Source organism: Ruegeria sp. CF2 (assembly GCF_056537385.1).
In genome coordinates, this window is the sequence record NZ_JBQFRL010000001.1 from 1,285,430 (window position 1) to 1,340,796 (window position 55,367).

Sequence of the window (55,367 nt, forward strand, 5' to 3'; positions counted from 1 at the left end):
GCGGGCCATGTAGTGGGCCAGCATGCGAAGCTCCAAGCCAGAGGCGTCGGTGCCCACCTGTATCCAGCCTTCACCGGGTCCAAAGAGTTCCCGGCACTCGGCCCCGAAGTCAGCCCCTACCCCCGGCACCTGAGCGATGTTCGGGTTGCTGTGGGTCATGCGTCGGGTGACAGCGCCAACCGTGTTGTAGCTGCCGTGGATGCGGCCATTGCGGACGAGCTTGAGCCATGCCTGCTTGCCTTCGGCCAACTGCCCCAGCCGCTTGATCACGGTGAAGTATTCAGTCAGCAGAGGTGCACAGTCGTATGGCAGCTTTGCCATGATCTCTTCGTCCACCTTCGGGCGACCGTCATTGGTGAACTCTTGGGGCTTCCAGCCGTAGAGCTTCTGCAGGCGGTTCGCGATGTGGATGCGAGAGGACGGGTTGAACTCGACGATCTTGATCTTCGTCAGAGGGTATCCCTTGAACTCACGACGCACGCCGCGCCGCTTGGCTGCCGCGTTGGGCAGGCCACCCTTGGTGAAGTCCTCGGGCTGCAGTTCGGTTTCGTCGTCAAGGAAGAACCAAGAGGTGACCCCTGCGTATCCCTGAGCCTTGTTCGGGGCCTTGGGCACATACCGGCCAGCACTCTCGACCCACGACCCGAAGGTCTCTTTCAGTTGGTCTTCGAGTTGGGCGCGACGGCCAGCGAGGGTGCCATACAGCATACCCGCCATCTGCTCGTTGAAGGGGAACCCGTTGGCCTCGATCTTGGCGCACAGGTAGGCCATGTCCAGTTCGTCGCGAACGGCTTGCTTGGAGTAGCCCTTGCGTTGGCACCAGCGGTAGATCGAGAGGTTCGACAGAACGTCCTGATCACAGTAGTCCTGCATCTCCTGAGACCATGTGGCCCAGACGAGACGCATGGCCTCTTCCTTGGAAATGCCGGGGCTGGCCTCAATGATTTCCTTCTGGCGCACCTTGGCGAAGTCGCCCTTCCATTCACCCAGCCGCTGGCCCCAAGCCTCAAGGGAGTGGGAGCCGATCAGTCGGCCTTCGAGGGTGCCGCGCTTCACGAGCATGCGGTCGCTGTCTGCAACGTTGGGCTTGATCAGGCGCGTGAGGGTGAGCGTGTCGATGGTCACGCCGGGGACGTTGTGTTCGAACCACGGGAACAGCATGTGCAGCGCCGGTTCGTCGAACTTGATGATGTTGTGGCCGATACGCTTCTCGGCGTTGTTCAGCTTGCGAACCCCCTCTTCGATCTCGGGAGACCAGCGGGCTGCGGGGTTGTCGTTCTTGAGGGAGATAAGCTCCTTCGTGTCCATGTCGTAAAGGACGAGACAGTGGATGCGGTCCATCGTATCGAGAAGCCCATTGGTCTCGATGTCATAGATGAACCGCCCCCGGCGCTGGGCCGGGAGGGTTTCGTCAGTCATGTGGGGCCTTTCTGGAAGTGCCTAGAAGTCGCCCTCCCCGTCCTCGTCGGGAGCAGCGGGAGCCGTCATGTCTTCGAACTGGCTGGCCATTTCTGGGTCCACGCCAGCGACGAAGGTGCCGGTCTCTTTCTGGAAGAAGATGAAGTCAGCAGGTCCAGTGTCGCCGGTATACCGGGACTTGAGGACGTGAACCTGCACGGTGTTGCGTGCGCCTTCCGTCTCTGCCTGTTGGTTACGCGACATGGCGTAGACAGAGTTGGAGAGTTGCTTGATGCCGCCCGAACCACGAAGGTCGTCGAGCGACGGGACAGCGCCTTCCTCGAATGAGGTGCCGCCGCCAGCTTTCTTGAGGTGGCTGATCAAGCCGATGTAGATGCCAAGCTCTACGGTCAGGGTCTTGAGGTTGTGCATCAGGGCGTCGATGCGCCGACGTTCATCCCCGTCCTCGCCCATGTCCGAGACCAAGATCGACAGGTGGTCAATCCAGATCACTTTGCAGTTGCAGGCGTGGGCGTAGTAGCGGATGCGGTTCATCAGGTTCTCGTCGGACCCCATCGAACCGAAGGCGTCGTGCAGGTAGATGCGGCTGTTGCCGTGTGCATCCTTCGCCATGAACGTCTTCTCGAAGTGGAACCGAAGATCTTCCTTGGTCACCTGCTCACGCACATCAGGCAGCGTCAGGCGCTTCTCCATGAACACCCCAAGCAAGCTCTCAGCGGTATCCTCAAGGGGTTCCTCAAGGTGGATGATCGCTTGGTTCAGGTCGGTGCTGCGGAAGATGTGAGCCTGCAGTTGCTTGATCATGGTGGTCTTGCCCATGCCCGAGCCAGAGGTCCAAGTGTCCAACTCGCCGAGCCGGATACCGAGCACCTTGCGGTTCATCTCAGGCATCCACTCAGGGAACGGGATAGAGGTGACCACGGGGCGGTTCTCAAGGCGGGTCCAGATGTCCTCGCCATGGACCACCGAAGGCGGGCTGTAGGGCTTGGCGTTCCAGATCGCCTGAACGATGGCGTCCTGCTTGCCGTTGACCCAGCATTCGTTGGCGTCCTTCATGGGCAGGCTGGCGACCAGCACCCGGTGACCAGTGAGCACCTCAGCGGCAACCTCAGTGGCTTCCCGTCCCGGCTCGTCTTGATCGAACATCAGAACGATCTCGTCGAAGTTGGACAGGTATTCGAGGTTCTTGGCGATGTCCTTGCGGGCACCGTCAGCGCCGTTGATCAGGGACACTGCAGGCCACTTGGAGCCTTGCGCTTGGAACACGGTCATGGCGTCGATCTCACCCTCGGTGATCACGATGCGCTTGCCCTTGCCGAAGATGTGGGAGCCGAACAGGCCTACGTTCTTCTTGTCGCCGACCCAAGGCATGCCTTCCTTCTTGTCAGCGAACCGCAGCTTCTGGGCCACCACGTTGCCGTTCTCGTCGGTGTAACCGGCAAGCTGGGCGGGCTGACCATTGAACAGGCCAACCTGATAGTTGTAGCGGCGGGCGGTTTCTTCGCTGAGCTTGCGGGCCTTGAGCGTCGTGTAGGTGCCGTCGATCAGTCCTGCCTTCGGCTTGCTCCGCGTGTTGCTTTCCACGCCGCCCGAACGCTCTTGTCCCTCGGGAGGCTCGTAATGGTCGCAGGTTGCCCCGAAGCAGTAGGCGTGGCCGTCGCTGTATCGGGCAAGGTTGTCTTCGCTGCCGCAGCTTGGGCACGCTTCTCGGCCAACGAAAACACTTTCGTCTTCATAGTCGTCATACATTCAGGGGTCTCCAAAACGAAAAAAACCCCCGCCGAAGCGAGGGTCAGTTTTCACACGAGGGAAGAGGATGGGTCAGAAGTAGCCAGCGATAGCGCCGACGAGGGGGACGATGATGCCGCCGATGCGGACGATGGCTTCACCAGTCGTCATCAGGTCGAACGAGGTGAAGATCGAGACGATGTTGCAGACGTAGCCGTAGATGACTGCGAAGATGATGGACAGTTGAATGACGAGTGCGATGATTACGGGCATGGGTTCAGGCCTTTCGGGTGAGTTGGGCAATGAGGTGGATGGGGAAGAGGATGGGGAAGAGGAACGAGATGATCACGTCGCGCCGGAAGACCGGGCGAACCATCATCACGGCCATCAGGGAGGCGGCTGCGGTGCAGAGCCAGAGGTAGATGCAGAGAGCGATCAGCATTACACGCCACCTCGCTGTGCCCACTCAGGCAGGGCGAAGTCGGGCAGACCATGGGTGCCCTGATCTTCGAGGATGTAGACGGCATACTTCTTGCCGTTCGGGTCGGTGCGGTTCTCGGTCGTGATCGGCCAGCCCTTGTTGCGCAGTTCCTTGATGCGGGCTGCCAGACGGAACACGCCATACAGGCCGAGGGCTTCGAGGGGAGACAGGGAGCGACCAGCCTTGAGGTGGTCTTTGATCTGGTCGAGTTGGGATTTTGCCATGAGATTTCCTTTCCGCTGTGCGGGTGCTTAAAAGCCGGAAAGCCCCCAATCTCGTTGTGAGAAAGGGGGCCGGTTGGGTTGTGCAAGTATGAGGGTTAATCGAGGACGAACTCGCCCTTGGTCAGGAACGTGTCCACGTTGAAGCTCGGGCATGCCTTGCGGACACCCGGCACGTCGCGGTGCCCTTCGATTTCGCTGTCGTCCAGCCCGTAGTGAGCCTGAACGAAACCCAGAAGGGCATCGAGAGAGGCACCCTGAGCGGGCGTGAAGTTGGCCTCAGCGTCGGAGCCATTCCACGGGCTGCCGGGAACGTGAGCCTTCGGGCGCTGCGATACGCCGCCGGTCAGGCAGATCGAGAGGTGGGTGTCGTTGCGTTTGCCTTGCTTGCAGTGCGCACCCTTGGCGTCCATGGGGCGACCCTGATGGATGATGCCGTCGCGGTCGATCACGAAGTGGTAGCCGATGCAGAGCCATCCACGTTCACGGTGCATCCGGTCCATCTCGATAGCGCCCCAATTCTGGTTGGGCTTCGAGGCTGAACAGTGAAGGGTGATGCCGAGGGTGGCCGCTCGGGTCTTGAAGCGCAGACCCGTGAAGTCCAGATCGGTGCGCCATGTGAGGGTTTTCTTGAGGGGTTGCGTCATGTCAGTCTTGCGATGGCGTCGAGGCTGGCTTGGTTCACCGGCTCGTCGATCCATTCCTGTGGGATGAACTCTTTGGCGAAGGGGATGCCAAGGCGAGTTGCATACATTGCGTAGGTGGTCGGGCTGTTCTTTCCGATGCGCTGGTTGGGGTTCGAAAAGACCATCCGAATGTCGAGGTCGGGGTGCTGCTCGGTGATCATCTTGAACTTCTGCCGGTCTTCGGTGATCCAGCGTCCTTTGGTGTCGATGATGATGCCGTTCGGCAGCACGAAATCTGGTGTGTATGTGCGGGGCTTTGCGGGCTGCACATAGGAGAGCTTGAAGGGTTCGTAGTCGTAGTCGTAGCCGCCGTCGTCGAGGCGCTTGGCGTTGCGGACTTCAAGCCCTGAGCGGTAGCCGAGTGCCTTTGCGCGGGCTGCGGCTGATCGTTGGATTGCGGGCATGGGTATCTCCAAACGCAAAAAGGCCCCCCACTCCGAAGAGCAGAGGGCCACAAGAGCGTGTCAGTTGAGGGCGATCAGAAGTCGCCAGCACCTTCGGGGTCACCGTCGTCGGCGCTGGGCGTGTGGTTGTAGTCGTCGTCCTCACCGGTGCCGTCGGGACCATCGGGTGCCGGGTGGTCGTAGGAAGAAGCGTCGAAGCCGCCTTCCTGTGCGCCGAAGCCGTAGTCGCCTGCGGAGCGTTCGCCACCGGAGCGGAGCGTCACGACCTGAGCCGCTTCCAGTTGCAGCTTGATGCCGTATGCGCCGGTTGCCGGGATGAAGTAGCCGTTCTCGGTGAACGAGAATGCGATGATCAGTTCGGAGCCGCCCCAGATGGCGATCTCACCTTTGATCGGACGACCCAGAGCGTCGAACAGTTGCGGCTTGCGCGACCACTTCTTGCCTTCGCGGGGGCCTTTCTTGACCACGCCGCTGGCCTTCATGGTCAGCTTCATTTCGACTTCGCCGGTCGGTTCGTCGTTCTCGTCGTAGATCGTGGTGAACACGTCGTTGCGGGTCGGGCTGCCCAGCTTGTCGCGCTGCGGCTTCTTGAGTTCAGCGAACTTGGCTGCGGCCATCTCTTCGACCGGCTCCATGTAGCGTTCCATCTTCTCGCGGAAGGCCACGAACTTCGGGTCGCTCTCGTTGAAGACCAGCTTCACGGAGTATTCGCCTTCCGGCTTCGGGTAGTCCTTCGTGCCGTAGTCAGGCTCGGTCAGCTTCGGCCACTTCGCGGTGCCGAGAGGGGAGTTCATCTTCACGATCTTGGGCTTGTCTGCCATGTGATTTCCTTTGCAGTATTCGGGGTTGGCTCAGTCGCCGTTTCTGTTGTGCAGGTATGAGGGTTAATGGGCGCGGCTCAGGAAGTGCCGTCCGAAGACAGCCTCAAGCCGGTGCTGCCAGCCGCCGTTGTGGTAGCGGTAGGCGTAGCGAACGATGCGACCCACCTCTTTGTCGGTCAGGGTCATCAGGCCGAAGTTGCCAGCCTTGACGCGCAGACGGGCGATCAGGGATTGGAAACCGCCCTGCCCGCTCAGGGGCTTGTTCAGGGCTTCGATTTCGGCGTCGTTCAGGTGAATGCGAATGGTCATGTTCAGGGGTTCCTTTGGGGTCAGGTCAGTTCAGGGCTTCGACGATCTGGTCGAGCCTGTTGATGATCACGATTTGGCAGAAGAGGATTGCGACGAGCCTCATACGATCACGCCCTTCTCGGCCAGCGCCGCCAGCAGATCGGTCGGGACCAGTTCGCCTTCCTGCTCAAGGGCAGCCTTGAGGTAGAGAAGGTTGTGGACGTTCCGGTTCCGGTAAGGGGTCGGCTTCGGGGAGATTTCGAGGGCGCTCATGCGTTCGATGTTCGGGTTTGCCATCAGGGGTGCCTTTCGGTTGTTCAGGTATGAGGGTTAATGGAGTGTCCACCTGCGAGATGACCCCGCAAGTGGAGATATTCAGGCAAAAGCAAAGTCACTGTCGATTACCGCAGTGAGGTCGAGGTTGCCTTTGGCCGGGTGTGCCGGGAGTTTGTCCCGAGCTTGTGGTGGAAGCTGCCCTTTCATCTGGGCCGCGAAGTCCTTGATCACGTCCTGCTCGGTATACATCGAGACCAGAGCCTCACGCAGGATGACGAAGAACCGCCCGGTGTCCGCAGCGTGGGTGCCGAAGCTGTCGTGCACCAGTGCCACGTCCTTGATGCCCTCAGCGGCAGCCTGACGGACAGCCATGCGGAGGTGCGTTGCGTCCAGCGAGTGCACGAAGTTCGGGGACAGGCCCGAGGCTTGCTTGCGGCGGGACACGGTGGGCTTCTTCTTGGCGTCGTCAGGGACACGAGGCTCGATCACCATCTGGATGCGGCTGCCGAAGATCATGGTGTCCACCCGGTGCGACTTGAGTTCCCGGTAGTGCTGCACCACAGGGAAGCCATCGGGTGTCGTCCAGCGAACCGGCAGGCCTTCGGAGGTGACCACGGACGCCACCTCTTTCAGCCACGCCATGCACTCTGCCGCCTTCACCACCGTCCGCTCGACTGCGGTCTGGGTGATCTTGGCGAGATACAGGCTGGCGCGGAAGCCGTTGTCCTCGAAGTGCCACGGTGCCTCACCCCGCTGGTATGCCCGGTAGACAGGGCGCAGGGTGTCCACCTCGATCTGGTCACGGAAGCCGAACTGCGACGAGCCGTAGCCATAGGTCATGGTCGGACGCTTGAAGCAGGAACGGTTCATGAGACCGGAGCGCAGCCAAGCCTTCGCCATCTCCTGATTGTCTCCGCAAGTGGAGGCATCAAGACGCACCTGTGCCACGGCTTGGTCCATCACCAGCGAATAGATGTCGGCTGGCTTGTCCGCAGGGACCAGATTAACAGCCGCACCGCCAACTTCGTCAGCCAAGGCCATCGAGAAATGTTGGATACCTGAGCAGGAGCCGTCGAGCGCGACCGGAAGATGAGAGATGAACCCTTCTCCTTGCTCGACCCATCCGGCCCACTCACGACAAGCAGCCAAGAAGCAGTATGGGCTGTCAGCTTCTGTCCACCAACGATTGTCGAACGGGTTATTGGCGCATTCAATGATCTTCTCCTCATTGTCGTAGACCCACTGGACGCGCTGTTCGAGGGGAGCCTTGTCGATCTTGTCGAAGGCACCCGTGTTCGCGACCTGAATGGCGAGGAACACTGCGCTGTCCTCGTCGAGGGGCTTGCCCTCAGAGAACTGCAGCAGGGCCTTCATCCAATCGGGGCCTTGGGGGTTGAGCCGGGGGATGGCGTAGATGCGACCACGGAAGTCCAACTGGTAGACCATGTAGAGATTGTCGAAGAGTTGGTAGCGGTTCGCGGTGTTGAGGGTCTGCAAGAAGCTGATGCGCTTTCCGTCCATCTCACGGTTCTCCATGATCACCTGATGGGCTTCCTTGCGCCACGCCTTGCGGGCCTCTTCGTTGGTGTCGATGTCGTAGGGCTTCGGGGGTTCCTCAAGGGCGTTCTTCGGAGGGATGCCGCCGAGGCTGTAGTCCTTGTCCCACGCCATGTTCAGGCAGGTGAGGATGAACGGGTTGATAGCCCACGCCGTCTTCTGGGCCGCGTTCACGGCAGCGTAAACGTCGTCCATATCGAGGTCTTCGAGGGACTGCAGGTAGCCGCGCTGGTGCGTCTTGACGAAGCGCACGGGGCGCACGCGGTTGGTCAGGTAGCCGCCATTGAACGGGGAAGACCAATCAGCAGGCTCGACGATCATCGGCTCATACATCGGGCGCATCAGGCCCGCGCTGTCGGAACGCTTGGCGATGAACTCACGGGTGGCCTCGGTCGCCATGACGTAGGTCACACGCTGGGTCTTGCGGGCACGCGCCATCTCGACGCGCTTCTCGATCAGACCCGTTTCGATCACGGCTTCTATAATGGTGGCACCCAATACGGCCAGACCCTTGTCGTCCCATGGGTCGCGCTTGTCCAAGCCACGCTTCGAGAGGTGGTAGTTCACGACCTTGCGCTTGACGTGGGTGGCGAACCGCTTCTTCGCTTCCTTCTGCAGGTGATCGTAGAGCTTCTTGTCGCTCTCCCGAATGGCCCCGTAGTGGTGCTCGTCTTCGAGGGCGCGGCCAATGCGCAGCGACAGGGAGTTGTATTTGACTTCACGCGACGAGAGGTTCGCGATGATCAGGCGCAGAGAGATGAAGGCCACGACGCCAAGACGCTCTTCGAACAGCTTGAGGTATTTGTAGCCCTGCCCCCGACGGCCAGCCTTCCCGGCTTCCCGCTCGGTGATGTAGGAGTTCAGCGTCTCCACCACCTTCGGCAATGCGAAGTCCAGCAGGCTGTTCCCATAGACTGTCCGATCTTCGATGCCCTTATCGACGGCACCCTTCATACGCTGGGCGAAGGCCTCGACACCCATCTGTGTCATTTCATCTTCGAGTTCACGTTGCTGCATGATCAGGTCAGCTTGGGGTTTGATTGCTTCCATGAAGAAGTCCTCTCTCGGGTGCTCTTTAAGGTGCCCTTTAAGGTGAACCTCTAAGGGGTAATCACCATCGGGCAGGTATGAGGGTTAATTGCTTGACTGCGTCACTCCCGCGTCACTCGGGCCACGTCACTGGTGACATGAGAGGTGACATGGTGGTGACGCAGAGCGGTGACTTAAGTCACTATCGGTGGTGACCTGCACCTGCGGATTTGTCCCGCAAATGGAGGCATTCAGGCAAATCGAAATCGACTAAAAGCCGTTCGTTTTCAGTGGGTTAAGTATTGCCTGACGTGGGGTAATCCCGCATGTGGAGGGGTGCTGCGCTGCGGCGGCGCTGGATTTTGAATCCCCTGCGTCTACCATTCCGCCACTTGGGCCACGCGCATTGAACTACCGCCCATCTGGCCGAAGGTCCAGAGGCAAAAATCGGTCAATCGACGATCAGCCTGGGACAGATCGGTTGACGCCCCGTCGGACGCGTGGTTTGCCTCGTCATGACAAAGCTTGGGAACTCGCGCTGATGCTGCAATCGCTTTATGATCGGACGATCCGACTGGCCGACCACCCACACGCGCTATGGGTGTTGGCATTTGTGGCATTCATCGAAAGCTCGGTCTTTCCGATTCCACCCGACGTGCTGATGATCCCGATGATTCTGGCACGCCCATCGCGGGCATGGCTGATTGCCACCGTTGCGCTGGTGTTCTCAGTCTTGGGCGGCCTTTTGGGATACGCAATCGGCGCGTTCTTCTACGACAGCATCGGACAACCCATCCTCGAAGCGATGGGCAAGGGTCACGCGATGCAGGAATTCAACCAGCGGTTCAACGATTTCGGGTTCTGGGCCGTTCTGACCGCCGGTGTCACGCCTTTCCCGTACAAGGTCATCACGATCATGTCCGGTTGGACGGGAATGCCGCTGGGAACTTTCATCGCCACTTCGATTCTTGCCCGCGCTTTGCGGTTCTACATCGTCGCCGGGTTGCTTTGGGGCTTTGGCGAGCCTATCCGAGACTTCATCGAAAAGCGGCTCGGGCTGATGTTCACATTGTTCATCATTCTTCTGATCGGCGGATTTCTGGTGGTGAAATACATATGACGCGGAAACGGACACTCATTTTGCTGGCCGCGGGTGGGTCCGCCGCATTGCTTCTTGCGGCTTGGGGGTTCCAGTATCTGGGCGGCATGGCCCCGTGTAAATTGTGCATCTGGCAACGCTACCCGCATGGTGCGGCTGTGCTGCTCGGCGTGCTGGCTTTTGCATTTCCGGGCGTTCGACTGCTGCCCCTCCTCGGCGCAGCCGCTGCCGCCGCCACGTCCGGCATCGGCGTCTATCACGCCGGGGTCGAGCGCGGCCTGTGGGAAGGTCCGTCCAGTTGCACATCGGGCAGTATCAGCGGCCTGTCCGCCGAGGAGTTGATGGAGCAGATCATGGCCGCCCCGTTGGTACGGTGCGACGATATCCCGTGGGAAATGTTCGGGCTGTCCATGGCTGGGTGGAACGCACTGCTGTCCGCAGGTCTGGTTCTGGTGTGGCTGGCCGCCTGGCGCGCGCGCTGACCCTACTGTGCGTCCAGTTCCGCATCCCAATACAGAAAGTCGATCCAGCTTTCGTGCAGGTGGTTCGGCGGAAATTTCCGTCCGATATTCTGCAGCATACTGGCGTCAGGCTGCCGAGGCGGCTTGCGCAGGCTCATCCCCGCCTGACGCAGCGATTTCGACCCCTTGCGCAGATTGCATGGGCTGCAGGCGGCCACCACGTTCTGCCAACTGGTGACGCCCCCTGCTGCACGCGGCACGACGTGGTCGAAAGTCAGTTCGCCCCGGCTACCGCAGTACTGGCAGCGGAATTCATCCCTCAGAAATAAATTAAAGCGCGTGAAGGCCACGCGCTTTCTGGGTTTCACATAGTCTTTCAGGACAACCACCGACGGTATTCGGATCACCGTACTCGGGCTCCGGACCACTTCGTCATACTCGGCGACGATATCGACCCGGTCCAGCCAGGCGGCTTTTATCGCCTCCTGCCACGGCCACAGCGACAGCGGATAGTAGGAAAGCGGGCGATAATCGGCGTTCAAAACCAATGCCGGATGGTGCTTGAGGGCACCTGGCTCCCTGACAAATTCGGTCCTGAAATCTCCGTCCATGGCTGAATCGCTCCTCGCTCTCGGCTGCCTGTATGGGACACCAGAGCGGGGAGCACCCGCCCCGGTCTTAACTTAACTATATATCGTGTTAAAACTCTGACAAGTCCTGTTTTTCCACAACATCTCGGTAACGGACTATTCCGAATCCGTAACAATCACGTGACAGTTATCCACAGCTTGCGCAGGTCCGGAACTGAGAGTATGGCGGAGCTCATGTCATGGTTCATTCGCTTCAACAAACCCTTTGACGTGCTGCCGCAGTTCACCGACCGGCAAAATGCCGAGTCGCCCCGCAGCACCCTGTCGGATTTCATCGACCTGCCGGGGGTCTATCCGGCCGGGCGGCTGGACCGTGACAGCGAGGGGCTGATGCTGCTGACCGACAATGGGCGGCTGCAATCCCAGATCTCGGATCCCAAGCACAAGATGCCCAAAACCTATTGGGTCCAAGTCGAGGGCATCCCGGATGCGGCGGTCATCCGGGCCCTGCGTGACGGGGTCGAGTTGAATGACGGCATGACCCGCCCAGCCAAGGCGCGGCTGATCGACGAACCCGAGGGCCTGTGGCCGCGCACGCCGCCAATCCGCGAACGCAAGACGGTGTCGGACTGCTGGCTGGAACTGACCCTGCGCGAGGGGCGCAACCGGCAGGTACGCCGCATGACGGCCGCCGTGGGCCACCCCACCCTGCGCCTGATCCGCGCCCGGATCGGCGACTGGACGCTGGACGACCTCGCCCCCGGCAGTTGGGACAGCCTGCCGATGCCCGTGGTGGAAACGGCCCCCCAACGCAAGCGGGACCGGCGCCCGCGGCGGTGACTTTTTCGGCGATGTCCGCTATCATGGCGCCATGAAAGTGGCAGCCGGAATCCCGTCGCCTTCGGGCATTCTCGAGGCCGCGCTGTATGTCGATGATCTGGACGCCGCCGAACGGTTCTATGGCGAGGTTCTGGGCCTGGAACGCATTCAGCGCGTCAAGGGCCGGCACGTGTTCTTCCGGGTCGGCGCCTCGGTATTGCTGTTGTTCAACCCCGACCAGACAGAACAGCCCCCGACCAACCCCGGCCTGCCGGTGCCGCCACATGGCGCACGCGGTCCGGGGCATGTGTGCCTGATCCTGACGCGCGACCAGATCGCGTTGATGCGCAAGCATCTGCTGGACTGGAACGTCCCGGTCGAGGCCGAGTTTGACTGGCCCAACGGGGCACGCTCGCTCTATGTGCGCGACCCGGCCGGAAATTCGGTGGAGTTTGCCGAGGGTCACCTGTGGGGGTGACCCTGCCGCGTCACAGGCTCAGCTTGTCCCGCATGAAGGCCAGCGCGACGCCCAGCCCATCGGGCGCGATGCCGTGGCCGGTGCCCTTCATGACATGAGCAAAGACTTCCTTGAAACCTGCGCGCTGCAGGGCCTCGGCAGCCTCGGGCAGCGATTGCGGGGGCACCACGTCATCGGCATCGCCATGGACCAGCAGCACGGGCATCCGGCTGACCACCTCGTCGGCCAGCAGGTCAGGCTCCAGCAGGCGGCCAGAAAACGCGATTACGCCGGCCATCGGGTCCTCGCGGCGCGGGGCCACGTGCAGGCTCATCATGCTGCCTTGGGAAAAGCCGAACAGCACCACCTGCTCGGGCAGCACGTCTTCGTCCACCATCAGGGCATCGAGAAAGGCGTTGAAATCCTCGACCGCCATTTCCATGCCGCGCCGGGCCTCTTCCTCGGACGAACCGTCGATCCACGGGATCGGAAACCACTGATACCCGTTGGGCATGCCGGGGATCTGCTCGGGCGCGTCAGGGGCCACGAACAGCGTGTCGGGCAGGTGTTCGCCCAGAACATCCGCAAGCCCCAGCAGATCGGCCCCGTTGGCGCCGTAGCCATGCACGAACACCACGACCGAGCGCGTGTCGCCCGAAAACGGCTCTTTGCGGAGCGCGTTCAAAACCCGTGTCATCTGATCCCTTCCCTATCTTTGGCCACGCGGTAATAGGCCCACAGAACCCGGGCTGCAACCGACCGCCACGGCGACCACGCCTCGGCCATCTGCCGCAGCGCCTTGTCGGTCGGCCGATCCGGCAGGCCGTACAGCATCCGCGCGGCCTCCTGCAGGGCCAGGTCGCCCGGAGCGATCACATCCGCCCGCCCCAGCGAGAACATGGCATAGATCTCGGCCGTCCAAACCCCGATGCCCGGCACCTGTGTCAGGGCCGCAATGACCACGTCATCGGGAGCGTCGCGCAGGGCCTTGTAGTCGATCCGCGCCTCGGCCAGCGCCCGCGCATAGCGGATCTTCTGGCGGCTCAGCCCCACTGCGCGCAGATCGTCGTCAGTGGCCCATTTGATCTTGCGCGGCCCGGTCAGGCCCGCCTGCTGCATCCGCCCCCAGATCGCGTTGGCCGAGGCCACGCTGACCTGCTGGCTGACGATTGCGCTGAGCAGTTGCGCAAAGCCGTCGGGCCGGCGGCGCAGGGGCAGCGGGCTGGTTAGGTCGATCGCGTGCGCCATGCGCGGACAGGCGTCAGACAGCCACTCGGCCCCTTCCGCAACGCATTCTGGTGTCTCGATAATTCGACCAACGGTCATGGCGGCTCCGGGTGGCGGTTCGGGGCGCAGGTTAGGCTGCTTTGTCGCATATGCAACCCGCTTGTATGTCTGTCGGTTCGCCGATACCCATTTGCGCATGACGATGACCAGCACCGCCCCCGACGATACCCGCGCCAAACGGAATGTTGCCGTTCTGGTGGCGGCCCAAGCGATTCTGGGCGCGCAGATGCCGATGATCTTCATCGTCGGCGGATTGGCGGGCCAGTCGCTGGCCAGCAACGCTTGCCTCGCCACGCTGCCGATTTCGCTGATCGTTCTGGGTTCGATGCTGGCGGCCACGCCGGTCTCGGCCATCATGCAGCGCTGGGGCCGCCGCGCCGGGTTCCTCGTCGGCGCCACCGCCGGAGCGGTGGGCGGCGCCGTAGGCGCCTATGGCCTGTACCTGGGGTCGTTTCCGGTGTTCCTGTTGGGCAGCCTGCTGACCGGCATCTACATGAGCGCACATGGCTTCTATCGCTTTGCCGCCGCCGATACCGCGTCGGACGCATTCCGGCCCAAGGCGATCTCTTACGTCATGGCTGGCGGTCTGGCTGCGGCCATCATCGGGCCGCAGATCGTCAAACTGACCTCGCAGGCCTATGTCATTCCGTTCCTGGGCACCTATTTCGCGGTGATCGCGGTGAACGTCATCGGTTCGGTCCTGTTCCTGTTTCTGGACATACCGACACCCGACCGCCCATCGCAGGATGAACCCAAAGGCCGGTCGCGGCTCGAACTGCTTAAAACCCCGCGCATCGCCGTGGCCATCATCTGTGCCATGGTCTCGTACGCGCTGATGAACCTTGTGATGACTTCGACGCCGCTGGCCGTTGTCGGCTGTGGCTTCTCCGAAGGTGATGCGGCGGATGTGGTCACCAGCCACGTTTTGGCGATGTACGTTCCCAGTTTCTTCACCGGCCATCTGATCGCCCGGTTCGGGGCCGAGAAGATGGTTGCCATCGGGTTGGCGATTTTGGGCGGCGCGGGTGTCGTCGCGCTGCAGGGCGTTGAGATCGGGAACTTCTTTCTGGCCCTCGTGCTGCTTGGCATCGGCTGGAACTTCGGCTTCATCGGTGCCACCAGCATGCTGGCGGCCGAGCACGATGTGCATGAACGCGGCCGCGTGCAGGGCCTGAACGACCTGCTGGTGTTCGGAGGCGTGACGATTGCGTCGCTGGCCTCGGGCGGATTGATGAACTGTTCTGGCGGGTCCCCGGTCGAGGGATGGACCGCCGTCAACCTGGCGATGGTGCCGTTGCTGACTTTGGCGGGCGGCGCGCTGCTGTGGCTGGTGCTCAGACCCCGCGAGGCCAAACTCTCCTGATCACCACCGACCGGTGGTCGCGGTCCAGATCAGTGACACGCGCCGTCGGATCTCGCCCACGTTCAGCGCACCAGCAGCGACCCGACCGGGCTCAGCCAGCACATGACGCAGGACGCGGTCTGCCTGCCAGCCGCCATAAAGCGCAGGGCGCGCCTGATCCGAAACATCGGCGCGACGCGCCCGGGCCGCGGCCATCCGGTCCAGCGCGCGCTCGGCCAACTGGCGCACCCCGTCCGGTGTCCCGTCCAACAGGGGGACGCGCCCGCGGGCTTCAAGCTCGGGGATGGCGCGGAACCAGTTCGCCACACCGACCGCGTAGCCAAAGTCGCGCAGGACCGTTTCGTCGGCGGCACCCAGGGCTTGCGCCGAGGCGACCATGAGCGACCCTGCGCTGTGGGTGAGGTAGGCCTCGAAGTGTTCCTCATCCTCGAACGGATCCCGGTAGATATCCCAACGCCTTACGGCCACGAATTCATCCAGCATCGCCGCCAGATGCGGGGACAGGACGCGCGACAGGGGCGTGACCACCTCGTGCCGCCGCACGGAGGGTCCTTCGGCGATCTCCTGCAGCGCGTCGCGCCACCATTGCAGGCGCATTTCCGCGATCATCGGCTCTTGGGTGACCCAAGGCGCGCGGGCGACCTCGATATTCATCGCATAGATCGGAAACAGCACGGCCCGCGCCGGCACCGGCGCCGCCATCGCGGCCATGAACCGATCGGGGTCGGCCCGGTGGACCAGCGCCGCGCAGGCCTTGACGTCGTCGTCGAAGGGCACGCTCACTCGGCCACCACCGATTGCGCGCTGCAATCGCGCACCAGCTTCCACTGGATCGCTTCCAGCAGCGCCTCGAACGAGGCGTCAACGATATTCGCGCTGACCCCAACCGTGGACCAGCGCCGCCCCTGCCCGTCTTCGCTGTCGATGATGACGCGGGTCACCGCCTCGGTCCCGCCCTGGGTGATACGGACCTTGAAGTCCACCAGATGCATATCGTCCAGGATGGGCGAGTACTGCCCCAGATCCTTGGCCAAAGCTTTGGCCAGCGCGTTCACCGGGCCACGGTCGCTGCCGTTTTCGTCCATCGACTCGCTGACCGACAGCTTCTTCTCGCCATCCACCTTCACCACGACGACCGCCTCGGACAGGCTGACCATCTGGTTGTACTTGTTCTTGCGCCGCTCGACCGTGACCTTGTAGCGCTTGACCTCGAAGAATTGCGGCAGCTGGCCCAGTTCATCGCGGGCCAGCAGCTCGAAACTGGCCTGCGCGGTGTCATAGGAATACCCTTCGGCCTCGCGCGCCTTGATCCGTTCCAGGATGCGCCCCAACGCCGGGTCGCCCGGCTCTACCTGCAACCCAGCCTCGGTCAGGCGTTTGCGCAGGTTCGATTGGCCCGCCTGGTTCGACATCGGAATGATCCGCGCATTGCCCACGGTGGCCGGATCGACATGTTCATAGGTCGAAGGGTCCTTGAGGATCGCGCTGGCATGCAGCCCCGCCTTGTGCGCAAAGGCCGAGGCCCCGACATAGGCCGCCTGTTTGCTGGGCACCCGGTTCAGGATGTCGTCCAGCATGCGGCTGATGCGGGTCAGACCGGTCAGCGCGTCGCGGCTGACCCCGATCTCGAAGACCGAGGCATAGGGTTCTTTCAACAGCAGCGTCGGGATCAGCGCGGTCAGGTTTGCGTTGCCGCACCGCTCACCCAGCCCGTTCAACGTGCCCTGGATCTGGCGCGCGCCGGCGTCCACGGCCGCCAGGGAACAGGCCACGGCATTTTCGGTGTCATTGTGGGTGTGGATGCCCAGCCGGTCGCCGGGGAAACCCGCCGCGATCAGCTCGGACACGATCCGCCCCACTTCGGCCGGCAGCGCGCCGCCATTGGTGTCGCACAACACCACCCAGCGGGCACCGGCCTCCAGCGCCGCCTGGCAGACCTGCATGGCATAGGCGGGGTTGTCCCTGTAGCCGTCAAAGAAATGCTCGGCATCGAACAGCGCCTCGCGCCCCTGCGCCACGATATGCGCGACCGAGGCGCGGACGTTCTCGACATTCTCCTCCAGCGAGATCCCCAGCGCGTCGGTCACGTGATAGTCATGCGACTTGCCCACCAGACAGACCGCCCGCGTGCCGGCGTTCATGACGGCGGCCAGCACGTCGTCATTCTCGGCCGAGCGCCCGGCCCGCTTGGTCATGCCAAAGGCGGTCAGGCGGGCGCGCGTCTTGGGCGCGGCGTCGAAAAACGCGCTGTCGGTGGGGTTCGCACCGGGCCAGCCGCCTTCGATATAATCCACCCCCAAAGCATCCAGCGCCTGCGCGATCTGGACCTTTTCGGCGGTCGAGAACTGAACGCCTTGGGTCTGCTGCCCGTCGCGCAGCGTGGTGTCATAGAGGTACAGGCGCTCTTTGCTCATTCCACGGCCTCCAGCCTGCTGGCGTCAAAGCCCGCGCCGGGCACCAGTTCGACCCCGTCCTTGCTCATCCGCACTTCCAGACCAGCCGCCAGATAGACGGCCTTCAACCGATCCACTTCCGAGAAATCCTTGGTCTGCATCGCCTCGGCCCGAACACGGGCCAGCCGGTCGGCATGGGCCGACAGATCCACGCAGTCGGTTTCGGCCCAGGCCCCCATGTCAGGCTCCAACAGACCCAGGATCCGCGCACTGGCCAGCAAGGTCGCGGCGTCGCCGTTCGAGGCCAGACGATGCAGCTCGGCCAGGGCGCCCGCCGTGTTCAGGTCATCGGCAAGCGCCTCGGTCACCGCGGGCGCCGCGCTGGCTGCGGGTTCGATGCCCGCTGTCAGCGCCCGCCACTTGCGCAACGTGGCCTCGGCCTCGCGCGCCTTCTTTTCTGTCCAGTCCATCGGCTTGCGATAGTGGGTCTGCAGGAAGACGAACCGGATCACCTCGCCCGGCACGCCCTGATCCAGCAGGTCATGCACGGTGAAGAAATTGCCCAGCGATTTGGACATCTTCTTGCCTTCGACTTGCAGCATCTCATTATGCAGCCAATAGCGCGCAAATTCGCCGTGCGGATGGGCGCATTTGCTCTGGGCAATCTCGTTTTCGTGGTGCGGGAACATCAGGTCATTGCCGCCGCCATGGATGTCGAAACTCTCGCCCAGCAACTCATAGCTCATGGCCGAGCATTCGATATGCCAACCCGGACGCCCCCGGCCCCAGGGCGACTCCCAACCGGGCAGTTCATTGTCCGAGGGCTTCCACAGCACGAAATCCATCGGGTTCTTTTTATAGGGCGCAACCTCGACCCGAGCGCCCGCGATCATGTCATCGACTGACCGGCCCGAAAGCTTGCCATACTCGTCGCGCCAGCTGTCCACCGCGAACAGAACATGCTCCTCGGCCTCATAGGCGTGCCCCTTGGCAATCAGGTCCTCGATCATCGCGATCATCTGGTCGATATACCGCGTGGCCCGCGGCATCTGGTCGGGCTCCAGCGCCCCCAGTGCGCCCATGTCATGCAGGTACCAGCCGATCGTCTCGTCCGACCGCTCCTGCACCAACTGTTCGAGCGTTCCTTCGGCCCCGGCCTGCTTGCGCGCCAAGGCCGTCGCGTTGATCTTGTCATCGACGTCGGTGAAGTTGCGCACATAGGTCACATGCTCGGGCCCGTAGACGTGACGCAGAAGACGGTACAGCACGTCAAATACCACCACAGGCCGCGCGTTGCCCAGATGCGCCCGGTCATACACGGTGGGTCCGCAGACATACATCCGCACGTTGTCGGGATCGATCGGAACGAAGTCTTCCTTCGTCCGGGTCCGCGTGTTGTGCAGTTTGATCGTCGTCATGCGTCTGGCTCCTGGATACAGCAATAGCGTGCGCGTTGACGCGGGCTTAGCAACTTGTCTCAGGGAAGAAAACGAAAGAAACCGGCCCGCGTGAAAGTTCAGCAGGGAATGCAGCAGATAATGATGCAGGTCTTCCGGTTCATGGCCCATCGCATAGCACGCCCGGTCCCGCACGCCAAGACTTCTGTTGCCGACCGGGGAAGCTGATTGACAAATCACCGCGGCTCTGACCCATTCGGCGGACTTGCTGCAACGGAGGCGCGCCATGAAACTTTCGCACCGCATCACACATCTGACCGGAGGCGGTTCGGACGGGTGGGACGTGTTCTATCGTGCGCGCCGCATGATTGCCGAAGGCCAGGCCGTGACCGAGCTGACCATCGGCGAGCATGACATCCGAACCCACCCCTCGATCCTGGCCGAGATGGATCGGTCGGCGCGCGCGGGCCATACCGGATACGCCATGGTGCCGGGCACCGATCTGCTGCGCGATACCGTGGCCGCGCGGGTGCAGACCCGGACGGGAGTTCCCACCACGCGCCACAACGTGCTGATCACCCCGGGCGGACAAGCCGCACTGTTCGCCGCGCATATGGCCGTGTGCGACCCGGGGGATGTGGGCCTCTATCTCGATCCGTTCTACGCCACCTATCCCGGCACGATCCGCGGGGCGGACGCTGTCGCGCGCGCGGTTCAGACCCGGGCCGAGGACGCCTTTCAACCCGACGCAACCCTGATCGCCGAACGGGCCGAGGGTGCCGCTTCGCTGTTGATCAACACGCCGAACAACCCGACCGGAGTCGTCTATTCCCGCGAGACCCTGACCGAGATCGCCGATCTGTGCCGCGAACGCGACATCTGGCTGATTTCGGACGAGGTCTATGACACGCAGGTCTGGGACGGCGCTCACCTGTCGCCCCGCGCCCTGCCCGGTATGGCCGACCGCACCCTGGTCGTGGGCTCGATGTCGAAATCCCACGCCATGACCGGGTCGCGCTGTGGCTGGATCGTTGGCCCCGAAGAGGCCATCGACCATTTGATCAACCTCGCCACGCACACCACCTACGGGGTTCCGGGATTCATTCAGGACGCTGCCAGTTATGCGCTGACCGCGGGGGACGAACTGGAACAAGAGGTTGCGGCCCCCTTCCGCCGCCGCCGCACCCTGGCGATGCAGGTTCTGGCCCGACAGAACACCGTGGGCCTGATCCCGGCCCAAGGCGCGATGTATCTGATGCTGGACATCCGCGCGACCGGGCAAAGCGGCGAAGACTTCGCCAATGCGCTGCTGGACACCCACGCCATCGCGGTCATGCCCGGAGAAAGTTTTGGCCAAGCCGCCGCAGGGCATGTGCGTGTGGCCATGACCATTGACGATGACCGGTTCTCCGCCGCCCTTCAGACCCTATGCGAGTTCGCCGCCCGGCTGGCGGGTCAGACGGCGGCCGAGTGAACGAGACGGTTTTGTTCAGAACCGGAAGGTCGTGCGCAGATTGAAGGTGTTGGTATCCAGATCGCCGCGCGACCGCGTGACATCGTTGAAATTCTGCCGCAAGGCTTCGCCACTGATGATCAGCCGGTCGCTCAGAGGATAGGCAACGCCGATCCCGTACACGGCGGCCGTGTCGCTGTCGCCCGAAGTATTCGCCCGCGCGGCACCCACCACGACGTAGCCCAAAGCGGGCCCGAACTCGTATCCGCCGCGCAGTTTCACGCGGGACACGCTGTCCAAACTACCCTCCGAGGCACCCAGGTCGAGGTTCAGCCGGTCATATTCTAACTCACCCCCGACGACGAAGCTGCCCAGATCCAGATCGTATCCGATATTCGCGCCAATGCTGCCCGAATTGCCTCCACTGCCGCCGGGGCCGTCCGCGTCGGTATAACCGAAGGTGAACCCGGCATAAGCTCCGGTCCAATCCTCGGCCAACGCCACCTGCGCCGCTGGAATCAGCAGGACCGACAGCAAGGCGCGGATCAGTTTCATGCAGACCTCCGGTTTTCGTTCAGCACCCTTCGCGATTGCACCAGATGCGGTGATGTGCACCTCAATTAAACATGTGCTTTGGTGCCGTCAGATCAATTCAAGTCACGCAATTCTTAACAATAAGTAATGGAAGCATAACATATTTCGCCCTTTGCGTGAGGATTTCCTGCGGCGTTCATCGATGTTCCAAATTTTCGAGGCCAAAAGCGACATCGGTCGCAAACAGGACAGATTGCTTGCGCGGACCCTGACACCATTCGTCGCAGGAGTTGAGGACCACATGCCAAACGATATCTGGAAGATCTGCCTGATCAGCCGCACCATCGGTGCCGATCGGGGGCGCGCGGCACGAGGACGGCCGGGACGGGTTGAAGCTTCCCCCTGTTGACCTGACTTTCAATTTGGAATCCTCACCATGAACGACCAATCCCGCTCAACGTCCCGCAGTGGCGGCCGCGCCGCCCGACGGGCCGCCCGTGCCGCGGCCCTGCCCGAACATCTGCGCCCCGTCCGCCCGGGGCTTGAGGGCGGCACCTACAAACCGCTCAGCCAACAGGACATGGAGCGTATACACTCCGCCGCGCTCGATGCGCTCGAAACCATCGGTCTGGCCGACGCGCCACCCAGCGGGATCGATTACCTGGTCAATGCCGGCTGTACGCTGGGCGATGACGGGCGTATCCGTTTTCCCCGGGCGCTGGTCGAGGACACGATCGCCCGCGCCAACCGGTCGGTAACGCTGTACAGCCGCGACGGCAAAACCGATCTCGAACTGTCCGGCGGACGCGTTCATTATGGAACCGCCGGTGCAGCCGTCAGCATGGTCGACGCCCAAGGCCGCAACTACCGCGACTCAACCGTGCAGGACTTGCACGATGCCGCGCGGATTTGCGAACAACTGGACAATATCCATTTCGTGCAGCGCCCCATGGTCTGCCGTGACATCACCGACAACCGCGAGATGGACCTGAACACGATTTATGCTTGTTGTTCTGGGACTTACAAGCATGTCGGAACATCCTTCACAGACCCCAGCTATGTAGCTCCGGCCATGGAAATGCTGCATATGATCGCTGGCGGCGAGGATAAATGGCGTGAACGGCCCTTCGTCTCGAACTCGAACTGCTTTGTCGTGCCTCCGATGAAATTCGCGACCGAGAGCTGCCAGGTGATGGAAGAATGCATCAAGGCGGGGATGCCGGTCCTGTTGCTATCCGCTGGGATGGCGGGTGCCACGGCCCCGTCAACGGTGGCCGGTGCGATTGTCCAGGCTACGGCGGAATGCCTGGCAGGTCTGGTTTATGTAAACGCCGTAAGCCCAGGCGCTCCGGCGGTTTTTGGCACTTGGCCCTTTGGTCTTGACCTCAGGACCGGTGCGATGAGCGTCGGGTCTGGCGAGCAGGCCCTGTTGACGGCAGGTTGCGCCCAGATGCACAAATTCTACGACCTGCCTGGCGGCGCTGCAGCCGGTGCTTCGGACTCCAAACTGCCCGACATGCAAGCCGGATGGGAGCAGATGTGTTCCAACGTCATGGCCGGGCTGTCCGGCCTGAACATGGTCTACGAAGCAGCCGGCATGCACGCTTCGCTGCTGGGTTTCTGCTTTGAAAGCCTGATCCTTGGTGACGATCTGATCGGTCAGGCCCTGCGATGCGTTCGTGGGATCGAGGTCACGGACGACACGCTGGCGCTGGACCAGATCGCGTCGGTCTGTCTCGGTGGCCCGGGTCACTACCTGGGAACCGACGCAACACTCAGCCGGATGCAGGCCGACTATGTCTATCCAGCGCTTGGCGACCGGACCTCGCCCAAGGAATGGGCCGAGCTGGGCAAGCCGGACTTGGTCGAAAAGGCCACCGCGAGAAAAGAAGAGATCCTTGGCGCTCCGTCTCCGGCGCGTTTCGATCCGGCGCTGGATGCGGAACTCAGAAGCAGGTTCAACATTCACTTGCTTGCATAACCAATTGAAAAGCAGCCCAGATCGCTCTGGGCTGCCTCGTACTTCAAGCTGTTAACCGTTGCTGGGCGGCAGCAGACCGGCTTCTTGCGCGGCTGTGATTTCGGCCTCATCCAGAGCGCCGTCACCATTCGCGTCCAAAAGCGAGAACGCATCGGCATCCATGTCGGGCACAACGGCCTGAACCTCTTCGATGGTCAGAACGCCGTCGCCATTTGCGTCAGCCGAGCTCTGCGCGAATGCAAGCGCAGGGAACCCGAGGGCAACTGCGGCCAGAACGGCCAGTTTCTGAGAATTCATTGTCAGTCTCCTGATAGGGGGTTTGTGGTAGTCTGTCCGGACAGGCACACAAAACACCTGCTCAGCCGCACTGTCATCGGCCGCAAAGATTTTCCAGAAATTCGCGCCAATCCCTGCCCGTTTGGGCCATTTGGAGTCGCAAGCTTTCGCTGTGCCAAGCCGCCCGCTGGCGCATCGGCACATCTTCCCTCATCCGCACCCCTATTCCCGGCAATCTGTCGCTCAGCCCGACCGAGTCGAAAAAAGAAAGGGGGCCGAAGCCCCCTGTCAGTTTTGCTGTCCAGGCTCAATTCGTTGACCGCCCGGTGTTTTTTTGCCTGCGGCCTGGACTGCACATGGGACGAGCGCACCCGCCCCGTGAGAGAGTGGGAAGGACCGATATTCCGCCCCACCCTGTTCCCGGCCAGCACGGGCATGCCGGCCGAGTGGACCAGGGCGACCTAGGGTAAGTCTCAACGCCCTGATCCGTATTCGTCGGGACCGGAAGTCCGGGGGGAAATCCAGGTCCCTACACCCCGCCTGGCGGGGCGTTTGCCTTAGCTACACCCGCTGGTTGCCCCGCAGGTGTTGCATTTCATGCAGGTGCCGTTGCGCACCAGCGTGTAGTTTCCGCATTCGCCACAAGGATCACCCTCGTATCCCTGCATTTTGGCTTTGGTCCGGGCATCCATCCCGGTAGCCGTTTCGGTGACGACGGTGGTTTCGCTCTTGGTTTCAAAGGTCACGGCCGCTTCGGACAGTCCGGTCGCTTCGCCGGCGGCGCCGTTGAACATCATCAGGTCCTGCGGCAAACGCTTGCGCAAATAACCGGTCGAGCTGATCTGTTTCAGAACCTCCAAGGATTTCGAAGCCGCGCTGTCGCTGATCTCCGAGACGTTCGATACACCCTCTTCTTCGCCACGACCCAAGTCGTCGAATGTTGCGCCCTCGGGTTTCACATGCGCCAGGTCGGTGCGATCGAGGTACGACACGGCCAGTTCGCGGAAGATGTAGTCGAGGATCGACGTCGCGTTCTTGATCGAGTCGTTGCCCTGAACCATCCCGGCCGGTTCGAACTTGGTGAAGGTGAAGGCGTCGACAAACTCTTCCAGCGGCACGCCATATTGCAGACCGACCGAGACGGCGATGGCGAAGTTGTTCATCATCGCACGGAAGCCAGCGCCTTCCTTGTGCATGTCGATGAAGATCTCGCCCAGCTGCCCATCTTCGAATTCGCCGGTGCGCAGATAGACTTTGTGCCCGCCCACGATCGCCTTTTGGGTATACCCCTTGCGACGATGCGGCAGTTTTTCGCGGTGACTGCGGATGATCTCTTTGACCACCACCTTTTCGACGACCTTCTCGGCCAGGGTCACGGCCTTTTCCTGGATCGAGCCGCTTTCGAGGATTTCAGCCGCTTCGTCGTCATCCTCGACCAGCGCCGCTGCCAGCGGCTGGCTGAGCTTGGACCCGTCGCGATACAGCGCGTTGGCCTTGACGCCCAGGCTCCAGGACAGCTCGTAGGCCTTCTGGCAATCTTCGATCGTGGCGTCATTGGGCATGTTGATCGTCTTGCTGATCGCGCCCGAGATGAAGCTTTGCGCCGCAGCCATCATGGTGATGTGGCTGTCAACACCGAGGAACCGCTTGCCCTTCTTGCCGCAGGGGTTGGCGCAGTCGAAGATTGCATAGTGCTCGGGCTTCAGATGCGGGGCCCCTTCCAGGGTCATGGTGCCGCAGACATGGTCGTTGGCCGCGTCGATATCCGACTTGCTGAAACCCAGATGGCGCAGCATGTCAAAGGTCGGATCGTTCAGCTTGCTGGCCGGGATGCCCAGGACGCCGGTGCAGAAATCCTCGCCCAGCGTCCACTGGTTGAAGACAAACCGGATGTCGAACGCGCTTTCCAGCGCGGCGTCGATCTTGGCCAGTTCGTTCGGGCCGAACCCGTGACCGGTTAGCGAGGTGTGGTTGATCCCCGGCGCGTTGCCGATGGTGCCATGCCCGACTGCGTAGGACACGATCTCCTCGATCTGTGCCGAGGAATAGCCAAGCTTTTCCAGCGCCGACGGCACCGAGCGGTTGATGATCTTGAAGTAGCCGCCCCCAGCCAGTTTCTTGAACTTGACCAGCGCAAAGTCGGGCTCGATGCCGGTGGTGTCGCAGTCCATCACCAGTCCGATCGTGCCGGTCGGCGCGATCACGGTGGCCTGCGCGTTGCGGTAACCGTTTTTCTCACCCAGGCTCAGTGCTTCGTCCCAAGCCGACATGGCCAGATCGACCAGACGCTTGTCCGGGCAGTTGCCGTGGTCCAGAGGCACAGGCTTCACCGCCAGCTTTTCATAACCCTCGGTCACGCCCTGCGACGCGCGGCGGTGGTTGCGGATGACGCGCAGCATGTGATCTGCGTTGCGCTCGTAGCCCTTGAACGGTCCCAGTTCACCGGCAATCTCGGCCGAGGTCGCATAGGCCACACCGGTCATAATCGCGGTCAGTGCGCCGCAGATCGCCCGGCCCTCGTCCGAGTCGTAGCTGTAGCCCATGTTCATCAGCAGGCCGCCGATATTGGCATAGCCCAGACCCAGCGTACGGAAGTCATAAGACAGCTGCGCGATTTCCTTTGACGGGAACTGCGCCATGGTCACCGAGATTTCCAGCGTCAGCGTCCACAGGCGCGAGGCGTGCATGTAGTCCGCCGCCTGGAACTCACCATCCTTCAGGAAAGTCAGCAGGTTCATCGACGCCAGGTTACAGGCCGTGTCATCAAGGAACATGTATTCCGAGCACGGGTTCGAGCCGCGAATCTGGCCGTCTTCGGGGCATGTGTGCCATTCGTTGACGGTGTCGTGGAACTGAATCCCCGGATCGGCACAGGCCCACGCGGCGTGGCCGACCTTTTCCCACAGGTCCCGCGCCTTAACGGTCTTGGCGACCTTGCCATCAGTTCGATTTATCAGTTCCCAATCGGCGTCTTTATCAACAGCAGTCAGGAACGCGTTGGTGACGCGGATCGAGTTGTTCGAGTTCTGACCCGAGACCGAACTGTAGGCTTCCGAATCCCAGTCCGTGTCGTAGGTCGGGAATTCGATGCTGTCATGACCCTGCTTGGCGTAGTCCAGCACGCGTTTGATGTAAGTCTCTGGGATCGCAACCTTTTTCGCTTCGCGAACCGCTTTCTTCAGGCTGTCATTCTTGTTGGGATCATACGCATCGTCTTGCGCACCGTCCCAGCTGCGGATGGCCTCGAAAATGCCGTTCAGCATCTTCTCGTGCATCTTCGATCCGGCAACGATCGAGGCCACCTTCTGCTCTTCGATCACCTTCCATTCGATGAATTGCTCGATGTCAGGGTGATCTGCATCGACGATCACCATCTTTGCTGCCCGACGGGTTGTCCCGCCTGATTTGATCGCGCCAGCGGCGCGGTCGCCGATCTTGAGAAAGCCCATGAGGCCCGAGGACTTGCCGCCACCCGACAGCGCTTCGCCTTCTGCACGCAGATGGCTGAAGTTGGTCCCGGTACCCGAGCCGTATTTGAACAGGCGCGCCTCGCGCACCCATAGATCCATGATGCCGCCTTCGTTCACCAGGTCGTCATCGACCGACTGGATGAAGCACGCATGCGGCTGCGGATGTTCATAGGCCGATTTCGACTTGGTCAGCTTGCCGGTCTTGTAGTCCACATAGTGGTGACCTTGGGCCGGGCCGTCGATCCCATAGGCCCAGTGCAGACCGGTGTTGAACCATTGAGGGCTGTTCGGCGCGGCACGCTGTGTCGCCAGCATGTAACGCATCTCGTCGAAATAGGCGCGCGCGTCCTCCTCTGTCGAGAAGTAACCGCCCTTCCAGCCCCAATAGGCCCAGGCACCCGCGAGGCGGTCAAACACCTGCTTCGAAGACGTTTCGCCACCAAATTCGGCATCGTCGGCCGGAACCGAGCGCCACAGAAACTCGGGCACGTCCTTCTCACGGACTTTTTTCAGTTTGCTGGGAACGCCGGCCTTGCGGAAATACTTCTGAGCGATCACGTCGCTGGCGACCTGGCTCCACCGAGAGGGGACCTCGATGTTATCAAGGCGGAACACGATCGTTCCATCCGGATTGCGGATCTCGGACGTGACGGACACGAAGTCCAACTCTGCGTATGCGTCTTGCCCTGCCTTGGTAAATGTTCTTTCAATCTTCATGTCCGCCGCCCTAGATCAATCAGCCCAAATTCGGTTGTCCGGCACCAATTCCGTTTTGTGGCGGGGTGCCGCCCGCCTTGACCGCCGATCAGGGACGCAGAGGACCGGGCGCTGCCTTTGGCAGCGCAAACCCGTTTGCACGGTTGCACGTCAGTTTGGAGTGCTTTCCGACCCTCGCCCTATGCCAACTCTGGCTATTCCTACCAGATTTAGTGGCAACTCACTCGGCCCATACAATCTGGCGTATCTACCCATAGTTGGTCAACGGCATTTTTTGGCTCCGAACCAAAACTTTTCTGTTGACCGCAAAACCGCAGGATGGGCCAAGGCAGAACGCGCCGATTCCTCCACAACGCTGTCCACAAAACCGTGTAGATCGGTCAAATCGGATTTTCTTTTTTCCCGGCCCGGTTACGAGAAAATGGTCACCTGCCCGCCCGTGCCCCATACTGTGAGGAGAATCACCAATCTTCGTGGCAGCGCAACGCGGCGCATCACGACACACAAATGACGGAGTGCGCCGTGAGAACCTCGATTTTCCGTTTGTTTCCGGTCCTTACCTTGCTGGCCGCTTGTGCGACGCCCGAGCCGGAACAGTCTTCACGCAGTGCTCAGTTCGCCGAATACCCCGATCAGTTATTCAGCACGTTCGAGATCAGCTGCGAAGGTCCGGAGGAACGGTTCACACGGCCCGAGCGCAGCAGTTTCGAGTGCCGTTCCTCTCTGCCTCCGGAAACCACCGCGTTCTTGATCCTCAACTATGACGGTTACCCGCAGGACTTGCCCAAAGGGGTGCGCCGCATGTCTTCGACCCGCAATCAGGCCGGTTACCGGGTCGATGCCGAGTTGTTTTTCCTGGTCCCCCAGAAGGACGGAGCGACGATCAAGGTTCCCGTCGAAAGCTCGGTTCTGGATGATGAATTGACACGGCTCTACCGATATTTCGGTGGAACTCCGTTGTAAGGAAAGTGGTCGGGGCGGCGAGATTCGAACTCACGACCCCCTGTACCCAAAACAGGTGCGCTACCAGACTGCGCCACGCCCCGGACCGTGCGCCTTCCTAACGGCGTCATTCGGATTTGAAAAGCCCTAACAGGGCCAGATTGCAGGGCCTTGCGAAAAAATTTCGTGCCGCATGACCGTACCTGGTGCGATCGAGTAACGGGCGGCAAGCCCCGCATTCACCTCAAGAACCGCAAAGACCGAATCGCCGCCCTCGATTGGGGTCAGATCCCCCGGTACGGCATCGGAATGAACACGGGTCACCAAACCTGTGCGATCCAGAAAGATCATGTCCAGCGGGATCAAGGTGTTCTTCATCCAGAATGCGACCGGCTGGGGCGGATCGAACACGAACAGCATCCCTTCGCCCTGAGGCATACTTTCGCGGAACATCAAACCCTTTGCCCGCTCCTGCGGGGAAACTGCCAATTCGACCAGAAACCGGACCTGTGCCTTGTCATTGCGAAGGTCCACCCGGTCAGACCGGCATTCAGCAAAGGCGCCTTGTGACAGAAAAATACTCAGAAGAAGACCGGCCAGAATCCGCATCACGCGCAGCGCTCAGTCATTGAGCGCGGATTCCCACGCAAGCACTTGTGCGGCCATGCGGCCCCGCTTGCCGTCGATGACCCGCATCGCCAGCGCCTCGCCCGGTTGGAGATCCGCCAACCCGGACCGGCGCAGAACTTCGATATGCAGAAACACGTCCTCGCTGCGACCAAAGACATTGGCAAAGCCGAAACCCTTGCTCTTGTCGAACCACTTGACCCGCGCGGCCTCGAGCGGCGCATGCGCGATCTCATTGGGATCCATTTCGGCGAAATCCGCCAGCATCACCGAGTCGGCCCGCTCGGGCGGATCAATGCTCACGACCTCAACCGCTTGAACGCCACGATCGGTGCGGTGAGTCATGATCTCAATGCCCGCGCCATCCGCGACCGAGCTTTGCCCGAAGTTCCTCAGAACGTTCACGTGCAGCAGGATATCAGGACCGCCATCGTCGGACACGACAAAGCCATACCCCTTTGCAGGGTCAAACCATTTTACGTGTCCACGAACGCGGTACATGCTGTTCAGGTCTTCTGGCACGGTGTTCCCATCACGAGATTCAAAGGGTCGTTAGGGGTCTGATGTGTATGGAAACGTCGGGCAAATTCAAGCTGAAAAAATTCAGACATTTCCGTGTGTTGCATTTCACGATACGCGAACGTCATGGATTCAACCTCTGTACGCTCCACTTTTGCTCGGACGGGTCGCGCCGCCAGCGGAACCTGTCGTGCAACCGAAAGGCACCATCCGCCCAAAACTCGATTTCAACCGGCATCAGCCTGTAGCCACCCCAGAATTCGGGCCGCGGCGGGTTTGATCCCAGCTTTGCCGTCACCTTTGCAACTTCGGCCATCAGAGCAGCCCGGCTGCTCAGAGGTTCCGACTGTCGCGAAGCCCAGGCACCCAGCCGGCTTTTCAGCGAGCGTGACGCATAATATTCGTCGGCCAAAGGGCCGTCTTCTTTGGTGATTGTACCACGAACCCGGATCTGACGCCGCAGTGATTTCCAGTGCATAACAAAAGCGGCTTTGCCGGCCGCATCCAGCTCTTGGGCCTTGGCGCTGTGATAGTTGGTATAGAAAACGAAGGAGTCCGCCTCGATATCCTTCAGCAACACCATCCGTGCGTTCGGCATACCATCGGGGTCCACGGTTGCCAGGGCAATCGCGTTCGGATCGTTCGGTTCCGTCTTTTCGGCTTCGGCCAACCAACGGGCCGCGATCACGAACGGATCGTCACCGGCAAAGATGCCGTTTCGCTCACTCATGTCCATCCCCTGGAACGAATTGAACATGACCCTACGGCGAGAACCCGCCCCGGGCAAGAGTGCATGGCCTTGATGCAGCGCAATCAATGGCATAAACCAACGCAACACATCGCGACGACAGGCGGAGAACCGAACATGTCAAATCAGTTGATGGCCGGCAAGCGCGGCCTCATCATGGGACTGGCCAATGACAAATCAATCGCATGGGGAATCGCCCGCGCCTTGTCCGAAGCCGGAGCCGAACTGGCTTTCTCTTATCAGGGGGATGCACTGAAAAAACGGGTCGACCCGTTGGCGGCCCAACTGGGAAGTGAGATCGTCCTTCCCTGTGACGTCAGCAACGAAGAGTCGATCGACGAGCTGTTCGCGGCACTGAAAGAGAAATGGGGCAAGCTGGATTTCGTCGTCCACGCCATTGGTTTCTCCGACAAGAACGAACTTCGCGGCCGCTATGTCGACACGTCGCGCGCGAATTTCAAGCTGACGATGGATGTGTCGGTCTACTCTTTCACCGCGGTGATGCAACGCGCCGAGAAGCTGATGACCGACGGCGGCAGCGCCATTACCCTGACCTATTATGGTGCTGAGCAGGTCATGCCGCATTACAATGTCATGGGTGTGGCCAAGGCCGCGCTCGAGGCGTCGGTGAAATACCTGGCCGAGGACTTGGGCAAGGACAACATCCGCATCAACGCGATCTCCGCCGGGCCGATCAAGACTCTGGCCGCCAGCGGCATCGGCGACTTCCGCTACATCATGAAGTGGAACGAGTACAACTCTCCCTTGCGCCGCAACGTGACCATCGATGACGTGGGCAAATCGGCCCTTTATCTTCTGTCCGACCTCAGCAGCGGCGTGACCGGTGAAAACCTGCACGTTGACTCGGGTTATCACATCGTCGGCATGAAAGCCGTCGACGCGCCGGATGTGGAAAAGGGATAAGACCATGAGCGCAAAGGACCGCCTGCCACACGAAAAAGGCTTTCATATCAGCTGGGACCAGATTCACCGCGACTCGCGCGCGCTGGCCTGGCGGCTGGACGGTCAGGGACCGGATGAGGGCGCATGGCGCGCCGTCGTCGCGATCACGCGTGGCGGCATGGCACCTGCGATGATCGTCAGCCGAGAGCTGGACATCCGCACCGTAGATACGATCAGCGTCAAATCCTATCACCATCAGGAACGTGGCGAGGCAGAGGTGCTCAAGGCCCCCGATGCCGATCTGATGGGGGATGGTGAGGGCGTGCTGATCATCGATGATCTGGTCGACAGCGGCAAGACGCTGGAACTGGTGCGCAAGATGTACCCCAAGGCCCATTTCGCCACGGTCTATGCCAAGCCCAAGGGCCGCCCGATGGTCGATACCTTCATCACCGAGGTCAGCCAAGACACCTGGATCTTCTTCCCTTGGGATATGGCCCTGCAATATGTCGAGCCCTATCGCGGCACCGACTGATCCCACTTATCCACCACAAATCAGCAAGACCGGACACCCGATGACATTGACCCGCACCGCCGCCACCTTCGCCCCTCCGGTGATGGAGGCGCGGCGTTGGCTCGAAGGGGTCACGTTCTCGGATGACCGCCCGCTGATCAATGTCAGCCAGGCGGCGCCGGTCGATCCGCCGCCTTTGGCGCTGCGGCAGGCGATGGCCGATTTCGCGATCAATCAGGACGCCGCACATCTCTACGGCCCGGTACTGGGCAACCCCGATCTGCGCGCGGAGCTCGCGCGTGAGATCGGCGATCACTACGCTGCCGAGGTTCGGCCGGAGCAGACAGCCATCACCTCGGGCTGCAATCAGGCCTTTGCCTCGGTCATCTCGGCGATCACGGATCAAGAGGATGAGGTCATCCTGCCAACGCCTTGGTATTTCAACCATAAAATGTGGTTGGACATGGCCGGTGTCAAAACGGTTGATCTGCCGACCGGGTCGGACCTGCTGCCCGATCCGGAACAGGCGCGCGCGCTGATCACCAAGCGCACGCGCGCGATCGCGTTGGTCACACCCAACAACCCGGGTGGCGTCGAATACCCGGCGGATCTGGTCCGTGCCTTCTATGACCTGGCGCAACAGCATGGCCTGCGCCTGCTGGTCGATGAAACCTATCGTGATTTCGACAGCCGCAGCGGCCCGCCACACGCGCTGTTCCAGCAGCCCGACTGGGATCGGACGCTGGTGCATCTCTATTCCTTCTCGAAGGCCTACCGCCTGACCGGCCACCGCGTGGGCGCGATCGCCACAGGTGCGCCGCTGCTGTCCGAGGTCGAGAAATTCCTCGACACCGTCGCCATCTGCCCCGGCCAGATGGGCCAGTTCGCGGCGCTGTGGGGGATGCGGAACCTGTCGCAGTGGCTGGCGGGCGAACGCGCCGAAATTCTGGATCGCCGCGCCGCAATCACCGAGAACATGCCCCGCCTCATCGACAAGGGTTGGCGGCTGCTGGGTCTGGGGGCTTATTTCGCCTATCTCGAACATCCGTTCGACATGCCGTCGGACGAACTGGCGCGCAGATTGGTCGCCGAGGCCGGTATTCTGCTGTTGCCGGGCACCATGTTCATGCCCGACCACGACCCCGCCGGGAAACGCCAGGTGCGCATTGCTTTCGCCAATCTGGACCGTGCTGGAATCCGGTTATTGTTCGACCGCTTGAAGGCCCTGTCCTTCTGAGCTTGCCCCCCGGCATCCCGCGTCGTATTCAGGGCCGCAACAGTCACGGCAGAACCCTGCCGCAAGATCCAAGAGGGCACTATGGCCGCAGGCATTAACAAACTCTCCAAAACCTTCGTCTGGATTCTCATGGGCATGCTGATGCTGGGTCTTGCCGGTTTTGGCGCCGTCAACCTCAGCGGAACGGTTCGCACAGTCGCCCAGGTCGGGGATGAGGACGTTTCGGTCGATGCCTATGTCCGCGAGCTGCAGCGCGAAATCCGCGCGGTCGAGGCGCAGACCGGTCAACCGATGCAGATGTCACAGGCCCGGGAACTGGGGTTGGATCAGCGGGCCTTGGGGCGTCTGGTTTCGCTGGCAGCCCTGAACAATGAGGTCGCACAGCTGGGTGTTTCGATCGGTGATGCCAACCTGCAGAAGGAAATCGTCGGCATTCAGGCCTTTCAGGGCCCTGACGGATCTTTTGACCGCGAAGCCTACCGCTTCCAGCTGGAACAGATCGGCATGACCGAAACCGAGTTCGAGGAAGACCTGCGAAAGGAAACAGCGCGGACAATCGTCCAAGGCGCGATGATGGACGGTGTTGAAATGCCCGCGATCATGACCAAAGCCCTCGCCGACTATGTTCTGGCTCGCCGTAGCTTTACCGTAGCGACTCTGTCGCCGGACGCTCTGACGACCCCGATCCCCGAGCCGACGGACGCCGAGATCCAAGCGTATTACGACGCGAATACGGATCGGTTCACCCTGCCGCGCACCAAAAAGATCACCTACGCCGTTCTGTCGCCGGAGATGCTGCAGGATACGGTCGAAATCGACGAAGACGCGCTCAAGCGTCTGTATGAACAACGCAAGGACCAGTATCAGCAACCCGAACGTCGTCTGGTTGAGCGGCTGGTCTACCCCTCGGAAGAAGAGGCGACTGCGGCGATGGCGCAGCTGGAAGTCGGCGGGGCGGATTTTGAGCAGCTAGTACGCGAACGCGAACTTGAACTGAGCAGTGTCGATCTGGGTGATGTGACCCGCGAAGATCTGGGCGAGGCCGCGGATGCCGTTTTTGCCGCAGAGATTGATCAGGTCGTGGGTCCCCTGCCCTCGGTCTTTGGTCCGGCCCTGTTCCGGGTCAACGGATCGCTGGCCGAACAGAACGTGAGCTTTGAGGACGCCGAACCGGAACTGCGTGCAGAGCTGGCCGGCGAACGCGCCCGGCGCCTCATCGAGAGCCAAGCCGAAGACATCAACGACATGCTGGCCGGCGGCGCCACGCTGGAAGAGTTGGCCAACGAAACCGAAATGGAGCTTGGCAAGATTGACTGGACCCGTCAAAGCGACGACGGCATCGCCGCGTATGACGGCTTCCGCCAGGCTGCTCAGGCCGTCCGCGAAGATGATTTCCCTGAAATCGGATTCCTCGAGGATGGTTCGATCTTTGCCTTGCGGCTGGACGAGGTTCTGCCGCCGCGCCCCGAGCCGCTGGAGTCCGCACGCGACCGCGTCGCCGCCGCATGGGTACAGGAACAGACAGCCAAAGCGCTTGAGGAACAGGCCAACGGCATCGTGACTCAATTGGCCGTCGACGGTGATTTCACGGCGACCGGGCTGCCATTCCGTGTCGAAAACGCGCTGACCCGCACCGCGTTTTTGGACAACGTTCCGGCCGATTTCATGACCCAGATCTTTGAGATGGAGCCCAATGAACTGCGCGTGATCGCGGGACCCGATGCGGCATTCATCGTGCGACTGGACGAGGTTCTTCCGCCTGCGGAAACCGACGAACAGCGCCTGATGCAAGAGGCCGCTGCCGCGCAGCTGAACCAGGCACTGGCCCAAAACATCTTCGACATCTATGTGCGCGACGCTCAGACACGCGCGCGGCCGACCCTGGATCAACGCGCGCTGAACGCCGTTCAGGCCAACTTCTGACCGGAACGAAAATGGCTCTGACACCCGATTTCGACAGCTTTGCCCGCGCCTACGAGGCCGGACAGAACCAGGTCGTTTATACCCGTCTGGCCGCGGATCTGGACACACCGGTTTCGCTGATGCTCAAGCTGACGGGCGCCCAGAAGGACGCCTTCGTCCTTGAATCGGTGACCGGAGGCGAAGTTCGCGGGCGGTATTCGATCATCGGGATGAAGCCGGATCTGATCTGGCGCTGTCGGGGCGAAACTTCGGAATTGAACCGTTCGGCGCGGTTTGATGCGGATGCGTTCGACGCGCAAGATGGCAACCCGATGGACAACCTGCGCGCGCTGCTCGCCGAAAGCCGCATCGACCTGCCCGATGACCTGCCCCAGGCAGCCGCCGGCCTGTTCGGTTATCTGGGATACGACATGGTGCGCCTTGTCGAATACCTACCGGATGTGAACCCCGATCCTTTGGGCCTGCCGGATGCGATACTGCTGCGCCCGTCGGTTGTTGCGGTCCTGGACGGCGTGAAAGGCGAAGTCACCATTGTGTCTCCGGCCTGGGCCAGCGACGGGCAGTCAGCCAAGGCCGCCTACGCACAGGCGGCCGAGCGTGTGATGGACGCGGTGCGCGACCTGGAACGCGCAATGCCCTCGGAGTCTCGAGATCTGGGCGAAGCACACGAGATCGCGCCGCCGGTATCCAACTTCACCAAGTCGGGCTACATGGAAGCCGTGGAAAAGGCCAAGGAGTACATCCGGGCTGGTGACATCTTCCAGGTGGTTCCGGCACAACGCTGGACACAAGATTTTCCGCTGCCGCCCTTTGCGCTGTATCGTTCCTTGCGCCGCACGAATCCGTCGCCGTTCATGTTCTATTTCAACTTCGGTGGCTTCCAGGTGATCGGCGCCAGCCCCGAGATACTCGTGCGCGTGTTCGGCAACGAGGTGACCATCCGGCCGATCGCCGGAACACGTCCTCGCGGTGCCACCCCCGAAGAGGACAAGGCGAACGAGCTGGATTTGCTGGCCGACAAAAAGGAACTGGCCGAGCACCTCATGCTGCTGGACCTGGGCCGCAACGACACAGGCCGCGTGTCCAAAATCGGCACCGTCCGCCCGACCGAGGAATTCATCATCGAGCGCTATAGCCACGTGATGCATATCGTGTCGAACGTTGTGGGCGAGTTGGCCGGCGACAAGGATGCCCTGGACGCCTTCTTTGCCGGGATGCCGGCGGGCACAGTGTCAGGTGCACCGAAGGTCCGGGCGATGCAGATCATCGACGAGTTGGAGCCCGAAAAGCGCGGTGTCTACGGCGGCGGTGTCGGCTATTTCAGTGCCGGTGGCGATATGGACATGTGCATTGCGCTGCGTACGGCCATCGTGAAGGACCAGAAACTGTATATCCAGGCCGGTGGTGGTGTCGTCTATGACAGCGACCCCGAGGCCGAATACATGGAAACCGTGCACAAATCGAATGCCATCAGGCGAGCCGCGGCGGATGCGGCGCGGTTCACCGGATCCGGGAATTCATAAAAAAAGGCGGCCAATCTGGCCGCCTTTTCTTCTTTTTCTGCATTGATTACTGGATCTGGCTTTTCATCACCGCCGAGATCGGGGCCAGGGCAACTCGGTTGCCGCGATCCTCAAGCCCCCAGAGCAACAACGCCGAAATTGTCTCGGGCCGCAATCGGCCCAGCATCACAACTGCGCCTTCCTGCCCGGCACGAAAAGCGGCCTGGTCCAGGAACCGGCGCATGACCGTTGGATCCTGACGCGCACCGTCGATGTCGCGGAACACCACACTGGATGGAATGCCATTCCGCGCGGCCAGCTTTTGGACGGTGTTCAACCCGTTGTCCTGCACGACCAGCCCACGGCCCGTTCCTGCCGCGATGGCAGCCACCTGATCGGCCAACTTGCGGTTGCCCTGTATCCCGGTGTTCACGCCCTCGAGCAGGCCAACGGTTTCAGGCAAGGTTTCAAGCCAGACCGCCAGCGAAACTTCGGCATCCTGCGCGCTGGCCGCCTTTGGCAGGTCGGTCAAGGCAAGAACTTCGAACCCAGCCTCGCGATAGCGCTTCATCTTCTCCGCCGCTTGCGGATCCGAAGGGCTGACCGCAAAGCTCAGCGGATACGGAAAATCCTTCAGCGCCTCAGCCCCGAACGCACCTTCGTCATCGATCAGGATGATCGACATCAGCGGTTTGGCATCCGGGTTGTCAAAGGCGGCGGCATAAGCATCGATCGGCTTACCGGGCATGCCCTCACCCTCTGCCGGCTGATCGGCCGGGGAATCATCGCGTTCGGTCAGCGGGATCACGCGTTTGCCGGCAATCGAGGATGAGGCCGTTGCCTGTTCGCCGCCGATCTGGGGCAAGGCCGCGATCCGGGCCCGTTTGCGAGGCTGCGTGTCTTCGTCCCCCTCGACCGCGATCGGGCTGTCGCCGGTTCCGGTCGGTTGATCCGGCTCAGGCGTCGACGGCAGCACAGCTGTTTCCGGCTCGGGGGTCGCTTCGGGTTCCGCATTTGCCGTGGTCTCTGGTTCGGCGGTCTCGGGCTCGACGGCCGTGACCTCTTGCGCCGGTGGCTGCGGTGCGGTCGGCGGCGTCGCGTCCACGGTAACGGGCTGGACCTCCTCGTCCGGACTGGACGGAACCGGTCCGGGCGCCGGGGGTGCGGCTGGCGCGTCGGTCGTCACATCGACCGAAGCGGCGTCTCCCGCACCCGGGTCGTTCAAGCCTGCCACGGTGTCACCGACCTGCGGACGATCATCCGGCTCGGCCTGAATGCCATCCAGTCCATTGGACCCATCCGCCGTATCGTCCAGCGCCTCCAACGCTCGTGGCGCGATTTCGACAAGATCGGAATCCGGACCAGCGCCCTGCACTTCCGTATCCGCCTTGGGCAGATCGGCTTCCGCCGCGGCTGGCGCCGCTGTCTGAATATCCGGTTTGCTGCCAAGTGGCGTGTTCAGGGAAAGCACTGCGCCCAGAACCAACACAACGACCGCGCCGGCGATCATTCCACCGATAAATCCGCCCATCTGTTCTTGCCTCTCGTCTTTCATCCTGCCTCGGCAGCCCGTGCACCGTCTTTGCGGCACTCACCCGTCCGGTCGCCTTGTTGGGGTTGTCCCCTTGACGCTGCCGCACAAGCCTGAGCATGTATGTCCCAACACTATACCGTGGCGCGGGGCTGTATCGCCAGTCCGAATTGCCCAAACACAAGACAAGTGCCAAATGCTGCTGCTGATCGACAACTACGACTCGTTTACCTACAACCTTGTCCACTATTTGGGCGAATTGGGCGCGGAAATGGTCGTGCGCCGCAATGATGCGCTGGATGTGCAGGAAGCGATGGCCATGAACCCTGCCGGCATCTTGCTGAGCCCCGGCCCTTGTGATCCGGATCAGGCCGGGATCTGCCTCGCGCTGACCGAGGCAGCTGCGGAAACGCGCACGCCTTTGATGGGTGTATGTCTGGGTCACCAGACAATTGGTCAGGCTTTTGGCGGCAAGGTCGTGCGGTGCCACGAAATCGTGCACGGCAAAATGGGAACCATGCATCACACTGGCAAAGGCCTGTTCGCCGGCCTGCCGTCACCGTTTGAGGCGACCCGCTACCACTCACTGGTCGTCGATCGGGATACCCTGCCCGATTGCCTCGAAATCACGGCAGAGTTGGAAGACGGCACCATCATGGGCCTGCAACACAAAGAGCTGCCGATCCACGGTGTTCAATTCCACCCGGAATCGATCGCCTCGGAACACGGCCACGCTCTGCTAAAGAATTTCCTGAACGAAATGAAAGTCCCCGCATGAGTGACGCGCTGAAACCGCTGATCGGAGCTGCGGCCGATCGCGCCCTGACCCGTGCCGAAGCCGAACAGGCCTTTGAGATCCTGTTTGAGGGTCGCGCCACGCCCAGCCAGATCGGCGGTTTGTTGATGGCCATGCGGACGCGCGGCGAAACGGTCGAGGAATATGCCGCCGCCGCCGCCGTGATGCGCGCGAAATGCAACGCGGTCAAAGCGCCATCTGGCGCGATCGACATCGTTGGAACCGGCGGTGACGGGAAAGGCACGCTCAATATCTCGACCGCAACGGCTTTTGTCGTGGCTGGCGCGGGCGTGACCGTGGCCAAGCACGGCAACCGGAATCTCAGCTCGAAATCCGGGGCCGCCGACGCATTGGGACAGATGGGAATCAACGTGATGGTCGGGCCGCAAGTCGTTGAAAAGGCTTTGCAGACCGTCGGCATCGGGTTCATGATGGCGCCCATGCATCACCCGGCCATCGCCCATGTCATGCCCACCCGGCAAGAGCTTGGTACCCGAACCATCTTCAACATCCTTGGCCCCCTGACCAACCCCGCCGGTGTCAAGCGGCAGCTGACCGGAGCCTTCAGCCGCGACCTGATCCGACCGATGGCGGAAACCCTTGGTCTGCTCGGGGCCGAGCACGCCTGGCTGGTACATGGCTCGGACGGGACCGACGAGATGACGATTACTGGCATCAGCTGGGTCGCGTCGCTTGAGGACGGACGGGTGAAAGAGGTCGAACTGCATCCCGAAGATGCGGGCCTGCCGGTTCATCCGTTTGAAGATATTCTGGGCGGAACACCCGAGGAAAACGCCGTCGCGTTCCGCGCATTGCTGGATGGCGCGCCGTCGGCCTACCGGGATGCGGTCCTGCTGAACGCGGCTGCGGCCCTTGTGGTCGCCGAAGCTGCACCGGACCTGAAACAAGGCGTCGAAATGGCCGCCGAAAGCATCGACAGCGGCAAGGCGAAAGACAAGATTGCTGCTCTGGCACAACTCACACAGGAAGCCGCATGACCGAAACCGTTCTGGACAAGATCAAGGCCTACAAGCTGGAAGAAGTCGCCGCCGACAAAGCCCAAGTTCCCCTGGACGAGGTCGAGCAACAAGCCCGCGAAGCGTCTGAAACGCGCGGCTTTGTGGAGGCTCTGCGCACGGCAAGTCGCCGCGGTTATGGCCTGATCGCCGAAATCAAGAAGGCAAGCCCGTCCAAGGGTTTGATCCGTGAGGATTTCGATCCGCCCGCGCTGGCAAAAGCCTATGAAGAAGGTGGCGCCGCCTGCCTCTCGGTTTTGACCGACACACCCAGCTTTCAGGGTGCCAAGGAGTTCCTGACCGCCGCCCGGGCTGCATGCTCGCTGCCGGCACTGCGCAAGGACTTCATGTATGATCCCTATCAAGTGGTCGAAGCGCGGGCACTGGGTGCCGACTGTATCCTGATCATCATGGCATCAGTCGACGATCAGCAAGCCGCCGAACTGGAACAGACCGCGTTTGACTGGGACATGGATGTCCTGATCGAGGTACATGACGAGGCCGAGCTTGAGCGCGCGGCCGATCTCAAAAGCCCTCTCATCGGGATAAACAACCGCAATCTCAAGACGTTCGAGACCTCGCTTGATACCACTCGTCGTTTGTCCAAGCTGGTTCCCGCTGATCGCATGATCGTGTGCGAAAGCGGGCTGAACACCCCGGAAGACCTTGCGGATATCGCCCGCTATGGTGCCCGGTGTTTCCTGATCGGAGAAAGCCTGATGCGGCAGCAGGACGTCGCCGCCGCAACCCGTCACATTTTGTCGAACCCGCTGGTGCCGGGGGTCATGTGATGCCCCTGACGCATTTTGACAGCGACGGCCAGGCCCATATGGTCGATGTATCGGACAAGGACACGACAAACCGCGTCGCCGTTGCCGCGGGTTACGTAAAAATGGCGCAACAAACCTTTGAAATCATTTCCGAAGGCCGCGCGAAGAAGGGCGATGTTCTGGGGGTTGCCCGGTTGGCCGGGATCATGGGGGCAAAGAAGACACCGGACCTGATTCCGCTGTGCCATCCCTTGCCTGTCACCAAGGTGTCGGTTGACCTGACGTTGGACCCGGACCTGCCCGGCGTGCAGATCGAAGCGACGGTCAAGACCACCGGTCAGACTGGTGTCGAGATGGAGGCCCTGACAGCCGTGTCTACCGCGGCGCTGACCGTCTATGACATGGCCAAGGCCGTTGACAAGGCGATGGAAATTGGGGGGATCCGCGTTCTGCTGAAAGATGGCGGTAAGTCAGGTCGTTACGAGGCGAAATGATAGCGGTTGAAGAAGCCCGACAGTTGCTGTTCGGCCTGGTAGCCACCATGCCCGAAGAGCAGATTGCGCTTGCTGACGCGGCCGGTCGAGTGCTGATGCGGGATGTCAAAGCCGAGCGGGACCAACCCCCTTTTGCCGCCTCTTCAATGGATGGATATGCGCTGAAGTCAGCCGAAGTGGAACGTCACGCGATGTTCAAGGTCATCGGTGAGGCCGCCGCTGGCCAGCGTTTCACCGGCACGGTTGGCCCGGGCCAGGCGGTTCGGATCTTCACCGGGGCTCCGGTCCCCGACGGGGCAGATTTCGTCGTCATCCAGGAAGATACCGACCTGCGCGGCGATCTGTTGACGATCACGGAAGAACCCGGCCAAAAAACCAACATCCGACTGGCAGGCGTGGACTTCACCATCGGCGATACGGTTAGTGCACCGCGAGTCCTCTCGCCTGAGGATCTTGCATTGCTGGCGGCGATGAATGTTCCGACCGTCTCCGTGGCCACCAAACCCCAGATCGCGCTGATCGCCACGGGAAACGAGCTGGTCACGCCGGGCGAAACTCCGGGACCTGACCAGATCATTGCCTCGAACTCGTTTGGCATCAAAGCATTGCTTGAGAATGCTGGCGCACATGTTCGCATGTTGCCAGTGGCACAAGACACACTGTCATCGCTGGAAACCGCATTTGGCTTGGCCGAAGGCTCCGATCTGGTCGTGACAATTGGCGGAGCGTCGGTGGGAGACTACGACCTTGTGGCCGAAGCATCGCAACGGCTGGGGCTCGAACAATCCTTCTACAAGGTCCTGATGCGCCCCGGCAAACCACTGATGGCGGGGCGGCTGGGTGATGCGGCGATGATCGGGTTGCCCGGCAACCCAGTCAGCGCGATGGTTTGCGGATATCTCTTCCTGGTCCCCTTGGTCAAAAAGATGCTGGGCATCCAGACTGTTGATCCGATTCTCCATCAAGCCATCCTGTCGGAGGCCCTGCCACCGAACGGCCCGCGCGAGCATTACATGCGCGCTCGATTGGAAAGCGATGGGATACGCGCATTCGAGGATCAGGACAGTTCGCTGCTCAGCGTTCTGGCGCGGTCGAACGCCTTGCTGATGCGCCCTCCAAATGATCCCACGCGGGCTGCGGGGGAAACGGTGTCCTACCTGCCGATTTAGGTTCAGCCGGCAAATCCATTGACACAAAACGTGAACATGCGTAGAACAAAAGAAAACGCATGGGCAACGAGGTGTGAGCGATGCTGACCAAGAAGCAATTGGATTTGCTGGAATTCATCCACAAACGCGTTCAGGCGGACGGTGTTCCACCCAGCTTTGACGAAATGAAAACGGCGTTGGACCTGAGATCCAAATCCGGCATCCATCGGTTGATTACTGCACTGGAAGAGCGTGGGTTCATCCGGCGTCTCGCCCACAGGGCGCGCGCGATCGAGATAGTAAAACTGCCCGAGAGTCTTGGAGGCGAGCCGACCGCCGGCTTCACGCCCCGCGTGATCGAAGGTGACAAGCCCAGCGTGCCCCGCCCCGCCAATGTCGATCCTGTGTCGGTGGACGCTCTCGAACTTCCGGTGATGGGCAGAATTGCCGCCGGTGTTCCTATCGAGGCGATCAGCCACATTTCCCATCATGTTGCGGTACCTGGCACGATGGTATCGGGCCGTGGCGAACACTATGCCCTTGAGGTGCGGGGAGACTCCATGATCGACGCCGGTATCAATGACGGGGACGTGGTCGTGATCCGCGAAACGTCTTCGGCAGACAATGGCGACATCGTCGTGGCTTTGGTCGAAGATCAGGAGGCAACCCTGAAAAGGTTTTTCCGGCGCGGCCAGGCGATCGCGCTCGAGGCCGCCAACCCCGCTTACGAAACGCGGGTATTGCCCGAGGACAAAGTCAAGGTTCAAGGGCGTCTCGTCGGACTTATTCGGACTTACTGAAGCCGTCGGGCCGAGCCGGTGACCAAAGGCGCGGCCCCGTCGCATCAGCGCTGCTGAACATCTTTCCTTGGCGGATCGCAAGGCTGCCGGTCTTTCGCAGTCGGTCAGGATCAAAAACGGCGCAGTCACCGGTCAGTTTGATCGGCACGGCAGAGACCACGAGTTCGCCCGGTCGGCAAACGGTGACCTGCTGCGCCGCGCGCTTGCCCGTGATGTGGACCAGCTGGAAATCCTCTAAAGGATATCGCTGAACAAGATCTGGGGCCGATGGCCACCGGCCCGCAGAGTCCGGCTGGGTTGCTCCGTCTCCATCGTTTTCAAGCCAGACCGAAGCGACGAACCCAGCGCCTTTTTCCTTGCTCAACGCGCGGCCCTTCTCGGTCATCACCCCGACCAAACCACCTGAATCGGCGATCAGCACCTCGGGCCGCTGGCCTTGTCCCCAGAATACTGCGGCGAACGCCATCGGAAAAACTCCGACCCAGCGGCTGCGTCCCTGCCACAAAATGACCCACAGCGCACCCAAGGAAAACAGCGGCAGGACAAAACCGGGCGAGCTGGAAACGAAGCCCCGTGCACCATCCAGGCCGGACACCCAGTCCGAGACGGCCAGGATCCACGCCAGTCCGATACCCATCACATGGATCGCCACGGCCTCGAGCCCGAAAGGCGCGAGGATCGCTGCCAGAACTGCCGAGGGAACCACGGCGGATCCCATAACCGGCACGGACAGGGTGTTGGCCAGCAAGCCGTAGTGCGACACCATGTTGAAATGTGCCGCACCAATTGGGGCCGTCGCCAAACCAGCGATCGCCGAGGAGCACAGAAGCCCACCCACCGGGCGCAACCACTTGGGCACTCTTGGAACCTCAACGTCGCGAAGGGCACCGAAAACCGCGACCAGTGCTGTCGTGGCGGCAAAGGACATCTGAAATCCGGGGCTGAGCAATGATTCGGGGCGAAGAAACAGCACCAACAGCGCCGCAACCGCGACGGCCCGCAAAGATATGGCACGCCGATCGATCAAAACCGCCCCAAACAGAACCGATACCATCACGAAGGCGCGCTCGGTCGCGACATTGCCCCCAGAAAGCAACAGATAGAGCGTTGCAGCGATCAGCGCGCAGACCGCGGCAACCTTGCGAACCGGCCACCGCAACGCCAAGGCGGGCAAGGCCGCAAGCAGTACCCGGCAAGTCACAAAGACGAACCCCGTCAACAACCCCATATGCAGGCCTGAGATTGCAAGCAGATGGGCAAGGTTCGACGCACGCAAATTGTCCAAAGCGGCGGCGCTGATGCCGCTGCGATCCCCGGTCGAAACAGCTGCGGCAAAGCCGCCGACATCACCTGGCAGCACTTCTCTCACTCTGTCGGAAATGGCCATGCGCACGGCAGCGACACGCACCCCGGCTTCAAAGCGGGACGGAGCGGCGGTGACCACTGGCGTGCGCGCGTATCCGACCGCGCCCAAGCGCTGAAACCAGGCGTGTCTGCGAAAATCAAAGCCGCCGGGTTCGACGGGACCTCGCGGCGGTGACAGATGGGCCGTCGTCATAACGCGTTGCCCTGGCACAATCGGTACATGGTCGCCATGCAACGAAAGTCGGATGCGCCGCGGGGCTTGGTCCGACGGCACGTCCCCGATCCGTACCTGGTCCAGCGTAACCCGCAGCGCATCCGAAGCAGAGCGATCCAACGCCACGACCCTCCCCTCAACCGGGCCGTAATAGCGCCATTTCAAAACCGGCTCTGCAACCATGTGAGCGCGAGCACCCGCCAGGATGAACCCAACGGCGACCAGCGCCCCCCCTATTGCCAACGGAGCCCAGGCAGACGACATCCGGCGGCTGGCCCAAATGGCAAGCAGGGCCAACCCGGACAGGCCCGAATAAATCCGCGCCTCCGGCTCGAACCGGATTGCGAAATACAGGCCTATGCCGATGGCCAGACAAACCGGAGACCAAGGCAAAAGGTGCCCTCGCTGGTTTAGCAACGCACCTTCGACCCACGCCACAACACGCATGGTTGCCCCCGTCCTTGAGGCTCGTTAGACAGGCTCGACTCTACGCTCAACGCGGTTACCAAAAGGTTAATCACTATAATGTCCGATCAGGTCGTCACCCGATTTGCACCCTCGCCCACCGGCTATCTGCACATTGGCGGAGCCCGTACTGCGCTGTTCAATTGGCTTTACGCCCGTGGTCGAGGCGGAAAGTTCCTGCTGCGGATCGAAGACACGGACCGCGAACGGTCAACGCCCGAAGCGACCGAGGCTATCCTCAAGGGCATGAGCTGGCTCGGGCTCGACCACGACGGAGATGTCATCAGCCAGTTCGAGGGCGCAGCTCGTCACGCCGAAGTCGCGCATCAGCTGCTGGCAGAAGGCAAAGCATACAAGTGCTTTGCGACCCAGGAAGAAATCGCGGCCTTTCGTGAACAGGCCCGGGCCGAGGGCAAGTCGACCCTGTTCCGCAGCCCGTGGCGCGACGCCGACCCCAGCACACACCCCGACCGCCCCTTCGTTGTGCGGATCAAGGCTCCGCAGGATGGCACAACCGTCATCCGCGACAAGGTCCAAGGTGACGTAACCATCCGAAACGATCAGCTGGACGACATGGTCCTCCTGCGTTCGGACGGCACACCGGTCTATATGCTGGCGGTGGTCGTTGATGACCACGACATGGGTGTGACGCATGTCATTCGCGGCGACGACCACCTGAACAACGCGGCGCGGCAGATGATGATCTATGAAGCCATGGGCTGGAAAGTTCCGGTCTGGGCGCACATCCCGCTGATCCACGGCCCTGACGGAAAGAAACTCAGCAAGCGGCACGGCGCATTGGGCGCGCAGGAGTATCAGGCCATGGGCTATCCTGCCGCCGGTATGCGAAACTATCTGGCGCGCCTGGGCTGGAGCCACGGGGACGACGAGTTCTTTACCGATGAACAGGCCAAGGAATGGTTCGACCTGGACGGAATCGGGAAAAGCCCGGCGCGGTTCGATCTCAAAAAGCTCGAGAACTTGTGCGGACAGCACATCGCCATATCCGATGATGCTGCATTGCGGCAAGAAATCGAAGAATATCTGGACGCCGCTGGCCTGCCTGCGCTGACAGAAACACAATCGGGTGATTTGGAACGTGCGATGTATTGCCTCAAGGATCGGGCGCGTACATTTCCGGAACTCCTTGAAAAGGCGCATTTTGCACTGACTTCGCGACCGATCGAGCGCGATGAGAAGGCAGAAAAGGCGCTGAGTTCTGTATCCGACGGTATACTGGATCAATTGACGCCGCAGCTGCAAAATGCTAGCTGGACCCGGAACGAACTGGAGGAGACCCTCAATTCGTTTGCCGAGGCAAACGGGTTGAAGTTCGGCAAGCTGGCTGGCCCCCTCAGGGCTGCGTTGGCGGGTCGGGCCGTCACACCTTCGGTTTTTGACATGATGCTCGTGCTAGGTCGGGATGAGACCATTGCACGGATTTCTGATGCAGCGGCACAGTCCTGACTTCACATTCGGGTAACGCTGCTCCGCTACGACCTGACTCGCGCAGACTTGCGCGATCACCGCCCGTTTTGTCGGTCAGCGAGCCGGCATTCGTATGATTGAGGAAGGGAAAACATGACCGAGAGCAACAAGACAGCGACTCTGACCGTCCACGGAAAAACCTATGAGTTGCCGGTTCATTCGCCAACGGCCGGACCCGACGTAGTCGACATCCGCAAGCTCTACGGTCAGGCCGGCGTGTTCACCTACGACCCAGGCTTCACTTCGACCGCAAGCTGCGACAGCACCATCACCTATATCGACGGTGAAAAGGGCGAATTGCTGCACCGTGGCTATCCGATCGACCAACTGGCCGAGAAATCGCACTTCCTCGAAGTGTGCTTCCTGCTGCTGTACGGATACCTGCCCAAGGCCGACGAACTGGAAGAGTTCGAAACGACCATCACCCGCCACACCATGATCCACGAGCAGATGCACTATTTCTTCCGTGGCTTCCGCCGCGACGCGCATCCGATGGCCACGATGGTGGGCGTGGTCGGAGCCATGTCGGCTTTCTATCACGACTCGACTGACGTGGGCGACGAGCGCCAGCGCGAAATCGCGACGCACCGCCTGATCGCCAAAATGCCGACAATTGCGGCGATGGCATACAAATACTCGATCGGTCAGCCGTTCATCTACCCGCGCAATGACTTGGACTACGCGTCGAACTTCCTGTACATGTGCTTCGCCGTTCCGGCCGAGGACTACGTCGTCAACCCGATCCTCAGCCGCGCCATGGACCGGATTTTCACCCTGCACGCCGATCACGAGCAGAACGCCTCGACCTCGACCGTGCGTCTGGCTTCGTCGTCGGGCGCGAACCCGTTCGCCTGCATCGCGGCCGGTATCGCCTGCCTCTGGGGCCCGGCGCACGGCGGCGCCAACCAGGCCTGCCTCGAGATGCTGGAAGAGATCGGCAGCGTCGACCGCATCCCTGAGTTCATCGAACGCGCCAAGGACAAGAACGATCCGTTCCGCCTGATGGGCTTTGGTCACCGCGTGTACAAGAACTTTGACCCGCGCGCCAAAGTGATGAAGCAGTCGGCCGATGAGGTTCTGGACTTGCTGGGCATCGAGAACAACCCGAAACTGCAGGTCGCCAAGGCGCTTGAGAAACAAGCACTGGAAGATCCGTATTTCGTCGACAAGAAGCTGTTCCCGAACGTCGATTTCTACTCGGGCATCATTCTCGAGGCGATGGGTTTCCCGACCTCGATGTTCACCCCGATCTTCGCGCTGTCGCGCACCGTTGGCTGGGTCAGCCAGTGGAAAGAAATGATCGCCGATCCTCAGAACAAGATTGGCCGCCCGCGCCAGCTGTACCTGGGCGAAACTCTGCGCGACTACGTCGACATCGAAAACCGCTGAGACAGACAAAAGGCCCCGCCATCGAGCGGGGTCTTTTCTTATTGGAACAGTGACAATTGATCCCCGGCCCGCGCAGGCCGTGCAAAGAGGTCGCAACGCAGTTTGGGAGTTGTGGTCGCCAAGCCAAGTCGCGCAATCGCAGACTTGAACCGCTTGGCGACCATTTCGGCGTAGACTCCCTCGCCGCGCATCCGATGCCCCCACCGCGGGTCGTAGTCCCTGCCCCCGTGCATTTCGCGCAACCGCGCCATGACCTTTTCGGCGCGACCAGGCTCGTGTTCGGACAACCACTCCTGCCACAGTTGCGAGACTTCGCGGGGCAACCGTAGCATGATCCAACTGGCCGCATCCGCGCCGGCGTCGCGGCCCGCCTCCAACAGCGCTTCAAGCTCGTGATCGGTCAGTCCTGGAATGATCGGGGACGTCATGACGCGCACGGGAATCCCGGCCTCGGTCAACTTTCGGATCGTGCGCAGCCGACGTTTTGGCGCAGGGGCACGCGGTTCCATCCGCCGCGACAGGCCAGAATCCAACGTGGTCAGCGAGATGCCGACCCGGACCAGCCCGAGGGCGGCCATCGGCGCGAGAATGTCGATATCCCGTTCGATCAAAGCACCCTTTGTCACGATCGCAACCGGGTGGTTGAAATCTCTCAGAACCTCCAGGCAGGCCCTTGTGATCGAAAGTGTTTTTTCGATCGGCTGATACGGGTCCGTATTTGTACCCAGCGCAATCGGCGCCACCTTGTACCGCGCGGACGAAAGCTCGCGCGCAAGCACATCAGGCGCGTTCGGACGTGCGATCAGTCGCGTTTCGAAATCCAACCCGGCAGATAGACCGAGATATGCATGTGTGGGTCGGGCAAAGCAGTAGACGCAACCGTGTTCGCACCCGCGATACGGGTTGATCGACCGGTCAAATGGCAGATCGGGTGACTTGTTGTAGGTGATCAGAGACTTCGCGACCTCGTCCCGAACCGAGGTTCGCAAGGGAGGCAGAGGCTCGGGATCCTCCCAGCCGTCATCGACCGCTTCGTGCGCATACGCCTCGTACCGACCAGCATCGTTCGATACGGCACCTCGCCCGGAAATAGTGTGGCGCAACGGCATATTTGTTCCCTCTTTGTTCACGTAATTCCTAGCATCTGCGGGTTTCCGCGGCAAGTCTGCCATCACAGTTGCCGGCCTTGTCTCAAGCACAGAACCCATGAATACCGCTCAGAAAGATCATGTGAAATTTGGCGTCGAGCGCGGCAAGATTTTCACCTATAGGTCGGTCTCGGAACCGCCGAGGTCGCAATCGTCACAGTCTAACTGCGGCGAAATGGCCAAAACGGGAAAAACAGCCACCAAGGGCGCAAGGCCCGCCAGCTCAGGGAAATGACCCATGTCCGATGAAGAAGACATCGTCCTGTCGGAACTCAACGACGACGAACTCGTCGAACAGATGTTTGATGACCTCTACGATGGTCTGAAGGAAGAGATCGAAGAAGGCGTGAACATCCTGCTGGAACGTGGATGGGCACCTTATGACATTCTGACCAAGGCGCTTGTCGGCGGCATGACCATCGTCGGCCAGGATTTCCGCGACGGCATCCTGTTTGTGCCCGAAGTTCTGCTGGCCGCCAACGCGATGAAGGGCGGCATGGCCATCCTCAAGCCTCTGCTGGCGGAAACCGGCGCTCCGCGCGTTGGCAAGATGGTGATCGGCACCGTCAAGGGCGACATCCACGACATCGGCAAGAACCTCGTCTCGATGATGATGGAAGGCGCCGGTTTCGAGGTTGTCGATATCGGCATCAACAATCCGGTCGAAAACTACCTGGAAGCGCTTGAAACCGAGCAGCCTGATATTCTGGGCATGTCGGCCCTGCTGACGACGACCATGCCGTACATGAAAGTGGTCATCGACACGTTGGTCGAACAGGGCAAGCGTGACGATTACATCGTGCTAGTAGGCGGCGCCCCGCTGAACGAAGAGTTCGGCAAGGCGATCGGCGCTGACGCCTATTGCCGGGACGCGGCGGTTGCGGTCGAAACCGCCAAGGAGTTCGTCTCGCGCAAGCACAACCAACTGGCGGGTTGATCCTGCACGCCTTGTTTTGTCAAAGCCGCCTGTCCGGGCGGCTTTTTCATTTCCGAGCCGTGGCATCACAACGAGCTCGAAACTCAGGTGCCGAGTGTGTGATCCCAAAGGCCGCGAACTTGCATCCGGGGCTTTATCGCAGTCATTTGACATTGGAACCTTGCGGAGGCGAAACATGCCGCAGCACTACATGCCTGACGACAAACGCCTGACGGAAAAGGGCTTTGACGAGATGGATGCACAGCAAAGCATCCTGTTGATCGCCTGCGGCGCGTTGGCGCGCGAGATTCTGGACCTGAAAACACGCAACGGCTGGGACCACCTTGCACTGACGTGCCTGCCTGCCATCCTGCATGTCTATCCCGAACGGATCACTCAGGCCGTCGAGGATGCCGTCGCCAAGCATCGCGACCAGTATGACCGGATTTTTGTCGTCTATGCCGATTGCGGGACCGGCGGACTGTTGGAGCAGGCCTGTAAACGGCTGGGTGTCGAAATGGTGCGGGGACCGCACTGTTACTCCTTCTTCGAGGGAAACGACAAATTCGCCGAACGCGGCGACGATGAGACTACGGCCTTTTACCTGACCGACTTTCTGGCCAGACAATTTGATGCGTTCGTCTGGAAGCCGTTGGGGCTGGATCGGCACCCGGAACTGCGCGACATGTATTTCGGAAATTACACCAAGCTGATCTACCAGGCGCAGACAGATGACCCCGAACTGACCCGTCGGGCACGGGAATGCGCGGATCGGATGGGGCTGGAGTTCGAACGGCGTTTCACCGGATATGGCGATCTCGAGACCACGCTGAAAGACTGGGCCGGCGCACGCCCCAATTCTTCCTGATTGCACCCCGAGTGGCGAAACCGGCTCAGGCGTTTTCGCGCGCTACGTCTCGGATTCGGTCGATCATCGCACGCACACCGTTCGACCGCTGGGCCGACAGATGTTCATTCAACCCCAACCGGGCAAGCTCGGCCGCGGCGTCGACCTTCTCCACTTCGGCAACGGGCAAACCGTTGTAAAGCGACCGCAATACAGCGATCAGACCGCGCACGATCAGCGCGTCGCTGTCGCCGTCAAACCGAAAAACACCATCTTCGATCACCGGGTGAAGCCAGACCTGACTGGCGCAGCCATGGACTTTGGTTGCCGGCACCTTCAGGGCGTCATCCAGCGGCTCCATCGCCTTGCCCTGCTCGATCACATGGCGGTACCGGTCTTCCCAGTCCTCAAGGAACTTGAAATCCTCGACAATCTCCTCAAAGGCAGGCGTGGCCATGAACGTGGGTCCTCTGGTTGCGGTTCTGGTTCTGACCTAAGTCGCCCGATGTCCGGTGTCCACCCCCATGGGCGGCTTTTCAAACGACCGAAAGTAGGCTAACCCAGTGCGGGTAATACCTTGCAAAGCTTTGGGTCCATGCAAAAAACTGTTTCCGTCCTTCTTGTCGCCCTGTTGACCCTGTCCGCCTGCAGCAGCTGGCGCGATTCCCGCGCAAACCCGTCGAACTGGTTCGGGAACAGCACCCCTGCCCCGGTCGAGACATCGGCCAGCGACGCAGATGCGCTGGTGCCGAAGCAAAGCTCGGGCCGAGGACTGTTCGCGCGCCCTGAACCCGAAGATACCAGCGTACCGATCACCACCATCACCGAGCTGCGGATCGAGCCGAACGCCTCGGGGGCAATCGTTGTCGCGCAAGGCACCGCCTTCCGCCAGGGCGCCTATGACGCGAAGCTCACCTTCGTCGAATCCGAGGAAAACCGGAAGAACGGCGTTATGGAGTTCGTTTTCCGCGTGAACTACCCGACCTATGCCACTGCGCAGGGGCCCGAACGTACGCGTGAAGTGACCGATGCGGTCAATGTCAGCCGTCAGGACCTTGAAGGCATTCGTTTGATCCGCGTAGTCGGTCAGCAGAACGCCCTGGAATCGCGTCGGCGCTGAATTCGATCTTACAGGGGGACGACCTGAACAGTTTGTCCCTTCGCTGCCAAGGCAATCTCGCCTCTGCAGAGCTTGAGCGCGTCCTCGCCAAAAACCTCGAACCGCCAGCCGGACATCGCAGCAACGTCACGGTCCCCAGCAGCGATCTGATCCAGCTCCGAGCTGGTCGCGATGAGCTTGGCCGCGACCCCTGCGGTTTCCGTCTTTGACTTCAGCAATACGCGCAGCAGGTCAGCCAGCGCGGGGTTCACCTTGATCTTGTCCCGGCTGTTGTCCACCTTGGGAAGATCCTCAGGCGGGCAACTCACACCGGCCTGAACGGCGGCCAGAATACCGTCGGCGATGGCACCTTTGCGCGCTTCGCGCAGCAGCAAACGCGAGCTGCCCAGATCAGCATGCGTGCGTGGTTTGGTCGACGCCAGCTCGACCAGCGCATCATCCTTGAATACACGGCTGCGTGGCACGTTGTTCTGCTGGGCATATTCCTCACGGAACCGGGCAAGCTCCCGCACCACCGCAAGGAACTTGGCCGAGTTGGTTCGGGTCTTGACCCGCCGCCATGCCTCTTCGGGGCGGATGTCATAGGTTGCCGGATCGGTCAGAACGCGCAACTCCTCCGCTACCCAATGGCTGCGCTTGGACTTCTCCAGCTCGGCGGCCAGATGTTCATAGATTTTGCGCAGATGCGTCACGTCCGCCAGCGCATAGGTCTGCTGGGCCTCGCTCAGCGGGCGCCGCGACCAATCAGTAAACCGCGAGGTCTTGTCCAGACCCTGTTTGCAGATTTTGCGAACCAGCGTTTCATAGCCAACCTGTTCCCCGAAACCACAAACCATTGCAGCGACCTGCGTGTCGAATAGCGGCTTGGGGAAAATACCGGCTTCCACCCAGAAAATCTCAAGGTCCTGGCGGGCGGCATGGAAAACTTTGACGACGTTTTCGTTCTGGAACAATTCGTAAAGCGGCTCAAGCGACAGTCCTTCTGCCAGCGGATCGACCAATACCGCGCTGTCCTCGTCTTCAGAGGGCACGGCCAACTGGACCAGACATAACTTGGAGTAGTAGGTCCGCTCGCGCAGGAATTCGGTGTCGACGGTCACATAGGGGTGTTGGGCGGCAGCCTTGCAGAAGTCAGCCAACTCTCGCGTGGTTTTGAGGGTCTTCATGCGCTTGCTATTCTTGCTCTTGCTCTGGTCATTGCCCGTTGGTTTCTTCTGCCCCGAGCGCTTGGCCAGACCATAGGCCGAATTGGCCGCTCATGTAAATCTCTGGCGCAAGATCAGGGGAGTAACACCGGTGCGCGATCGCCACGGGCAAAGCGCTCCAGAACCGCCGGATACAGCTTGTGTTCCCAGGCCAGCACCTTCCGAGCAAGCGAATCCGGGGTGTCGCCGGGTTCGACCGGAACCCGGGCCTGCCCCAGGATCGGACCGTCATCCAGCGCCGCGGTGACCTCGTGCACGGTGCAGCCGTGTTCGGCATCCCCGGCGGCGATGGCCCGGGCGTGGGTGTTGAGCCCTTTGTACTTGGGCAGCAGCGAGGGGTGGATATTCAGCATCCGTCCCTGAAAGCGGGACACGAAATCGCCAGTCAGCACGCGCATGAACCCCGCCAGGCAGACGATGTCTGGCTGCGCCTCGAGCAGCGGCTTGCACAGCTCGGCCTCAAACGCGGCACGGTCACCGCCGAACGGTCGGTGATCGACCACGGCTGTGGCAATGCCGCGATCCGCAGCCTTGGCCAGTCCGCCAGCATCTGCATTGTTCGACAGAACCAGACAAGGTCGCGCCGGGTGGTCACCGGTCATGCTGTCGACCAGCGACACCATGTTCGACCCGCCCCCGGAAATCAGGATGGCGACGCGCTTGTGGCTCACAGCAGCTTGCCTGCGTAGCTGACGCCCGCGCCTTCGGTGACCGACCCGATGCGCGCGACGGTCTCGCCGGCATCCGACAGCGCAGCGGTCAGATCATCTGCGCGGTCGGCGGCACAGACGACGATCATGCCGATCCCGCAGTTGAAGGTCTTGAGCATTTCCTCCTCGGCGATGCCCCCGGTTTCCGCCATCCAACGGAACACCGGCGGCAGATCCCAGGCGTTCAGGTCGATTTGCGCACCCAGATCGTCGGGCAGCACGCGCGGCAGGTTCTCGGTCAGCCCGCCGCCGGTGATATGCGCCAGCGCATGGACGCCACCTGCCCGGATCGCGGCCAGGGCGGGTTTGACGTAGAGCCGCGTGGGCGTCAGCAGCGCCTCTCCCAAAGGCCCATCACAGAACGGCGAATCCGCATCCCATCCCAAGCCCGAGATCTCGACCAGTTTGCGCACCAGCGAGTATCCATTGGAATGCACCCCATCCGAAGCGAGCCCCAGCAGAACATCCCCGGCCTGCACACCGGCGGGCAGATCGCTGCCGCGCTCCATCGCGCCGACGGCAAAGCCGGCCAGGTCGAAATCGCCATCGGGGTACATCCCCGGCATCTCGGCGGTTTCACCCCCGATCAAGGCACAGCCCGAGCGGAAGCAGCCCTCGGCGATGCCTTCGATGATCCGCGCGGCGGTGTCGGTGTCCAGCTTGCCCGTGGCGAAGTAATCCAGAAAGAACAGCGGCTCGGCGCCCTGGCAGATCAGATCGTTGACGCACATGGCCACCAGGTCGATACCCACACCATCGACCACGCCCGTGTCGATCGCGATCCGCAGCTTGGTGCCCACGCCATCGGTTGCCCCCACCAGGATTGGGTCGGAATACCCTGCCCCTTTCAGGTCGAACAGGGCGCCGAACCCGCCGAGGCCGCTCATGACGCCGGGGCGGTTGGTCCGCTTGGCGGCGGGCTTGATCCGGTCGACCAGCGCGTTGCCCGCATCGATATCCACGCCTGCATCTGCATAGGTGATGCCGTTCTTGCCCGCTGTCATGGCCGTTCCCTCATGAATGCTTTCAGCGCGGGTTAGTCGATTGTGCGCCGCGTTGCAACGGTCAGGCTTGACGCGGCTGTTCTGCGTGGTACGCAAGCGCTCAGGCGGGCCTGTAGCTCAATTGGTTAGAGCAGAGCGCTCATAACGCTTTGGTTGGGGGTTCGAGTCCCTCCGGGCCTACCAAATACGGCCGAAATCACCGCCCGATGATGATGTCTGCGCACAAACCGCCCAAGCGTTCGCTTTGGCCCAGGCGTAAAACACCGCCGTGGACACGAGCGATATCTGCAACGATCGCCAGCCCGAGGCCCACCCCGCTGCCCTGATTCTGGTTCCTCGACGGGTCCAACCGGCTGAACGGCTTCACCGCCTCGGTCCGCTGTTCAGGCGGGATGCCGGGACCATCATCCTCGACCCGAATGCGCAGCGATTTGTCAGTCAGGGTCATGCTGACCATCGCGTGCGACCCGTAGCGCACCGCGTTGCCGATCAGGTTTTCCACCGCGCGGCGGATCGCAGTCGGACGCAGCATCACTGCACCCTGCCCTTCGGGCGGCAGCAACTCGACGCTTTGGCCGGCCCGTTGCGCATCATCTACGATCGAGCGCAAAAGCTCATCCGGACGAACCTCGACCTGCTCGCCCTCGGACGCGCCGCGCGAGAAATCAAGGAAGGCATCCAAGAGTGACTGCATTTCGTTCACGTCCTGAAGCAGCGGCTTTGCATCTTCCTCGGGCAGCATCGACAGGCCAAGCTTGAGCCGGGTCAGAGGCGTTCGCAGGTCATGGCTGACTCCCGACAGCATCAGGGTCCGCTGCT

The 55,367-nt window shown here is 61.4% G+C and carries 55 protein-coding genes and 2 tRNA genes (2 of these 57 running past the window's edge); 25 read left to right on the forward strand and 32 right to left on the reverse strand.

What is annotated here, in order from left to right; all coding sequences use genetic code 11:
- The 11 genes from ACR0IR_RS06375 to ACR0IR_RS06425 all read right to left on the reverse strand — a co-directional run.
- Positions 1-1,419: the 5' portion of a DNA polymerase gene (locus ACR0IR_RS06375; RefSeq protein ID WP_480779035.1), read on the reverse strand. The gene continues 603 nt to the left of window position 1, outside the view; only the first 1,419 of its 2,022 coding nucleotides appear in the window; the start codon lies at positions 1,417-1,419; the stop codon falls past the left edge of the window.
- Between the two features lie 21 nt (positions 1,420-1,440).
- Positions 1,441-3,168, reverse strand: coding sequence for a DnaB-like helicase C-terminal domain-containing protein (locus ACR0IR_RS06380; RefSeq protein ID WP_480779036.1), 1,728 nt, complete (start codon positions 3,166-3,168; stop codon positions 1,441-1,443).
- A 72-nt stretch (positions 3,169-3,240) separates the two neighbouring features.
- The gene (locus tag ACR0IR_RS06385) at positions 3,241-3,420 is read right to left on the reverse strand and encodes a hypothetical protein (protein WP_480779037.1); all 180 of its coding nucleotides are present in this window, start codon (positions 3,418-3,420) and stop codon (positions 3,241-3,243) included.
- A gap of 4 nt (positions 3,421-3,424) precedes the next feature.
- Positions 3,425-3,589, reverse strand: coding sequence for a hypothetical protein (locus ACR0IR_RS06390; protein WP_480779038.1), 165 nt, complete (start codon positions 3,587-3,589; stop codon positions 3,425-3,427).
- Positions 3,589-3,852, reverse strand: coding sequence for a helix-turn-helix domain-containing protein (locus tag ACR0IR_RS06395; protein ID WP_480779039.1), 264 nt, complete (start codon positions 3,850-3,852; stop codon positions 3,589-3,591). Before ACR0IR_RS06395 ends, ACR0IR_RS06390 begins: the two co-directional genes overlap by 1 nt.
- Positions 3,853-3,947: 95 nt before the next feature.
- On the reverse strand, positions 3,948-4,496 hold the full coding sequence (locus tag ACR0IR_RS06400; protein WP_480779040.1) for an N-acetylmuramoyl-L-alanine amidase: 549 nt from the start codon (positions 4,494-4,496) through the stop codon (positions 3,948-3,950).
- Positions 4,493-4,939: a hypothetical protein gene (locus tag ACR0IR_RS06405; RefSeq protein WP_480779041.1), complete on the reverse strand. Its 447-nt coding sequence runs from the start codon at positions 4,937-4,939 to the stop codon at positions 4,493-4,495. The genes ACR0IR_RS06400 and ACR0IR_RS06405 overlap by 4 nt, the downstream gene beginning before the upstream one ends.
- Positions 4,940-5,013: 74 nt before the next feature.
- Positions 5,014-5,760 (reverse strand): hypothetical protein, encoded by a 747-nt coding sequence (locus tag ACR0IR_RS06410; protein WP_480779042.1) that lies wholly within the window; start codon positions 5,758-5,760, stop codon positions 5,014-5,016.
- Between the two features lie 63 nt (positions 5,761-5,823).
- Positions 5,824-6,069, reverse strand: a complete 246-nt coding sequence (locus ACR0IR_RS06415) for a hypothetical protein (RefSeq protein WP_480779043.1) — start codon at positions 6,067-6,069, stop codon at positions 5,824-5,826.
- Between the two features lie 99 nt (positions 6,070-6,168).
- On the reverse strand, positions 6,169-6,345 hold the full coding sequence (locus ACR0IR_RS06420) for a hypothetical protein (RefSeq protein WP_480779044.1): 177 nt from the start codon (positions 6,343-6,345) through the stop codon (positions 6,169-6,171).
- A 78-nt stretch (positions 6,346-6,423) separates the two neighbouring features.
- Entirely contained in the window at positions 6,424-8,931 is a 2,508-nt protein-coding gene (locus ACR0IR_RS06425) for a DNA-directed RNA polymerase (protein WP_480779045.1), read from the reverse strand.
- Between the two features lie 520 nt (positions 8,932-9,451).
- On the opposite strand from ACR0IR_RS06425, the gene ACR0IR_RS06430 reads away from it, so the two are divergent.
- Positions 9,452-10,030: a YqaA family protein gene (locus ACR0IR_RS06430; protein ID WP_093962156.1), complete on the forward strand. Its 579-nt coding sequence runs from the start codon at positions 9,452-9,454 to the stop codon at positions 10,028-10,030.
- On the forward strand, positions 10,027-10,491 hold the full coding sequence (locus tag ACR0IR_RS06435; RefSeq protein ID WP_170359121.1) for a disulfide bond formation protein B: 465 nt from the start codon (positions 10,027-10,029) through the stop codon (positions 10,489-10,491). Before ACR0IR_RS06430 ends, ACR0IR_RS06435 begins: the two co-directional genes overlap by 4 nt.
- Before the next feature lie 2 nt (positions 10,492-10,493).
- Here ACR0IR_RS06435 and ACR0IR_RS06440 read toward each other — a convergent pair whose 3' ends face one another.
- Positions 10,494-11,081 (reverse strand): HNH endonuclease, encoded by a 588-nt coding sequence (locus ACR0IR_RS06440; protein WP_093962158.1) that lies wholly within the window; start codon positions 11,079-11,081, stop codon positions 10,494-10,496.
- 213 nt (positions 11,082-11,294) lie between these two features.
- On the opposite strand from ACR0IR_RS06440, the gene ACR0IR_RS06445 reads away from it, so the two are divergent.
- Together ACR0IR_RS06445 and ACR0IR_RS06450 are read left to right on the forward strand one after the other, a co-directional pair.
- Entirely contained in the window at positions 11,295-11,900 is a 606-nt protein-coding gene (locus ACR0IR_RS06445) for a pseudouridine synthase (protein WP_170363404.1), read from the forward strand.
- A gap of 31 nt (positions 11,901-11,931) precedes the next feature.
- Positions 11,932-12,357, forward strand: a complete 426-nt coding sequence (locus ACR0IR_RS06450) for a VOC family protein (RefSeq protein WP_170363403.1) — start codon at positions 11,932-11,934, stop codon at positions 12,355-12,357.
- Between the two features lie 10 nt (positions 12,358-12,367).
- Here the strand turns inward: ACR0IR_RS06450 and ACR0IR_RS06455 are convergent, their stop codons facing one another.
- A complete protein-coding gene (locus tag ACR0IR_RS06455; RefSeq protein ID WP_170363402.1) occupies positions 12,368-13,033 on the reverse strand; it encodes an alpha/beta hydrolase in 666 nt (221 codons plus the stop codon).
- Positions 13,030-13,662 carry a DNA-3-methyladenine glycosylase family protein gene (locus ACR0IR_RS06460; RefSeq protein ID WP_170363401.1) on the reverse strand — a complete coding sequence of 211 codons (633 nt, stop codon included), beginning with the start codon at positions 13,660-13,662 and terminating at the stop codon, positions 13,030-13,032. The genes ACR0IR_RS06455 and ACR0IR_RS06460 overlap by 4 nt, the downstream gene beginning before the upstream one ends.
- A 97-nt stretch (positions 13,663-13,759) precedes the next feature.
- Between ACR0IR_RS06460 and ACR0IR_RS06465 the strand changes: the two genes are divergently transcribed.
- Positions 13,760-14,986 (forward strand): MFS transporter, encoded by a 1,227-nt coding sequence (locus ACR0IR_RS06465; protein WP_170363400.1) that lies wholly within the window; start codon positions 13,760-13,762, stop codon positions 14,984-14,986.
- Here ACR0IR_RS06465 and ACR0IR_RS06470 read toward each other — a convergent pair whose 3' ends face one another.
- Genes ACR0IR_RS06470 through cysS form a run of 3 tightly spaced genes read right to left on the reverse strand, consistent with a single transcriptional unit; the run spans position 14,987 to position 18,797 of the window.
- Positions 14,987-15,763, reverse strand: coding sequence for a squalene/phytoene synthase family protein (locus tag ACR0IR_RS06470; RefSeq protein ID WP_170363871.1), 777 nt, complete (start codon positions 15,761-15,763; stop codon positions 14,987-14,989).
- Positions 15,764-15,765: 2 nt separating this feature from the next.
- Entirely contained in the window at positions 15,766-17,400 is a 1,635-nt protein-coding gene (gene cimA, locus ACR0IR_RS06475; protein ID WP_170363399.1) for a citramalate synthase, read from the reverse strand.
- Positions 17,397-18,797: a cysteine--tRNA ligase gene (cysS, locus tag ACR0IR_RS06480; RefSeq protein ID WP_170363398.1), complete on the reverse strand. Its 1,401-nt coding sequence runs from the start codon at positions 18,795-18,797 to the stop codon at positions 17,397-17,399. Before cysS ends, cimA begins: the two co-directional genes overlap by 4 nt.
- A 265-nt stretch (positions 18,798-19,062) precedes the next feature.
- Between cysS and ACR0IR_RS06485 the strand changes: the two genes are divergently transcribed.
- Positions 19,063-20,250 carry a pyridoxal phosphate-dependent aminotransferase gene (locus ACR0IR_RS06485; RefSeq protein WP_170363397.1) on the forward strand — a complete coding sequence of 396 codons (1,188 nt, stop codon included), beginning with the start codon at positions 19,063-19,065 and terminating at the stop codon, positions 20,248-20,250.
- Positions 20,251-20,265: 15 nt separating this feature from the next.
- Here the strand turns inward: ACR0IR_RS06485 and ACR0IR_RS06490 are convergent, their stop codons facing one another.
- The gene (locus tag ACR0IR_RS06490) at positions 20,266-20,784 is read right to left on the reverse strand and encodes an outer membrane protein (RefSeq protein WP_170338459.1); all 519 of its coding nucleotides are present in this window, start codon (positions 20,782-20,784) and stop codon (positions 20,266-20,268) included.
- Between the two features lie 415 nt (positions 20,785-21,199).
- Here ACR0IR_RS06490 and ACR0IR_RS06495 point away from each other — a divergent pair, with 415 nt between their 5' ends.
- A complete protein-coding gene (locus ACR0IR_RS06495) occupies positions 21,200-22,744 on the forward strand; it encodes a trimethylamine methyltransferase family protein (protein WP_170363396.1) in 1,545 nt (514 codons plus the stop codon).
- A 51-nt stretch (positions 22,745-22,795) separates the two neighbouring features.
- Here ACR0IR_RS06495 and ACR0IR_RS06500 read toward each other — a convergent pair whose 3' ends face one another.
- Positions 22,796-23,041, reverse strand: a complete 246-nt coding sequence (locus ACR0IR_RS06500) for an EF-hand domain-containing protein (RefSeq protein ID WP_170363395.1) — start codon at positions 23,039-23,041, stop codon at positions 22,796-22,798.
- A 536-nt stretch (positions 23,042-23,577) separates the two neighbouring features.
- Positions 23,578-27,207, reverse strand: a complete 3,630-nt coding sequence (locus ACR0IR_RS06505) for a vitamin B12-dependent ribonucleotide reductase (protein ID WP_170363394.1) — start codon at positions 27,205-27,207, stop codon at positions 23,578-23,580.
- 522 nt (positions 27,208-27,729) lie between these two features.
- Between ACR0IR_RS06505 and ACR0IR_RS06510 the strand changes: the two genes are divergently transcribed.
- Positions 27,730-28,170, forward strand: a complete 441-nt coding sequence (locus tag ACR0IR_RS06510) for a hypothetical protein (RefSeq protein ID WP_367646430.1) — start codon at positions 27,730-27,732, stop codon at positions 28,168-28,170.
- A 6-nt stretch (positions 28,171-28,176) separates the two neighbouring features.
- Here the strand turns inward: ACR0IR_RS06510 and ACR0IR_RS06515 are convergent.
- The 4 genes from ACR0IR_RS06515 to pdxH form a co-directional block, all read right to left on the reverse strand.
- A tRNA-Pro gene (locus ACR0IR_RS06515) sits at positions 28,177-28,253 on the reverse strand.
- Positions 28,254-28,296: 43 nt separating this feature from the next.
- Positions 28,297-28,758, reverse strand: a complete 462-nt coding sequence (locus ACR0IR_RS06520) for a DUF192 domain-containing protein (RefSeq protein ID WP_170363393.1) — start codon at positions 28,756-28,758, stop codon at positions 28,297-28,299.
- Positions 28,759-28,770: 12 nt separating this feature from the next.
- Positions 28,771-29,298, reverse strand: coding sequence for a cold-shock protein (locus tag ACR0IR_RS06525; RefSeq protein ID WP_093962172.1), 528 nt, complete (start codon positions 29,296-29,298; stop codon positions 28,771-28,773).
- A 121-nt stretch (positions 29,299-29,419) separates the two neighbouring features.
- Positions 29,420-30,025: a pyridoxamine 5'-phosphate oxidase gene (gene pdxH, locus ACR0IR_RS06530; protein WP_170363392.1), complete on the reverse strand. Its 606-nt coding sequence runs from the start codon at positions 30,023-30,025 to the stop codon at positions 29,420-29,422.
- 135 nt (positions 30,026-30,160) lie between these two features.
- On the opposite strand from pdxH, the gene fabI reads away from it, so the two are divergent.
- The 5 genes from fabI (at position 30,161) to trpE (ending at position 36,143) form a co-directional block, all read left to right on the forward strand.
- Entirely contained in the window at positions 30,161-30,967 is an 807-nt protein-coding gene (gene fabI / locus ACR0IR_RS06535) for an enoyl-ACP reductase FabI (protein ID WP_170338454.1), read from the forward strand.
- Between the two features lie 4 nt (positions 30,968-30,971).
- Entirely contained in the window at positions 30,972-31,481 is a 510-nt protein-coding gene (gene gpt / locus ACR0IR_RS06540; protein WP_149774418.1) for a xanthine phosphoribosyltransferase, read from the forward strand.
- Between the two features lie 40 nt (positions 31,482-31,521).
- The gene (locus ACR0IR_RS06545) at positions 31,522-32,697 is read left to right on the forward strand and encodes an aminotransferase (protein WP_170363391.1); all 1,176 of its coding nucleotides are present in this window, start codon (positions 31,522-31,524) and stop codon (positions 32,695-32,697) included.
- Positions 32,698-32,778: 81 nt separating this feature from the next.
- Entirely contained in the window at positions 32,779-34,620 is a 1,842-nt protein-coding gene (locus ACR0IR_RS06550; protein ID WP_170418674.1) for a peptidyl-prolyl cis-trans isomerase, read from the forward strand.
- Between the two features lie 11 nt (positions 34,621-34,631).
- Positions 34,632-36,143, forward strand: a complete 1,512-nt coding sequence (gene trpE / locus ACR0IR_RS06555; RefSeq protein ID WP_170359089.1) for an anthranilate synthase component I — start codon at positions 34,632-34,634, stop codon at positions 36,141-36,143.
- A 46-nt stretch (positions 36,144-36,189) separates the two neighbouring features.
- On the opposite strand, the gene ACR0IR_RS06560 is transcribed toward trpE, so the two are convergent.
- A complete protein-coding gene (locus ACR0IR_RS06560) occupies positions 36,190-37,653 on the reverse strand; it encodes a divergent polysaccharide deacetylase family protein (RefSeq protein WP_170363389.1) in 1,464 nt (487 codons plus the stop codon).
- A gap of 196 nt (positions 37,654-37,849) precedes the next feature.
- Between ACR0IR_RS06560 and ACR0IR_RS06565 the strand changes: the two genes are divergently transcribed.
- The 6 genes from ACR0IR_RS06565 to lexA all read left to right on the forward strand — a co-directional run bounded on the left by ACR0IR_RS06565 (position 37,850) and on the right by lexA (position 42,677).
- Complete coding sequence (locus tag ACR0IR_RS06565) at positions 37,850-38,431, forward strand: anthranilate synthase component II (protein WP_170338975.1); 582 nt, start codon at positions 37,850-37,852, stop codon at positions 38,429-38,431.
- Positions 38,428-39,447, forward strand: a complete 1,020-nt coding sequence (trpD, locus tag ACR0IR_RS06570; RefSeq protein WP_170363388.1) for an anthranilate phosphoribosyltransferase — start codon at positions 38,428-38,430, stop codon at positions 39,445-39,447. Before ACR0IR_RS06565 ends, trpD begins: the two co-directional genes overlap by 4 nt.
- Positions 39,444-40,256, forward strand: a complete 813-nt coding sequence (gene trpC, locus ACR0IR_RS06575) for an indole-3-glycerol phosphate synthase TrpC (RefSeq protein ID WP_170338444.1) — start codon at positions 39,444-39,446, stop codon at positions 40,254-40,256. Before trpD ends, trpC begins: the two co-directional genes overlap by 4 nt.
- Positions 40,256-40,729 carry a cyclic pyranopterin monophosphate synthase MoaC gene (moaC, locus tag ACR0IR_RS06580; RefSeq protein WP_170338969.1) on the forward strand — a complete coding sequence of 158 codons (474 nt, stop codon included), beginning with the start codon at positions 40,256-40,258 and terminating at the stop codon, positions 40,727-40,729. Before trpC ends, moaC begins: the two co-directional genes overlap by 1 nt.
- Positions 40,726-41,898, forward strand: coding sequence for a molybdopterin molybdotransferase MoeA (locus ACR0IR_RS06585; RefSeq protein ID WP_170363387.1), 1,173 nt, complete (start codon positions 40,726-40,728; stop codon positions 41,896-41,898). The genes moaC and ACR0IR_RS06585 overlap by 4 nt, the downstream gene beginning before the upstream one ends.
- An 80-nt stretch (positions 41,899-41,978) precedes the next feature.
- Positions 41,979-42,677: a transcriptional repressor LexA gene (gene lexA / locus ACR0IR_RS06590; protein ID WP_170363386.1), complete on the forward strand. Its 699-nt coding sequence runs from the start codon at positions 41,979-41,981 to the stop codon at positions 42,675-42,677.
- Here the strand turns inward: lexA and ACR0IR_RS06595 are convergent.
- Positions 42,661-44,703, reverse strand: coding sequence for a ComEC/Rec2 family competence protein (locus ACR0IR_RS06595; RefSeq protein ID WP_170363385.1), 2,043 nt, complete (start codon positions 44,701-44,703; stop codon positions 42,661-42,663). The two genes, lexA and ACR0IR_RS06595, sit on opposite strands and share 17 nt — an antisense overlap.
- Positions 44,704-44,781: 78 nt before the next feature.
- On the opposite strand from ACR0IR_RS06595, the gene gltX reads away from it, so the two are divergent.
- Positions 44,782-46,188, forward strand: a complete 1,407-nt coding sequence (gene gltX, locus ACR0IR_RS06600; protein WP_170363384.1) for a glutamate--tRNA ligase — start codon at positions 44,782-44,784, stop codon at positions 46,186-46,188.
- 114 nt (positions 46,189-46,302) lie between these two features.
- On the forward strand, positions 46,303-47,598 hold the full coding sequence (gene gltA, locus ACR0IR_RS06605) for a citrate synthase (protein WP_170338439.1): 1,296 nt from the start codon (positions 46,303-46,305) through the stop codon (positions 47,596-47,598).
- Between the two features lie 38 nt (positions 47,599-47,636).
- Here the strand turns inward: gltA and ACR0IR_RS06610 are convergent, their stop codons facing one another.
- On the reverse strand, positions 47,637-48,707 hold the full coding sequence (locus ACR0IR_RS06610; protein ID WP_170363383.1) for a PA0069 family radical SAM protein: 1,071 nt from the start codon (positions 48,705-48,707) through the stop codon (positions 47,637-47,639).
- 277 nt (positions 48,708-48,984) lie between these two features.
- Between ACR0IR_RS06610 and ACR0IR_RS06615 the strand changes: the two genes are divergently transcribed.
- Both ACR0IR_RS06615 and ACR0IR_RS06620 read left to right on the forward strand, forming a co-directional pair.
- Positions 48,985-49,683 (forward strand): corrinoid protein, encoded by a 699-nt coding sequence (locus tag ACR0IR_RS06615; protein WP_093962188.1) that lies wholly within the window; start codon positions 48,985-48,987, stop codon positions 49,681-49,683.
- Positions 49,684-49,858: 175 nt separating this feature from the next.
- A complete protein-coding gene (locus tag ACR0IR_RS06620) occupies positions 49,859-50,530 on the forward strand; it encodes a DUF1638 domain-containing protein (protein ID WP_170363382.1) in 672 nt (223 codons plus the stop codon).
- A 25-nt stretch (positions 50,531-50,555) separates the two neighbouring features.
- Here ACR0IR_RS06620 and ACR0IR_RS06625 read toward each other — a convergent pair whose 3' ends face one another.
- Positions 50,556-50,966 carry a SufE family protein gene (locus ACR0IR_RS06625; protein WP_170363381.1) on the reverse strand — a complete coding sequence of 137 codons (411 nt, stop codon included), beginning with the start codon at positions 50,964-50,966 and terminating at the stop codon, positions 50,556-50,558.
- Positions 50,967-51,104: 138 nt separating this feature from the next.
- Here ACR0IR_RS06625 and ACR0IR_RS06630 point away from each other — a divergent pair, with 138 nt between their 5' ends.
- The gene (locus ACR0IR_RS06630) at positions 51,105-51,629 is read left to right on the forward strand and encodes a hypothetical protein (RefSeq protein ID WP_170338953.1); all 525 of its coding nucleotides are present in this window, start codon (positions 51,105-51,107) and stop codon (positions 51,627-51,629) included.
- 8 nt (positions 51,630-51,637) lie between these two features.
- Here the strand turns inward: ACR0IR_RS06630 and rnd are convergent, their stop codons facing one another.
- From rnd to purM, 3 genes are all read right to left on the reverse strand, one after another.
- On the reverse strand, positions 51,638-52,795 hold the full coding sequence (gene rnd / locus ACR0IR_RS06635) for a ribonuclease D (RefSeq protein ID WP_170363380.1): 1,158 nt from the start codon (positions 52,793-52,795) through the stop codon (positions 51,638-51,640).
- 113 nt (positions 52,796-52,908) lie between these two features.
- Positions 52,909-53,505, reverse strand: a complete 597-nt coding sequence (gene purN / locus ACR0IR_RS06640) for a phosphoribosylglycinamide formyltransferase (protein ID WP_093962193.1) — start codon at positions 53,503-53,505, stop codon at positions 52,909-52,911.
- Positions 53,502-54,548 carry a phosphoribosylformylglycinamidine cyclo-ligase gene (gene purM / locus ACR0IR_RS06645; RefSeq protein ID WP_170363379.1) on the reverse strand — a complete coding sequence of 349 codons (1,047 nt, stop codon included), beginning with the start codon at positions 54,546-54,548 and terminating at the stop codon, positions 53,502-53,504. Before purM ends, purN begins: the two co-directional genes overlap by 4 nt.
- 106 nt (positions 54,549-54,654) lie before the next feature.
- On the opposite strand from purM, the gene ACR0IR_RS06650 reads away from it, so the two are divergent.
- A tRNA-Ile gene (locus ACR0IR_RS06650) sits at positions 54,655-54,731 on the forward strand.
- A 13-nt stretch (positions 54,732-54,744) separates the two neighbouring features.
- On the opposite strand, the gene ACR0IR_RS06655 is transcribed toward ACR0IR_RS06650, so the two are convergent.
- Positions 54,745-55,367 carry the end of an ATP-binding protein gene (locus ACR0IR_RS06655; RefSeq protein ID WP_170363378.1) on the reverse strand. It continues 697 nt past the right edge of the window, so the window shows 623 of its 1,320 coding nt (coding positions 698-1,320); its start codon lies beyond the right edge, outside the window; it ends in the stop codon at positions 54,745-54,747.

Excerpts from the sequence above, each read along its gene's own strand:
- ACR0IR_RS06585 (WP_170363387.1), top strand. The coding sequence starts at position 40,726 with ATGATAGCGGTTGAAGAAGCCCGACAGTTGCTGTTCGGCCTGGTAGCC.
- ACR0IR_RS06565 (WP_170338975.1), top strand. The coding sequence starts at position 37,850 with ATGCTGCTGCTGATCGACAACTACGACTCGTTTACCTACAACCTTGTC.
- ACR0IR_RS06395 (WP_480779039.1), bottom strand. The coding sequence starts at position 3,852 with ATGGCAAAATCCCAACTCGACCAGATCAAAGACCACCTCAAGGCTGGT.
- pdxH (WP_170363392.1), bottom strand. The coding sequence starts at position 30,025 with ATGAGTGAGCGAAACGGCATCTTTGCCGGTGACGATCCGTTCGTGATC.
- ACR0IR_RS06385 (WP_480779037.1), bottom strand. The coding sequence starts at position 3,420 with ATGCCCGTAATCATCGCACTCGTCATTCAACTGTCCATCATCTTCGCA.
- ACR0IR_RS06495 (WP_170363396.1), top strand. The coding sequence starts at position 21,200 with ATGAACGACCAATCCCGCTCAACGTCCCGCAGTGGCGGCCGCGCCGCC.
- ACR0IR_RS06380 (WP_480779036.1), bottom strand. The coding sequence starts at position 3,168 with ATGTATGACGACTATGAAGACGAAAGTGTTTTCGTTGGCCGAGAAGCG.
- ACR0IR_RS06615 (WP_093962188.1), top strand. The coding sequence starts at position 48,985 with ATGTCCGATGAAGAAGACATCGTCCTGTCGGAACTCAACGACGACGAA.
- cimA (WP_170363399.1), bottom strand. The coding sequence starts at position 17,400 with ATGAGCAAAGAGCGCCTGTACCTCTATGACACCACGCTGCGCGACGGG.
- ACR0IR_RS06465 (WP_170363400.1), top strand. The coding sequence starts at position 13,760 with ATGACGATGACCAGCACCGCCCCCGACGATACCCGCGCCAAACGGAAT.
- ACR0IR_RS06550 (WP_170418674.1), top strand. The coding sequence starts at position 32,779 with ATGGCCGCAGGCATTAACAAACTCTCCAAAACCTTCGTCTGGATTCTC.
- ACR0IR_RS06425 (WP_480779045.1), bottom strand. The coding sequence starts at position 8,931 with ATGGAAGCAATCAAACCCCAAGCTGACCTGATCATGCAGCAACGTGAA.
- rnd (WP_170363380.1), bottom strand. The coding sequence starts at position 52,795 with ATGAAGACCCTCAAAACCACGCGAGAGTTGGCTGACTTCTGCAAGGCT.
- ACR0IR_RS06410 (WP_480779042.1), bottom strand. The coding sequence starts at position 5,760 with ATGGCAGACAAGCCCAAGATCGTGAAGATGAACTCCCCTCTCGGCACC.
- ACR0IR_RS06445 (WP_170363404.1), top strand. The coding sequence starts at position 11,295 with ATGTCATGGTTCATTCGCTTCAACAAACCCTTTGACGTGCTGCCGCAG.
- gltA (WP_170338439.1), top strand. The coding sequence starts at position 46,303 with ATGACCGAGAGCAACAAGACAGCGACTCTGACCGTCCACGGAAAAACC.
- ACR0IR_RS06560 (WP_170363389.1), bottom strand. The coding sequence starts at position 37,653 with ATGGGCGGATTTATCGGTGGAATGATCGCCGGCGCGGTCGTTGTGTTG.
- ACR0IR_RS06625 (WP_170363381.1), bottom strand. The coding sequence starts at position 50,966 with ATGGCCACGCCTGCCTTTGAGGAGATTGTCGAGGATTTCAAGTTCCTT.
- ACR0IR_RS06430 (WP_093962156.1), top strand. The coding sequence starts at position 9,452 with ATGCTGCAATCGCTTTATGATCGGACGATCCGACTGGCCGACCACCCA.
- ACR0IR_RS06500 (WP_170363395.1), bottom strand. The coding sequence starts at position 23,041 with ATGAATTCTCAGAAACTGGCCGTTCTGGCCGCAGTTGCCCTCGGGTTC.
- ACR0IR_RS06545 (WP_170363391.1), top strand. The coding sequence starts at position 31,522 with ATGACATTGACCCGCACCGCCGCCACCTTCGCCCCTCCGGTGATGGAG.
- ACR0IR_RS06595 (WP_170363385.1), bottom strand. The coding sequence starts at position 44,703 with ATGCGTGTTGTGGCGTGGGTCGAAGGTGCGTTGCTAAACCAGCGAGGG.
- ACR0IR_RS06630 (WP_170338953.1), top strand. The coding sequence starts at position 51,105 with ATGCAAAAAACTGTTTCCGTCCTTCTTGTCGCCCTGTTGACCCTGTCC.
- ACR0IR_RS06490 (WP_170338459.1), bottom strand. The coding sequence starts at position 20,784 with ATGAAACTGATCCGCGCCTTGCTGTCGGTCCTGCTGATTCCAGCGGCG.
- trpC (WP_170338444.1), top strand. The coding sequence starts at position 39,444 with ATGACCGAAACCGTTCTGGACAAGATCAAGGCCTACAAGCTGGAAGAA.
- ACR0IR_RS06610 (WP_170363383.1), bottom strand. The coding sequence starts at position 48,707 with ATGCCGTTGCGCCACACTATTTCCGGGCGAGGTGCCGTATCGAACGAT.
- ACR0IR_RS06435 (WP_170359121.1), top strand. The coding sequence starts at position 10,027 with ATGACGCGGAAACGGACACTCATTTTGCTGGCCGCGGGTGGGTCCGCC.
- gltX (WP_170363384.1), top strand. The coding sequence starts at position 44,782 with ATGTCCGATCAGGTCGTCACCCGATTTGCACCCTCGCCCACCGGCTAT.
- lexA (WP_170363386.1), top strand. The coding sequence starts at position 41,979 with ATGCTGACCAAGAAGCAATTGGATTTGCTGGAATTCATCCACAAACGC.
- ACR0IR_RS06440 (WP_093962158.1), bottom strand. The coding sequence starts at position 11,081 with ATGGACGGAGATTTCAGGACCGAATTTGTCAGGGAGCCAGGTGCCCTC.
- ACR0IR_RS06450 (WP_170363403.1), top strand. The coding sequence starts at position 11,932 with ATGAAAGTGGCAGCCGGAATCCCGTCGCCTTCGGGCATTCTCGAGGCC.
- purM (WP_170363379.1), bottom strand. The coding sequence starts at position 54,548 with ATGACAGCGGGCAAGAACGGCATCACCTATGCAGATGCAGGCGTGGAT.
- ACR0IR_RS06520 (WP_170363393.1), bottom strand. The coding sequence starts at position 28,758 with ATGCGGATTCTGGCCGGTCTTCTTCTGAGTATTTTTCTGTCACAAGGC.
- ACR0IR_RS06390 (WP_480779038.1), bottom strand. The coding sequence starts at position 3,589 with ATGCTGATCGCTCTCTGCATCTACCTCTGGCTCTGCACCGCAGCCGCC.
- trpE (WP_170359089.1), top strand. The coding sequence starts at position 34,632 with ATGGCTCTGACACCCGATTTCGACAGCTTTGCCCGCGCCTACGAGGCC.
- gpt (WP_149774418.1), top strand. The coding sequence starts at position 30,972 with ATGAGCGCAAAGGACCGCCTGCCACACGAAAAAGGCTTTCATATCAGC.
- ACR0IR_RS06415 (WP_480779043.1), bottom strand. The coding sequence starts at position 6,069 with ATGACCATTCGCATTCACCTGAACGACGCCGAAATCGAAGCCCTGAAC.
- ACR0IR_RS06455 (WP_170363402.1), bottom strand. The coding sequence starts at position 13,033 with ATGACACGGGTTTTGAACGCGCTCCGCAAAGAGCCGTTTTCGGGCGAC.
- cysS (WP_170363398.1), bottom strand. The coding sequence starts at position 18,797 with ATGACGACGATCAAACTGCACAACACGCGGACCCGGACGAAGGAAGAC.
- ACR0IR_RS06420 (WP_480779044.1), bottom strand. The coding sequence starts at position 6,345 with ATGGCAAACCCGAACATCGAACGCATGAGCGCCCTCGAAATCTCCCCG.
- ACR0IR_RS06460 (WP_170363401.1), bottom strand. The coding sequence starts at position 13,662 with ATGACCGTTGGTCGAATTATCGAGACACCAGAATGCGTTGCGGAAGGG.
- ACR0IR_RS06485 (WP_170363397.1), top strand. The coding sequence starts at position 19,063 with ATGAAACTTTCGCACCGCATCACACATCTGACCGGAGGCGGTTCGGAC.
- trpD (WP_170363388.1), top strand. The coding sequence starts at position 38,428 with ATGAGTGACGCGCTGAAACCGCTGATCGGAGCTGCGGCCGATCGCGCC.
- ACR0IR_RS06505 (WP_170363394.1), bottom strand. The coding sequence starts at position 27,207 with ATGAAGATTGAAAGAACATTTACCAAGGCAGGGCAAGACGCATACGCA.
- ACR0IR_RS06620 (WP_170363382.1), top strand. The coding sequence starts at position 49,859 with ATGCCGCAGCACTACATGCCTGACGACAAACGCCTGACGGAAAAGGGC.
- ACR0IR_RS06405 (WP_480779041.1), bottom strand. The coding sequence starts at position 4,939 with ATGCCCGCAATCCAACGATCAGCCGCAGCCCGCGCAAAGGCACTCGGC.
- ACR0IR_RS06400 (WP_480779040.1), bottom strand. The coding sequence starts at position 4,496 with ATGACGCAACCCCTCAAGAAAACCCTCACATGGCGCACCGATCTGGAC.
- moaC (WP_170338969.1), top strand. The coding sequence starts at position 40,256 with ATGCCCCTGACGCATTTTGACAGCGACGGCCAGGCCCATATGGTCGAT.
- fabI (WP_170338454.1), top strand. The coding sequence starts at position 30,161 with ATGTCAAATCAGTTGATGGCCGGCAAGCGCGGCCTCATCATGGGACTG.